The sequence below is a fragment of the Arthrobacter sp. UYEF36 genome (assembly GCF_040547025.1).
Lineage (GTDB): Bacteria > Actinomycetota > Actinomycetes > Actinomycetales > Micrococcaceae > Arthrobacter.
Genome location: NZ_JBEPOX010000013.1, coordinates 1 through 56,533 on the forward strand (window position 1 = coordinate 1; position 56,533 = coordinate 56,533).

Consider the following 56,533-nt stretch of genomic DNA (forward strand, 5'->3'; position numbering starts at 1 on the left):
GGTTCGGTGGAGAAAATCACGGTGTAGTGGCTGGTGGTGGGTACATGCAGGAGGGCGAACGGGCGCTTGTAGGAGTCGGTGAATTCGTACAGGGTCGACTTCGCGGCGAGGCCGGGCAGCTGGTACATGCCCCAGACCGTCACACCGAGGGGGCCGGAACGGTAGAGATTCGTTCCGGAGGACCTGGAGAGCCGGAAGCTCATCCGGGTTCCGAACCGGTCAACAACGGACTGGCCGTGCTTGTCCTTGACCGTCAGCAACAGGGCGGCCGCCCCGGCCACGGCCAGGACTGTAAGGCCCGGGAACAGCCCTGCGATGGCAAAGCTGATGATGCCCAGCAACAACCCGGCCATGACAATGCCGGTGCCGATAGCTCCGAGGTTGCCCAGCCCGGCAGAGCGCGGGACGCGCCAGTTGCCGTAGGACGGTTCCTTGTATTCGGTATTAATTGCTGCCACTGGGGCCCTCCCCAATTGAATCCTGCGCGGTCTGTTGTGCGGCCTGAGAAACCCTGGACGCTGCTTGTGCTCCTACGGCGACGGCCATACCGGCCGGACCCGCAGCTGACGCCGCTCCCGACGCGGCACCGCCACCGGCAGCAGCTCCTGCCCCGGCTCCGGTAGTGCCTGCTGCGCCGGCCATGGCGCTGGCGGCCCCGCCCGGACCGGTGGCCCCGGGCGTCGGCTGGCCGCCGTTTCCCTTCGGGCCAGGCGTTCCATTGCTGCCCTTCGGAGATGTCCCTGACTGGTTGCTTTGTGTACTGGCCGGTGTCGGGGCGGCATTGCCCTTGCCGCTGCCGCTGCGGCCCATGGACACGGCGCCTGTGGCCATGGCCCCAACGGCGGCTCCGGCCCCTGCTCCCCCGCCGGAGGCGACGGCCCCGACCATCGGGGTGACGAAACGCATCAGCGCCGGCAAAGCGAACAGCGCGACGATCATCAACGTGAAGCCCGTGATGGAAGTGATCAATGAATCCTTCCCGCTGTTGTTACCCATGAGGAGGAATGCGACCGAGTAAACGATGGCCGCCGCAGGTTTGTAGAGGATGAACGCGATAGTCCAGCCAACTGCTTTCTGGAACCACTGCCTCCCCATCTCGGTGTTGGTGAAGGCCGCGGTGGTGGGCAGGATGCCCGCCAGGATCACCAACATGCCGCTGCGGACCACCATCAAGACGATCTGGACGAGGGAGGCAATCAGACCGATCAATCCCAGAACGATGAGGATGAACACGCCCACCCCTGTCTGGCCGGACACGACCAGGAGGCTCATCGACTCGGCAAAGCCCTTACCGTCCGTGGATCGGTCGATGATGGCTGCCGAGAAAGCATCCGCGGCGATTACCAGGATGGAGATGACCCCCAGACCAAGCCCCGAGACCAAAGCCAGCGTGATGAGGGACCGGAGCAGATCCTTCAGTGGTGCTCCGCGTTGTTCCCAGATCATCCTGATGCCACCGAGAATGACCGCGAGGACAGCAAGCGTCAGAGTCCAGACCATCAATTCGCTGTTCACCATGGAGACGATGGGACTCGGCGTTGCGCCGTCGGAGCTGGCCAGGTTCACCGTGGGCATCGACACCCAGAAGGTAGACAGTGTCGTCACCATCTGGCTCATGCCCTCCATGATGGCCTTCGCCATATTTCCCATGGCGTCATCAGCAAGCGCTGAAAGCCAGTCCCCTGCCGGGTTCCAGGTAGGCCTCATGCTCCACTCCAGGGGATGAACCCCGAGAGGTCACGGACTTGCCGAGGCTCCTCCAAAGGTGCGCCATTGTCGGCAACGACGCCCTTCCAATCCCCGTCCTGCCACAGGAGAGTCGTCCGCACCGAAGCAAGCGCTCCGGTGTCCGCCTTGAATGCCAGTTCCACAACGGCCTGATTTGCCGTGTATGAGACGTTGAATCCCGCTATTTGGATCTTCACGGCCGAGGCAGGCGCCGCAGTCGCGGGCGTCTTCATCCCTGCGTCACGGCCGGGTCCTTTGGCTGCAAGCTGCTCTGCGATAGCTCGTTCTTTGGAGGGGTCGATGCCTAACGCCCATAGGTTGACGGCCGCGTACAGCGCCCCTGTTGGTGTGTGAGCGAAGCACGACCGGATGCCCGGATCGTCCGTTTTTCCGGGGCCTATTTTCGGGTCAGTTGGTGCGGCCATTGTTCCGACGAGTTCCCACTTCGTCTTGGGTGCCGCTCCCAGCGATGACTCCGACGAGGAAGGCAGGTCACAGATACTCTTTTCTGCTGTCGCCGAAGCGCTGGGGCTGGCTGTAGCCGAGTTGCTGGATTTCGCCGGTGCCGGTGCCGGCTGGGCGGTGTCCCGTCCTTTGGGGAGCAGGAAGATGACGACGGCTGCTGCAATCAGCGCGACCACCAGCGCGGCAGCAATGATGAAACCGGGTTTGGTGAACGGATTGCTTTCGGTGGTGCTCTCTGTTGACTGGCTCATGGTGAACCTCCCGTTCTTGTTGGTGCTGGTGGTTTAGACGAAGGCGCGGACGATGCCGGCGGCGCCGGTGATGATGATGCAGCCCATCAGGACCCAGCCGAGCTTGCCGATGGCTTGGGCTCCCTCGCCGCGCTGGAGCTGGATGACCATGCCGATGCCGACGATGATGACGCCCAGGACGCCCAGGACCAGGCCGATGCCGGAGGCCCAGCTCAGGATCGTGAGCAGGCCACCTGCCTGTGCCGGGACGACCGGGGTGGGGTTGGGGATGACGCTTGCTGCAATTGCGGAGATGGAGTTCATGGTGAGACCTTTCAGTGCGTGGTGCCGGGTGTGGTGTTGCTAGCCAGGACGGCCAAGTCAGTGATGAAGCGTTGATATTCGCGGGTTGGCGGCGGGGCGAAGTCTCCATGTCGCCAGGCTTCGACCCAGGGCAGGGTCCAAAAGCGGGGTGCGCCCCCGCCGACGATGGCGGCGAAGTCCCGAAGTGCCTTGGGAGTCTTCCCCGGTGCGTCCGCCAGAATGGCGAGACCGAGCAGATCAACCGCAGGTGCCGCGCCTGATGCCCACTGCGTCAGGGCGCCTTGTGCAGCTGTCAGGCCCCGCATATCGGCGCGGCAGACCAGCAGCACCCGCGGCTTGCGGCCGTCCTGGAGAACAGGCCAGCAGTGACCGGTGACCCGTGCCCCGTCGATCAGATCAGCGATACGGCTCTCCCCGGATCCTCCATGGGCGCCGGTGACCCACAGGGCGGCGGAGCCTGCGACGGTGCGGCGGCCAAGGCGGTCTGCGGCGTCGGGTTCAACCATTCCCCTCAGCGGCTCACTGATCACGGCCGGCGCCGGAACGTGAGCTTTCGCAGCGGCGGTGTCCGCGCCGTCGGCGGTGGCCGGGCGGGTGATCCAGGGGTTCAGGGACTGCTGCATGGTTCCTCCTTTCAGAGTCTGGTGGGGGTGGTTTAGAAGCCGGCGGCGACGGCGGCCGCGGCCGCGAGCCATGCCCGCTGGGTGGCGGGCTGGAGGGCTTCGTAGCGGATGGGTCCGTTGACCAGGGCAGGATCGTAAGGAATCCGGACGACAGCACGGACGAAGGGTGCGAAGCCGTCAGCGATGCGCTGGGCCTCGTCCTTGGACCGCTTCAGGGCCTCGCCGCTCATGCTGCGCTTGGCGTCGGTGGACTCCGAGACGATGACGACGGCGTTGCGGGCCAGTTCCGCGTCGTGGCCGCCCCGGGATTCGAGGGTCTGCAGCGTCAGGCGGGCAGCTTCGGCGCGGTCCTCGATGGCGGTGACCGGGACGACGAGCTGGTTGGTGTGGTCGATCATCCGGCGCCAGTTCGCGGCCCTCGCGGTGTTGCCGGAGTCCATGACCACGAGCCGGTAATAGCGGGTGAGGACCTGGTGGGCGATGTCGACTTCCTCGGCGGTGACTTCGTGGTCGCCTTCTTCGTTTTCATCCGAGCGGAGGACGTCGAATTTGTCGGCGGTCTGGTGGTGGACGAACTTGGCGATTTCGGCGGCGTTCGTTGACGGGGAGAGTAGTTCGGTGGAGGCGTCGATCAGGTCCAGGACGCTGCGGTCGTGGGAGCCCTTTTCGGTCCGCCAGCCGAGGGTGCCCTGGGACTCGTTGTTGTCCCACGCGACCGTGGCCGCGCCGCTGTAGCGGGCGAGGATGGCCGAGAGCATGACTACGGTGGGGGTCTTGTTCGCCCCGCCCTTGCGGTTCACCACGGCGATGGTCCGGGGGCCGGGCCAGTGCTGGCTGACTGTGCAGATGTCCTCGCGTTCGGTGAGTTCTTCCTCGGAGGGGTCCATCCGGAGTCCCAGACGGGTGAGTGTTCCGCGCCAGCCCTGGGTGGCAGGTTCCAGCACCGGGGCGCTGACCAGGAATGAAGTTTCCTTCAGGCTGCGCCGCGTGGGCGCGGCTTCCTCAACAACGGCAGCTGTCTGGGGTTCCGGGGTGGCCGTCGCGGGGGCGGTCGGCCACGGCTGGGCGTCCACTGGCGATGCAGGGGCAGGAGCTGACGCCGACTCTGCAGGAGGGGCCGCGGGCTCCGGTGCGGGTGCGGGGACGGTATCAATGACGGCCGGCGCTACGGTCTCGGGCGTGAATTCCGGGGCTTCTGCCCGGCGGCGTGTCGGAGCGGGATCGTAGGAGACGGATTCGATCTTGTTGTCCGGGTGGACGATGAGTTCGCCGTGGCCTTCGGGGTCCTCGATGCGGACCCGGACGGGGCGCTGGAGGGTCTGCGCTTCGCCGACGATGAGGGCCAGGGCGTTGTTGCGGAGTTCCTGCACGGAGTTTCCGGCAGGAACGATGCGCGAGTTGCCCGCGACGACGACCTCGGCGGTGCCGTTGTCGCGGACGATGGCCCGGATGTTGGGAAAGGCCAGAACTTGCGTTGGTGTAGTACCCATGAGCTTCTTCCATACGTGTGTGGGGGTGGAGGGGTGCGGCGTTTAGGACGAGGGCGGCGTGAGCCGGTTGACCTTCCACGGGGCGTCCTTGCCGGTGCGGAGCAGCTGCACCGTGTAGGTCCCGGCGTTGGTGGGGACCGCTGCCATGACGCCGAAGCCGTTGGCTTCATCGACGCTCAGGGTGGCGGGGCCGGTGACGCGGCTGGCCGGGATGTTGGCCGGGTCGACTGCCGAGTAGTCGGCGGTGGCCTGTGGGGTCAGCCAGCGGGCGAGGTCGTTGGCCCACTCCTTTTCCTCCACCGTGGGGCGGGCGAAGTCCGCCAATGCCTTCTCTGCGACGTCGACGGCTTTGTCTTTGCTGGCCTGATCCCAGGTGATGCCGATCGTGGCCGGGATGGTGCCTCCGGGCGCCTGGGGCCCGCTGTTGGCGCTCAGTGAGACCGGCGCGGACGCTGTGGGCTTGCTGGTTGATTCCGCCGGTGCCGGTGCCGGCGTCGTGTTCGCCACCGGTGCGCAGGAAACGCAGAGCAGGGCCACGGCGAGCAGGGTCAGGGGCTTTTTCACTTCTTCTCCTCTTGGGTGGGCAGGTACAGGAAGGCCGAGGGGACAGTGTTGGCCACTGTCCGGGTGTAGTAGCTGTGGTCCGCCGGGGCCGGGAGGCCGTTGTAGCCCTCTTCGACGTAAGTCCCGTTGTCCTTGACTTCCTTGACCACGGCAACGTGGCCGAAGCTCGGGTCCGCTCCCCCGGCTCCCGGCGCGTACCAGACAACCGCGCCGACCCGGGGTGTGTTGCCGGCAGCCCAGCCCTTGGCGTCCCAGCCTGCCTTCCAGGTCAGGGCGGAGCCGAGGCCCTGCCCGTCCGGGCGGAATGAGCCGTTGAGGAACTTGAACGGTGCGCTGGTTGAACCCATCTGCTGGTTCACCCGCCACAATGCGAAGTCCACGCACTCGCGGTAGTACATGCCGAGAGGTGAGGTGCTGGCCGAGTTTGCGCCGACCTGCAGCCAGGTCGGGGAGTTCTTCCACGGGTAGTCATCCCCCGAGCCGGATTGTCTCGGGATGGCGCAGCCGCTGCCTTGCAGGGAGAACTTCGAGTTCGAGAGCCCCTGGACAAGTTTGACGGCTTCGGGCCAGTACTTCTGGTAGTGGTACGGGTCGGCGTTGCGCTGGACCTTGTTGCCGGCAATGGTCGGTTCCAACAGCTCCCAACCAGCAACGCCCTGCAGGGCCTCGATGAAGTTCGTCACGCTCGTCGTCGGGTCCATGCGGTCCGCGTAAGAGCCCCACGCGCCGTTGTCGCGCTGCTGGAACAACCCGCGTGAGTCCGGACCGGCACCGTCGCCGGCATCCAGCACCCGCAACCCCGACTCCCCCAGAGCCACCATCACGCTGATCATCTGCCCGTTGACAGACAAGTCCTGCGCCTTCCCGGCGCCCATGATCGCGGCGGCATTCTGCAGCTGCTCCTGGGTGTAACCCTCGACCGTGGTGCTGCCGTCGATGACGACGGAAACGGCAGGGCCGCAATCAGCCGCGGCCGGCTTCGCGGGGGCCAGCAGCAGGAGCAGGGAGAAGACGAGGCCGAGCAACATCACGGGTGCCGCGACTGCGGCGCCGGTGCTGAGCATCTTCGACGGCTTCATGAGGGCCGCAGAATCGGATCATTACATACTCTATTGCTTACTAATAGAGTATGGCGGCAAGAGAGGCATTGATTCTCTATTGCGTCAGGCAAGATGGATGCATGCCACGCCTGATTCGGCCAAAACTGCCACCCGAAGTTGAGTTGGGAATAAGTCTTATGGGCAACCGCGCTCGGGTAGATATCCTGCGCCGCCTGTCGATGCTCGGCCCGTCGACTATTGGACAACTGCAGACTGTGCTGGATATCAGTCGACCCAGCCTGAATCGACACCTCGATTTTCTCTCCAATGCCGGTTTGGTGCAGACTGATCCCCCGGCAGGTATGCGCCACGGCAAGGATGTCATCTATACGGTTCAATCCGATAGGATCCGAGAACTGACCCGATACTGCGCCGCCTATGTCGAAGGCATGTGACCGCAGCTGTCCCTGGACGCGGCGATCGTCCGACGGTTCACGTTGGTGGGCGGGACGGCTTATCGGGATGGGCACACGTCCACGATAGCAGGACTGAAACATGTTTCAATCATGATTCAGCCGCGTTCTGGGTCGTTGCTTTCGTAGGAGTCCACATCGTCCAAGAGCGCGTTGATCGCCTCCAGGGTCTTGATGTCGATGTCGCCAAGAGTCCGGGCCGCAATGTTCTTCAGCTTGTTCCGGCGCATCTTCTTCAGGAGCTGTAGCTCCCGCTCAATCCGCTCCGGGAGTTCACCGGATTCGTCGGTCAAGTAAGCCGGTTCCACCTTGAAGAATTTGGCCAGCGCGACCAGAGCTTCTTTGGGGACGGCTTCGGGCGACTCACCGGAACGAATTCGCCACCAGCGAGTTCGAGAAAGCTCGTAGCCGTTTTCGCGAACGCCTGCCTGGATATCGGCGAACTCATAGGGTTCTCCGCCTTCGGCCACCACGACATCCAGGAGGAGGTTCAGCTTGCGAGCCAAGGTCTCCGCCCGCTCTAGCCGATCGCGGGAACTGCCTCCGCCAACCATAGATTCAACCCCATTCAATTTCATTCGCTGTCTGCCGCAGCTTGCTCTTCGGCCCGGCCCAAAGGGAACCAATTCTCGTACCAGCGGCGAACAGCCAGATCCCACCCTACCGGGTCAAAATTCCATTCTTGTGTGTGTCCGGCACAGTCGAACTCTACGAGTTCTACCCGGTCTTTATGTGCCTGCGCGAAGCGAGCGGAGGTTTCAAAGGGAACGGACCAGTCGTTCCTATTGTGGAGGATCAGGACCGGGACGCTCAGGGCACCATGGAATCTGTCCCAGTCGGGACCGCACACTTTCAGTGGACCCTCGAGGCCGGCAAGTCTGCTGAATCCGTTAAGCGCTAGGAGCCGGGCCACGAGTGAGCCAAGAAGTTGTGGGCACCGTTGATGGCGGGCGTTTGCACGCATTACGTCTTCCCAGACTAATACCGGCGCGACCATAACGAGACCCTTGATCATTTCTGCCAATGACGACCGCTGCACGGTATTTAGAGCCAAGGTTGCTCCGAGGGACCAGCCGAACATCACGCATTCAGTTCCTCCGCGCGCCGCAACAAACCGAAGAGCTGCTTCTAGATCGAGCCACTCTGATTCCCCTAAATGTGATCGGGCGTCCCTAGAGCGAGGACCCTCACCGTCATTCCTGTATGAGACGACCAATGAGCTGAGCCTCATACGCGATGCTGTCTCAACACCACGCAACGTCTGTGCCCGGGCGCTACCTTGGCCATGGACATGAATGGCCCAGCGGTGAGTCCCCCGGTCGATCATCCACGCGGGGGCCGGGCCAAGAGTTGTCTCAACAAATATCTCAACCACGTCAGCTGCAGCGGACGATGGATCGACCGAAACAATTCCACTCCACCTGCCTCTGGACCTCAGAGACAGGTTCGCGGGCCGATGAAGGAGGCGACGTGTGACTTTGCCGTGGCAGCTGGAGATGACCGGACCGATGACGGCCGGAGGGCCGCCTACAGAAAGCTGCAGCCCGAACTGGCCCGGCGCCAGCGTGCGCTTTGTGGCTCGGAGCTCGATCGCGTCGTCGGAAATTGCCAACGGGACGATGTCATAGCGGCGCCTGTATATGGGTGACGTCGTCTGACGGGCGGCCCATGCCGCGCAGCCCAGGGCCCCTGCGGCACCAAGTAAGCCGGACCAGGCCACAGCCTTCACCGCGGACGCCATGAGAGCCGTTCGAGGTGTTCGGAGGCGGCGGCCAGTTTTGCAAGGCCCGCGGTGCCGATTCTGTCACTTGCTTGGGCGTCCCTGGCCAATGAGTCCTGGATCTCAACGATCATGCGGTGCAGTTCACTACGCCGGCGATCCGGGCGTTTCGGAACAACATCAAGGTCCAGGGTCAGCCCGGCGTTGCCGACTACTGCCTGTCCCCAGACAGGTTTCAGGCCCGCAAGTACGGAGCTGGTTCGCGCTGTTTCGAAGATTGCAGCGACTTTACGGCTCGCTGGAGGGAGGGCCATACCCGTGCAAAGAAAAACAAATGTAGCCGAATTCATCACCGCATAGATGCCGGACAGGGCGGACAATGCCTCAACCATACCGAGCACGTGAAGTGCATCGAGTAGGAGTACATCGACTACGAACAGGACTGCCGAAAGGCATCCCAATCCGACGAGCGCGAACGCTGCGGTGTAGATTCCGGTGCTCCAGGCTTTCCGAAAGCGCCAGCAGGTCAAGCCTGCATTGGCCATGACCGCGCCGATGTAGATGTACTGGCCAGCCGAATACAGGCCTGCCGCCCACTGACCTCCGTAGTCCCGCATGAACGATGTTGACGTAACAGGAGCATCGATCACGAAGAACAAAATGATCGACGATGTCACAGCGCCCAGAAGTCCGGCCTTGGCCCGTAGGTCGTAGGAGGATTTCATGCCGCTGGATGCTGGCTGCGCAGCCCGATGAATGGCCCTGGCGAGAAAATATACACCGGTCAGCAGGAGAAGGTTCGCGCCAAGGTCGGCTCGGTTCCTCCCGCCCATCCACGCGTCTGTGAGCAGGTATACAGGGTTGACATTGAGCACCATGGACACAGAAATCAGCACCGACGCCCACAGAATGCTGGTGTCTTTGCCCTGGCCGCGTGACGCGATCACGATCAGCGTCAGACTACTCATCAACGCCGCTGCGATGATTTCCATCAGCCGAAGACCTCCTCGAAGGCGCCCGGTTCGCCCGGCCCGGCCCTTAGCGCCTCTGCCATGAGATCGGCGAGGTACTCGGCAGTGGCCTCTTCCAAGGTCCGGAACTCGGTCCGCATGAGGGCGCGGCGCACAATCTCCGGAGACAGACCACGAAAGCCACTTTTCAATACGGTGCCCGCACCAGGAGTTGTGTCGTGGCCTAGGACCATGTGAGCCAGCTCGTGAAGAATGAACTGCTGACGCTGCAGGTCCCAGAGCGTGGGGGGATGAAACACCCACTCGATCTTCGCCCCCGGCAGCCATAGACCGCAGATGGATGTGCCTATCAGCTTCTCGGTGGCACGGATCCGGATCCGTTTGCCGCGGATGTCTTCGATGACGCTTAGAAGCAGACTCAGAGTCAGGCCGCCTGGTAGTTTCAACGCCGCGAATGCACTGGATGCATCGCGGAAGGCCTGTTCAGACGTAGTTACAGGCAGGGAACGCAGAGCTTGCGTCACAGCGAAATGACCCTTCAATGGCTTCAATGGGGATAGGCTAGGTTGAAACATGTTTCAAACATGCTCTGAGTTGATTTGGTGTTCAGCATATCCCGGGCAGAACGGCCCCAACCCTATCAAGGGGTCATGGAACTGCTGGTCATCGCTAAGGGAAGGAAGGCAGTCCGAGCCGTGATATTCGCTCCACCCCCAACCTGCTTCTGAATACAGCAGCTCCGATGGCGATCCATGCTTCGTCTACGCAGCAGAAGAAGCGAATCATGGCGCCGCGCCAAGGAAAGATAGGGTTTCAGGGCGGTCCCGCAGAGCCTGACATGTGTGCGGCGCGACACGCGGGGTCGTTTTCTGTAAACACATCCCCGGATGTCGCTGAAAGCAATGCTAATTTCGATTCAGTCGATAGCTGTAAACAGAAACCTCCACAGCGGTCGACTCTAGGTAGCACCAGATGAAGCAGCCACAACCGCAGGTTGTGCGAGATTCAAAGGACATGACGATGAGCGCAGTAATCAATCGTGGAGGCGGACGTCCCAGCAAGGGCCTCCGCAAATACATTGGCTTCCGCACGCCGGCTAAGACCGCGGAGGACGTTCAGATGATCGCTGCCGCCAAAGGCATGACTGTCACCGACTACGTTTCCTCTGCCGTCGACCGCTCCCTGCGCGAAGACCTGGCATTGCTAGATCGTTTCGCTCTCCAGGAGGAACTGCCCATCCGCATAGCCTCTTAACAGAAGAAGGCCCGCACTAGGCGGGCCTTCGAAGCTGAAGATCCACGATCCGGGAAGCTTGCCGGCGAACAGATCGTAGATCGGATGGAAGACCTTCACAGGCCTTCATTTGTGTTGCAAAACCGATCCTGGAAGATCGGCCCTTAGTCATTCCCTCGACAGGAATATCATCATCGTACAACAGCACGCCCGCGTGCTGCCAGCCACATACTGCGCTGGCGTGTCGCCCGGGCCATCCTCTACGCACAGCCCAGCTCAGGCATGGGGTGCCTTGGCGCCTCTTCTCGCAGGTCAGCCCCGAGTTCGCATTTCTCGAGACGCCGGCAAAACCTACCCCCAGAAGCTTGAACGCGCCCTCACTGAGGCGCTCCCTACATCCCCTGCGGCCGTCCGGATATTCGGCAAAGACGGCACCTGCGCAGCGATCTTCCTTGACTTCGACTCCTCCGTCGCCGGCGTCGACTGGGTGTTGGCCGACGTGCGCGCACTCCAGACGTGGTTGCACAACTGTGGGGCTCGGTGGATTGAGGATTACTCCCCCAACGGCGGCCGCCACGTTTACATCCCACTCGCGCAGCGGGTTACCTTTTCTGAGGCGCGGGATCTTGTCGAGGCGCTGGGCACCCGGTACCGGTCCCTAGACAAGACCCCGCACCAGAACCTCCTCCATGGCTGCATGCGCACTCCCGGCTCCCCGCACAAGAGGGGTGGCTACCAGGAACTGGCCATGAGCCTGTCGATGGCCTACGACATTGCCCGCCGGCCCAACAGCGCAGCGGTGTGGACCGCCATGAACGCTGACCTGACAGGGGAGATCGGCGCCGTCAGGACGCTACGCCTGGAGCAAACCTTCACGCCGGCGTCCGCCGAGGCCCCGAAACTTCAGCACCCTGCCGGCAGGATGTCCCGGGTGATGCAGCTGATGGCACAAACGGGGCTCTATGACTCGAACCGCTACGCTTCCGACTCGGATGCCCGCCAGGCGATCATCACCGGTGCCGCGGCCGCCGGCCTGGAACTGACTGATGTGGAACGCAGGATGATGCAGGGAACCTGGCCAGGCCTTGCCTCTTTCTACGCCCGCTATGCCTCCCGGCACCGCGTCCCTGCCCTGCGCAGGGACTGGCTGAATGCGGTCAGGTACCTAAGCAAAGACCCAGGATCCAGGGCCGGAAAGAACAATGCCCGTATATCCCCCACAAGCCAGCCAAATACACAGCCCCCAGCTATACAAGGAAAGTTGATTTCGACGAATCCCGATACTGAGCACCGGTTCATTCGAACCTGGCGAAATGCGGTCAGGCTGAAAGAGCATGTGTACGCAGATTCAAGGACAGGGCTGGCGAGAAGGATGGTCTTGAGGTCCTTGGGGGAAGCTGCACACATGACGGCGTCCCGGTTCGTTGAATTCGGTGTCCGCTCGATTGCGGTTGCAACAGGGCTGGATCACACGACCGTCGGGGGGCATTTGAGAGCCTTGCGCGGCGAAAATGATCCCCTGGTGACCTTGGTGGAGCAGGGGCGCGGCACCAAGGGGGACCTCTACATGCTGACCGTTCCGGAGGAGATGAAGACGGCGGCCGAGGATCTTACCTGGCGGAAGGGGAAGATCCATGCCCTGCGTCCGGTGTTCCGGGAACTTGGCCTGCCGGCTGCCTTCGTTTACGAGGAGCTGGAGCACTCCCCCGGCCTGTCGACGGCGGAGATCGTGACGCTGACCAGGCTCTCCCGGACAGCCGTCAGTGAAGCACTCGAGGTGATGGCCGCGTGGAACATGATCGCCCGCGACACCACACGGGCCTGGTCCGTGGTGGCGACGACGTCTTTGAAAGAACTTGCCGAACACTTCGGAGTGGTGGAAGCCGTCGCGGCGCAGCTGCAGCGCTATCGGATCGAACGGATCCTCTGGAAGGAATGGCTGTCCAAGAACGTCAACACCGTCTCGGAGCTCCTCTCCCCCGGCGATGACTACCCATGGGAGGCATTTGAAGGCCCACCGGATGAATGGGCCCTCACAGATATGGCGTTCACCAGGGTCGGGTAGGTTCAGCGCCCGAGAGGCGCCTTCGTACTTTCATGCATGCATGAAAGTACGAAGGCAGGTCGAGTATTCCCTTAGTTCTGGCCCCAGCGAGATTTGATGGCCTGCTCGATCGCTTCACGCACCGATATGCCCTCGTCTTCTGCTGCCGCGTACAGCACGTCAATGACGTCTTGGGATAGGCGAGTGCTCAGTGGAAATGTCACTTCGCGGCGAGCGGTCTTTCGGTTCGGGACCGCCTTGGACACCTTCGCAGGCTTGGCTGCTTGGCGCGCAGGAGCCTGTGCCGGCGGGACGGGTGCGGCAACCGGGATAACTGCCGTCACTCCCCCGTGGGCCGGTGCTGGTTCCTCAGGTTTCGTCGGTGCGGGCGCCACGGCTGCCGGAGAATAGTCGACCGGGTCGACCTTCTCATCAGGGGCCGGTCTCGGCGTCCGGCGCAGAACGGCCGGGCGGTCCTTCAGGTCTTCGATCATCGGATAATCTCCTTCATCAGCTCGTTGTAGGCATCCACGACGGGCTGGCCCTTGCGGTACTCCCCGTACCATTCCTGCGTCATGCGCATCTCCTGGACGATGGTCCGGTGCGGGACCAGCGGGGTCAACAGCATTCCTGTCTCGCGAAGTTCTTCGATGCTGGCCACCGCGATGCGGGACATCACGGTGGAGGCGACGGCTCCGACGACGATGCCGGCCTCGTGCAAGTTATCAGGGGCTCCGATGCGCTTACGGGACATCCGGAACTGTTCGACGCTCTTGCGGGCCCCGGCCACGCCGTCAACTCCGTCGACGGTGGCGCCGGCTGCGTACACGATCGTGTCGGCGGCGTTCAGGGCGGAAAGGGTCAGCGGGCCGCCCTGGCGGTTCGGGCAGTCGATGATGACGACGTCGGCGTCAATCCCGATGAGCGAGGTGCGGAGGCGCAGCTCGGCATGATCGGCGCGGTCTGCTTCACGGTTGGAGACGCTGCGGGCGGAGGGAACGACACGCAGGTTCGGGAACCAGCTGGACTCTACGGCGAGGTCTTGGGCCCACCCTTCCGGATCCGTGTCGCCTAGAATGGCGCCGACGTGGAGGCCATCCTCTTTTGGTTCGACACCGATCCACTTGCTAGCCGCGGCCCGGGGATCGAGGTCGACGAGTACAACTTTGCGCCCTGAGGCGGCGGTGACAGCCGCCAGGGACACCGCGGTTGTCGTCTTCGTGGCACCGCCAGACTCGCTGTAAACCATGATTGTTTGCATGCTTGCAAGCTTTCCGGACACATATGTGCGTTACAAGGAGCCACGCCGACCGCTCCCCTACTGTGATCAAGATGGCATGCAAGCTGTCTTTCATGCATGAAGGAATGCAAGACAGAAGGTATGCAAGGGAGCTGAGCGAAAATCTATCAGTTTCATAGGTTTGTGAGCACACAACCTCCGGCAGTCACCCGCGCCGCGCCCTGGGTTCTTTGGCCCCCGCTGCGAGGACCGAGTTGTAATTGCTTGCATGCATGCAAGCAAGAAGACCAGAATGCAAGCAAGAACGGATGCATGCATGCCAGTATGAAAGGCGGGATGCATGCATGCCTGCGTGTTAGGTAGTGGCCGGCGAAGAAGATGTGCATGAAACGGCATGAAAAACAGCGGTTATCTGTTGAGACCAGCGCCGGCCTTGGACCGGCCCTCCCCTTGGATGTTCCACTAGGGACCGTTCTTGAGTACGATGCGATATTTTCCGCGTTTGTCGGCGGAGGGACGTCAGCTCGAGTCGATGCCTGGGGGAGAGGCTGGGAGTTTTTTGTTCTAGACAGAGACCAGCTGATACCTTTCGGACCTTCCCCGCATCGAAGCGCTGGCGGACCGTCAGGCTAAGGCATCCAACTGGACGGGATCTTCACGGACAAGGACTCGGGTAAGGACACCGGACGTCCCCAGCTCGAGGAGCTGCTGCGCTTCCGGGACGGGGACACCCTGGTGGTGCACAGCATGGGCCGGCTCGCCCGGAACCTCGATGACCTACGTTCCCTAGTGAAGAGGCTGACGACAAAGCGTGTCCGGATCGATGTCGTCAAGGAACAGGTGCTTCTTGTGGGGGACGATTCCCCGCTGGCGAACCTGATGCTCTCGGTCATGGGGGCGTTCGCCGAGTTCGAGCGGTCCCTGGTCGGTGAAGGCCAGCGGGAAGGGATCGCACTGGCCAAAGCGCATGGGGTCTACGGCGGACGCTAGCAAGCACTCTCGCCCGAGAAGGCTGGCGAGCTGCGCTGGCGGGCCAGCGCGGGGGAGTAGAAGGCCGGCCTGGCCCGACAATTCGGCATCAGCCGCGAAACGCTCTACCAATACCTCAGGACAGTCAGACAGACAGCCCTGCCCAGCTGCATTAGCCGCACACAGGTATTAAACAATCCGAGGCCAGAAGTCGAACAACTTCTGGCCTCGGAAGCGTCTCTAAGTCGATGCTCAGATGGGATTCTGTGCTTGGCCCGGGCGCTATCAGCAGGGCTGAACTCCGAGTCTGGGGGTCTACCCCTCAGTGTGCGGCTTGGTACTTTTCCATGATGTCAGCTTGGATACGGCCTCGGGTATTGACTGGCAAGCCTTGTTCGGCCGCCCAAAGCCGGACCTCGCGGGCGTTGGAGGAAGCTGGGCGAGTTGTTCTGGCCCGCCCGCCGGTCTTTCGGGCTGCTTTGGTGTAGCGGCTGAATGTTTCACGCAGTTCGCTTGCGTGAGCATCGTTGAGATCGATTGCGTATTCGACGCCGTCAAGGGCGAACGAAAGTGTCTCACTCGCCGTGGAGCCGTCGAAGTCATCTTCTAGAAGGGTTACTACTCTTTGTGCCATAGGAAAAGTTTAAGGCTTCGTAATCCCGCCGGATGACTATTCGCCGCTATCGAAGGCCAATGGAATGCCAAGGCGTTCAGAATTTTCCACTTTGTCTCCGCCCATCCCAGGCCTGTGTGGAGTCACACGGTGTAAGAAGGCAATAGATCCCTCGATCAGTGCAGCAGGTCAGCACGAGATTGCAACGCCCGTGGTGCCGGCGCCCTGCCTTAGACTGCAGCCATGACGCAAGAAACATGGCGAAGGTGCTCCGAGTGGCCGTTGGTAATCGCGGCTGTGCTGTTCCTCGCCGCCTATTCCGTTCAGGTCATTTCCAACACCGACGCCGCTGTTGTCGAATTCCTGATCTGGACGACGTGGCTAGCGTTCGCTGGGGATTACGTGATCAATCTTTTCCTGGCTCCTAATCGTGGGCGCTGGTTCGTTCGAAATCTCCACGAATTAGCAATTGTCGCGCTACCGGCGCTGCGGCCGTTGCGGTTGCTGCGCCTGGTCAGTCTCCTGCGGGTTGTTCACCGCGTCGGAGGAAATGCCCTGCGCGGCAGGGTGCTGATCTTCGTACTGAGCTCGGCGGCGTTGTTGATCTACGCAGGTGCACTAGCGGTCCTCGACGCCGAAAAAAGTGCTCCCGGTTCGAACCTGACCACCTTTGGGGATGCCGTTTGGTGGGCCATGACCACCATAACGACGGTGGGGTACGGGGACCATTACCCGGTGACGGTGCTCGGCCGGTGTGTTGCCGCCGGGCTCATGGTCGGCGGCGTCGCTGTCCTGGGTGTCGTCACGGCTTCCGTCGCGTCCTGGATGGTGCAGTCGGTCGCGGAAGAAACCGCAGCGGAGATCGACTCCGCAGAAGAGCCGATCCGAGAGGAACTCCGCCGGCTCTCAGCACAAGTTGAACACCTGACGACGCTCCTGCAGGCACGCGCAGCCAATCTTCCGTCTGGTACCCCAAAAGTGCCCGGGGGTGAACCAGCGGCTACCCTGAAATAAATGCTGCGTCCGCGGAATCTCGACCTCTGCCGGAGGTCGTTACGTATGCGCTGTTATCGGCGTTCGGGTTCCCGGGTGGTCAGGCCAGTGCGGCGCTGCTACATCCCCTGACTGCTGTGAAGTTCGTGGTACGGTTTGTTCATCATGATCAGCCCGCTCGCCTCACGGCTCGGGCTGATTTTCTTTTAACCGGGGGATGCGTGGCTGAGTACACAAAGCAATGGCTGTCGGTCGAGAACCAGGTCAAAAAGCTTGCCTTGCGCGGTGTCAGCGTCCCCGAGGACGGGAGCGGTGTTCAACTGCTTTGCGCGGTTGGTTACTACCGGCTTACCGGCTATCTCTACCCATTCCGTGAGTCAGAGCCGTACGTGGACGATGACGGTCGTGCACGGGTTCGGGTCCTGAATCACTATCGGGTCGGCACTTCCATGCGGGACGCCGCGGAACTCATCGACTTCGACCGTCGACTGCGGATGCTCATCCTTGATGGAATCGAGAGGATTGAAGTTTCGCTCCGCATGCAGATCGGATATGTGTTGGGCGGGCGTTCGGCCTTTTCCCATCTCGAACCTGCCACGTTCGTAGGGTCTTTCACGGATACACAAGTGGATCCAGCCACGGGAGGACCGGCGCCGAGCAAACACGAGCAATGGATCGCCCGGATGCGAGAGCGACAGAACGGATCCGACGAAGCATTTGTGACCCATTTTCGCGACAAATACGACAACCGGATGCCGATTTGGGCGCTCACGGAGATCATGGAGCTGGGGCACCTCAGTCGCTTATACGTTGGACTGACGAACTCGATTGCCACGGAGATCGCCACCGCCTACGCGGTACCGTCGAAGCGCGTGATGAGTAGTTGGATCGCGAGCTTGAACTATGTGAGGAACGTGGCTGCCCACCACGCCAGGATCTTCAACCGCAAGCTTGTCACTGCGCCGAAACGGCCCAATAGGGGGCAAGTTCCTCTCTTGGATCATCTAAGAGATGAAGAGTCGTCGAAGCAGGTGTTTGGTCTGTATAACGCCTTGGCCGTGATGGCATACATGCTTCGTGTGATCGAACCCAACGGTGGCTGGACCGAACGCCTAGTCGAGCTCGTCGGCTCGTTCCCTCGAGCGGGGCACTTGACCAAGCATTCCATCGGAGTGCCTGATGACTGGACGAGCCTAGAACTTTGGCAAGCCTAGGCTCTGCCGGTATTGGCCGGGAAGTGCCGGTTCCTCCGTGAAGAACTACGGGTGTTCCCGGATTTGGGTGGCCTCCTTCAACGCAGGCGCGGGGGCAGGCAATACCTCCTCAGTACACGCGCGGACGATGTCGCGGTCAACCACCGCCAGAGAAAGCTTATGCTTCTTCAGATAGCGTTTGCGGATCAGCCCGGCGATCACCCCACCCACCGACGGCGTCAGTCGGCCGCGCCGGTCGACCAGGAATCAGATCTGTGTCCCTGCCAGTGCCGAGGCTGTACCGGTCAGTCAGTACATGAACCTGCCGACGGGCACTGGCTTTCCCGGATCGGGAGCCTACCGAGGACAAAGATCTGTGTTCCACAACTATTCTCCCTGGAACTTCTCAAGAGAAGGGTAGAGAACAACGCTCGACATGCACGGCGGGGGAACGTGTCGCGGTGGGGGAGTGGGCAGATGGCTGACTAGAGAAAACGCGTCTCTGTCGGCATTCTCGGTCCCGTGCACGGTGAGACCGAAAAGTTCGTCAGATACATTCGCAGGGTGGAAACCCCTCCGGAGTCCTGGGGAATACTGTGGAGCCGTTCAAGCGTCGAGGGAGCTCTCGTAGCTCTCAATCTGCCGGCTTTCGAGCCTGGGGACGATCTGCCCGAGGCCGATGGTCTTGAAGTGGTCCTGAGCGCGATGTGCGGCGAAGCCATCTGCGTCACGGTAGCGTTCGAGGATGACGAAGTGCGCCTTGTCTTGGACTCCCTGAAAGTACTCGTAAGAAATGTTGGCCGCCTCCGTCCGGCTGGCCGTGGAAAGTTCGTGGAGCAGTTTTGAAACTGTTTCCACTTCCTCTGGCTTAGCGCGGTAGTGGGCAATTACCTGTAGGTATCTCTTAGTCATGGTCCTCTTTCTGAGTGGACTGGTTAGCTTGGCTGATGGCCGGCTTGGTCCCATAGTTCATTGGCACTGGTGGAGATGCCTTTGGCGCCTGCTCTCAGCGCCGTGGCCACGTCGGACCCGGTACGAATGAAACCGGCGGCGACAAAGGGCGAGAGGCTGCGCTTCTCGCCCTCTGTCAGGTGGGCGATCACGGGCCAGGGCATCACCTGAACCAGATGGGGCTTACTCTGTTCCAGCGCGGCTGCGCTACGGGGAAGATTGGATCGATCCGTCACGAAGACTTTTTGCATGGTCACCATGTTCAGGTTGTTGGCACGCTGGATCATGGCTGTCTTGGTGCTGACAACACCCTGGGTGCCTATTTTTTTCAGGTATTCCACCGCACCCCGGTCCTGGCCTAGCCCGGAGCAGGCATCCATGTTGATGAAGGTGAATTTTCCCGCTCGATCCAACTGCTGAAGCAGTCCCTCCAGCTCATGCAGGGACACGTTGGCCAGGATGCAGAGCTGACAGCCGGAATCTAGGAACCCGGCCACAGATCCCGCGCCGAAGACGGAGGCGATCACCGGATTTCTGGTGAGTTTCATGTCCAGATCATGAGGAAAATCAATCATTTTAGAGAACTCGTGTCGTCGTCAAGGGACAGTGGATGGCGGGGCTGCGGTGGTGGCGAACTACAGTCCCAGCTTGCCCGGGTTAAGCAGATTCTTGGGATCCAGCGCAGTCTTGATTGTGCGGAGTACATCAAATCCGTTACCCAGAGACTCTGCCATGTACGGCGCACGCAGGAGTCCAACGCCGTGGTGGTGGCTGAGGGTGGCTCCGTGCCGGAGGATGACCTCGTTGGCCGCATCCCAGGCAGCCCGGTACCATCGCGCCCTCTCGTCTACAGCCACATCTCCGCGCAACGAGAAGTAAAGGCAGGCGCCGTCCAGGTAAGCATGCGACTGGTGAGCGGAACCAGCCAAGGTACCGGGTACGGCATTAATTGCCGCGACCACCTCGTCATAGATGGCAGGCAACTCTTTCCAGGCTCCGATCATTTCCAATGTGTCCGCCACGAGACCAGGGCTCGGCGTGAACCCCTCGGCGCTCTTGCCTGTCAGGTATCGCGTGTCCAGCCATCGTTCGAAGATGGCATCGCCGTCGAGCTTCACTGCACTTGCCGCGCATACTCCTTCGCTGATGGTTAGCCCTGCCTCCACTACCTCCTTCGGGCCCTCATCAGCGACGAGCAGGACGTTGGTTTTCGGTAGGCCAAACTGCAGGCCGCTTTCCAGCTCGTCATACAGGCGCAGGGCCGCGGGGGTGGCGCCCTGCTGCATGATCTGCCGGCAGGCCTCGAGGCCTTCCGCAAAAGTAGCGAACCCGTAGGCTATGGCGCGGCCGTGGTCCGGTAGTCGGTGCAATTTGAAGCGGACCTTCGTAATGACGCCGAGCGTGCCCTCGGAACCGATGAAGAGCTGGAGAAGGTCGGGGCCGACCGCGGCGCGGGTGCCGTTGCCGACGGTCACGAGGTCGCCGTTGGCCAGAACGACGTCAAGCCCATGGACCATGTCCTCGATCTTGCCGTAGCGGGTCGAGAGCTGACCGGCGCCTCGGCACGCCACCCAGCCGCCCACTGTGCTGATGGCATAGGAGGAGGGCCAGTGCCCAAGTGTCATACCGTAGTCGGCCTGGATCCGCTCCTCGAAGATGTCACCAAAAACGCCAGCTTCCACTTCCACGAGCTGGCTTTCCTCGTCGTATGAGGTGAACTTATCAAGGCCGCAAACGTCCAGCACGATACCCCCGCTGATGGGAAGAGCGGATCCCGTGACGTTGCTGCGCCCGGCTGAGACGGTGACCGGGATGTTCGCCGCGTGGGCGACCCGCATTACCTGTTGCACCTGTTCCGTGCTGGAGATATGCACAATTACCGCGCCGGGCGTGACTGGCCGTCCTCCGGTCTCGGCGATCATGGTCCCGGCCCACCAGTCTCGGGTGCCGTCCCGAACGAGGGTGGGATCGACGACCACTCGGTCCGCCAGGGCCTCCAGCCGTCTGATAGTTTCCGCCGGGACGGTTACGGGGTTGGCGGAGAAGGTCGGCTCGCCGGAGACGGCTCCAAGGCTCCGGGCGAACCGGGGCTGGGTGGGTGCACCGACGGTGTAGTTGCCCCGGTTGTAGCCGCGTTTTACTGCTTCCTTGCTGATCATTTCTACTTTGCTCCCATCAGGATGGCGCGTTCGTGCGCAGTTTGGTTTCGGTATGAGGTCACTTGGGCCTCGATTTCGGTAGCTGACAGGTCAAGTTCTTTCATCAGCAATTCGCCCACACGGGCGGCGGAGGAGGCAGAGGCGTCGCGGGCCATGATGCGGGACCGGGTCCGTCGCGACAGAATGTCATCGACGCTGCGGGCCATCTCGTGCCGGGCGGAATACACGACCTCGGCCTCAAGGTAGGGCAGGCCTTCGACAATTGGGGTGTTTAGGGATGGGTCCTCGGCCAGAATGTCCGTGACGAAGCGTGCTTCCGTGCCGTAGCGCTCTCCCAAGTGAGAAGCCAGGCCGCCAGAGGCGGTGATCGCCTCGGCATCGTACCCGGCTGCTCCCAGCAGGTGAGCGTTCTTGGTCCGGCAGCGGCGGTTTTCGCCCAGGACCTTTTGGGCAGCGTCCACGGTTTGTTCCGCCATGTGGCGCGAGGTTGTGAGTTTGCCGCCGACCACCGTGACGAGACCGTCCGGGTCAGTGCGGATCTCGTGGTTTCGTTTGACCTCGATGGTTTTGCCGCCGGGGGGAGCGACCAGGGGCCTGCAGCCGCCGATGCTGCCCAGGACATCCTCCGGTTCGATGTCGATGTTGAGGGCGGTGCGTGCGCCGTCGAGCAGGAAGTCCATCTCCTCGCGGGTGCAGTTCACATCATCGAGGTCGCCGTCATAGTCCTCGTCTGTGGTGCCGAGGTAGGCGGTATCGCCCCATCGTGTGATGGTGGCGCGACGGTTGCGTCCGGGAACTGGGATGGTGACCGTGCAGTCGTTGCGGATTTTGGTCCAGGGGACGGCGATGTGTACGCCCTTGGCGGGACGGATGGTTGGCGAGTCGGCGCCGCGGCCGGCGCCGGTCCAGTCACGAAGCCACACCCCGGTGGCAACGACGACGACGCCTGCTTCGGCACGGATTTCCCGGCCTCCGACTTCGACGATGACGCCGCTGACCTTATTTCCGTGCCGAGTCACCTCGCTGACCTTGGCGCCGTTGAGAACGGTGGCGCCGTGGAAGGCGGCGGTTCGGGCGAGGGCTAGGGTGAGCCGGGCATCGTCGGCGCGTGCGTCGTAGTACATGAGGCCCGACTCCAGGTGCTCCGCCTTGAAGGTTGGGCAATGGGAGAGGACCTCGTTCTTGGTCAGCTTTTGGTGGAGCACACCTTCGCGCCACCCGCCGGCCAGGTCGTAGGTCCACAGCAGGCTTTCGAATCCGGCCGCCAGACGGCGGTCAAGGATGCCGTCCTGGGAGAGGATCGGAAAGAGGAAGGGCAGACGCTGGACCAGGTGCTGGGCGTTTTTGCGGAGTCGCTGACGCTCCAACAATGAGTGGCGGACGAGGGGCAGGTTGCCTTGTTCGATATAGCGCAGACCTCCGTGGATCATTTTGGAGGACTTGGACGAGGTCCCTGAGGCGAAATCATCTTTCTCCAGCAGGGCAACCCTGTATCCGCGTAGAGCAGCGTCCATTGCGGTGTAGGCGCCGGTGACGCCGCCGCCTACCACGATGATGTCAAAACGTCCGCCGTCAAGGCTGTCTATTTGTTCGGCCCGCTGCATTCTCAGCGGCGTGTCGGAGACCATGCGGGCGCGTTCCGCCCGGGGCTTGCGTGAAGGCATGGAAATCATTATTCGTGTCTCTCTAGGTGCGCCTGAGGATCTGTGCGATCGCTCGGCGGTACGGTCTGTGGCGCGGATTGAGGCTGTGTTCGCCTAGTTCCGCACCATTTCAAGTTCGGCGGAAATGCGGGTTACCCACTCGGCGCGACGACCCAATCTGCGGTCCTCGGAGAGGCGAGGGTAGAAGATTTCGCCTTCGCCCAGCACTGAAACGGCTTCGGGCAGCGACTCCCACAACAGGCCGTCGGCGCCCGCCATGAAGGCGGCCCCGCGCAGGCTTGCCGCCTCTGATCCGGGCAGACGGCGCATCGGGATCTCCGTCAGGTCGGCCTGCATCTGAATGAGCGGGTCACTGCCGGACATTCCCCCGCCGACAACAATCTCACTGACCTCTATCCCTGCGACTTCCGCGTTGGCTTCCGTGCTGCTGGCGACGGATTGAGCGATGCCTTCCAGCACGGCATAGGCCACTTCGGCCCTGGTGCTCGACAGGGATAAACCGGTCAGAGAAGCGCGCGCCTTGGGCTCCACGACGGGCGTCCTGATTCCGGTCAAAGAAGGAACAAACACGATGCCGCCGGAGCCATCCACAGTGCCGGCAAGCTCGCTGACCTTCTTGGCAGAGCTAAACCAGCCCAGCGTTTCACAGACCCAATCGAGCGCAGATCCGGTAGTAGCCGTGAAGGTTTCCACCGCATAAACAGTCCGGTGCTGCCGGCGCCAGCCCGTTAGGGTCAGAGTCCCGGGGTACAGGCCAGGTTTCTGGGGCAGCACGTCCCCGGTGATGAGGTCAACGAAGCTGCCGGTACCGTGAACGCACATTGCCTGGCCAGCGTTGATGCATCCGAGTCCGACGGTGCCGGCGTGCTGGTCGCCCATGGCGGCCAGTATCGGCACCGAGATGCCGAGCTTCGCTGCATCGGTATGGCCCAGCGCGTCAACGTCCTGTCGCAGTTCCGGTAGCAGATCCAGTGGGAAGCCCAGCGCCTGAATCCACGCCGTTTCGTAGGCATGTTCGGCGAGCACGTAGGCACCGGCCGATGTGGCGTTGGTGGCCGTCGCTAAGTAGCTGTGCTCGATGGTCAGGTTCCAGAGGAGCCAGGTTTCGACCGTGCCGAAACCAAGCCGCCCTTCCCTGTGTGCCGCGGCCACCTCCGGGGTCTCCCGGAGGTGGTGCGCGGCCCACAGATACGGTGAGCGCACACCGGTAGGCCGCCCCACCGCTGCGACGAGCCGCTCGTTCCACAGGCTACCCAGCGCGGCGAGCTCCTCGGCATAACGGCTGTCCTGCCACACCATGGCGGGCACCAGCGCGCGGCCGCTGCGCGTATCCCACAGCACCGCCGTCGAACGCTGGGTGGCTATGGCGACCGCCTGGATCTGAACACCCGCCTCCGTGGCGCGGGCGACCACGGCGCGGCAGGCATCCAGGGTCTTCGACAGGATTTCATTCGCGTCCTGTTCCACAACCCCCGCCCGTGGACTGGTCACGGTGAGGTGGCGGTACTCGAGGGAGTGGACGCCACCGTCGGCCGTGACCCAGGCCGCGCGTGTGCCCGTTGTTCCTTCATCTATTGACAGGATGGCCGGAATAGTCATGAGCTCGCTCCCTCGTATTAGGGCGTGGGGACCGCGACGCGGGCGACATCGCTCTTGAATTGCGGGGCGTCCAGCTCCTCGTCCGGGCTCAGGAGAGCCCGGGTCGGATCCCACTTAATCACGGAGCAGACGATGCAGGCGATCAGGGGAACGGCAGAGAGAATCAAGAAGGTCGGGCCTAGGCCCAATCCCTCCTTCAAAAGCGGGAAAACCAGCAGGCCCAAGGCAGCGCCCATGCTCCCAATCGCCCCGATGACGCCGTTAGCGCCAGCCCGCAGCTCACTGCGGAAGGAGAGCGTTGACAGACTCTTGCCGTTGGCCCCGGGGCCTCCGGAATGGAACAGGATGAACAGCGAGGGCACGAGGAAGGCAAGGAATATCGGCATGCTCTGATAGAACAGGCCCATGATTACCAGCATGACAAACACTGCGCCGAACCCAAGGGCGGAGGCCTTGCGGAGGCCAAAGTATTTCCCGATCTTCGGTGAGAGGAAGCCTCCCACGATGCCGAAGAGGTTGAAGACCAAGGCGCCGAGCGTTGCCACGACGAAATCCTGCCCGAACAGCGTCAAACTGATGATTGGCAAGTACCAGCCGACTGCGAAGTATTGGATGGATTGGGCCATCTGGACCGTGCCGGCCAGAATAGTGCGCTGTCGATAGCTGCCCCTGAAGATCAATGCGACATTCGCTATGCCCCGGGTGGCCTGGTTCAGGATGGGGGTACGGTCCTCTTCCGCGGCGGCTGTGAATGGCTGGCCATAGATCTTTGTCATGGATGCAGCGGCGCGTTCCAGAAGACCCTTACGGGCCGCCCACGTGGGGCTTTCCACCAGGTAGCGTAACTGGGCGACAAACATGATCAGGGCGACGACTCCCGCGGAACCGACTGCGTAGCGCCAGATGGAGGCCCCGGTGCCCATGTTGTAGAAGAGGATCGCGAGCAGCAGGTTTGAGCATACTGCCGTGTACCAGATGCCCTGCCAGGTGTTGAGGCGGCTTCTGAACTTAGCCGGAGTGAATTCGGCCAGAAGAGCCATTGCGATGGCGAAGTCGATTCCGTAGGCGGCGCCGACGAAGAATCGGCCCGCCAGCACCATCTCAAAGCTCGGCGCAAACGCGGCCAGACCGGCACCAACGAGCGCTAGAACCTTGGCAAAAATGAGCGGCGGGATGCGGCCCCATCTGTCGGCCATCCAGCCGCCGATCGGATTGAACGCAATCGCCACCCAGGACGCCAGCGAAGTGAGGATAGCCACTTGGGTGGCACTCAACTGAAGGTCCTTGGTCATCGGTCCAAGTCCAGCGCTCAACGCCGAGTTGGAAAAGGCGTCGAGAAACAAGCCTCCAAGAGCCAGCCACCAGATCAATCCGGCGCGGCCGGAGATCTTGGGGCGTTCATCGATATAGGAAACAACGTCATGCACGCCGCGAAGTACAAAATTACTCAATTGGCCGACCTCTCTGTCGGGAAACCCTTACGTCAGAGGCCGTTTTCTGGGTACAAAAAAAGGGCAGATTGGAACCTCCAACAGGAGGTCTCCAATTCTTACCCTGACTCCGGTGACTCTAGTCACATTCGAGGGCAGATGCAATACCGCGACTGCTTACGAGCTGATGTTCGAGCGAGCTATGGCATGACGAGTCGTCTGCTGCATGTAGCCGGATATCTGTAGGGAAAGAGAAGCGCACGTATCAGCGGTCGCCCCGGAGAGGCAGCATCGATTTCCGGTACAAGCGTTTGATATTCGGGTCGGGCGCCTGGCCACCGCAACAACCAGCCTTCGTAGACGGGACGAGCGACCAGCCCTCACCCCGGGCGTCTCAATTACGATCCATTACTGAGACGGTCGAGTCGTGTTCCAGGGGACGTGAGCAATGTTGTGGAACTCGCGGTTCGACACGCCCCTCCAAAGTCTCAGAATGCCGTCCAGCAACAGATAGTCTCACAACGGCAATTTGTTCGGCATTAAGAGAATGCGGGGACGTCCATGGCTGTAATCGGGTACGCGAGGGTTTCCACTGCGGAACAGAACCTTGATCTGCAGCTCAATGCCCTCCATGCGGCCGGCGCAGCCCGGACCTTTGCCGACAAAGGCGTCAGTGGATCCGCAGCCGAACGCCCTCAGCTGTCCAAAGCCCTGGACAGGCTGGAGACCGGCGACGTACTCACCGTATGGAAGCTCGACCGTTTGGGACGCAACACCCGGCACGTCTTGGACCTTATCGAGAACATCCGAGAACGGGGAGCAGGGTTCCGTTCCTTGACCGAGGGTCTGGACACGACCGGGCCCATGGGCACCGCGATGCTTACGATTGTGGCCGCATTCGCGCAGCTGGAGCGCGACACGATGATCGAACGCACCAAAGCCGGCCTCGCTGCGGCCGCGGCCAACAACCGCCACGGCGGAAGACCCCGCAAAGTAGATGACGCTGCCGCTGCCCGGGCCAAGGAACTCAAAGGCAAAGGAATCAATGCCTCCGACATCGGCAAGATGCTCGGAGTCTCCCGCGCCACTGTCTACCGATATCTTCTCTAAGCACTGCGGTTCCTAGCGTCGAGAAACGACCTGGCGTAGCGCTTAGGGCACGTTCACCGGGCAGTTTTGTAGGCAGGTCATACGGGAATCAGAGGGTTGCTGCATTACAGCATTCTCGAAGGGGAGGCATGAAGGGGGCGAGCCGGCCGGTTGGGGGACCGGCTTGCGGGCGGGCTGATTGCATCGAGTGAGTGTGACGAGCAATCTTTTCCTAGCGGCAATGTGAGTGACATACGCATCGTGTCGGACAGTCTTCAGGCCGTGGCCCGAATCGTCACCAAGCGTATTCGAGTTCGTTCGGCCACAAGCGAGCTGGCGCGAAAAATCATCGTGCACCCTCGGTACCCTCAAACCATGAACACGGAGCCAGACGAGACACCGGACGAGAAAGTCGCCGACGAGACTGAGGCCAACCTCAACATCGAGGACATCATGACGACCGGCCGCGGAATGATGATGAGCAGGATGCGCGAAATCGAGGAAGCGGACCGTCGCGGCGAGCCCCTCGACATCACGCAAGAGGAACGCTTGGAGTACGAGGAGGGAAAAGCGGAACTCGCCGAAGTGATGCAATCGTTCCGCAGGCAGATGGTGGAGCCTTTCGAAGCCATCAATAAACAGCTCATGGGCATCGCCGTGGGAGCGGTTCGCCTGCCGAAGATGAACCTACCGAAGATTAAGACGCCTGGTTTCGTGCCGCCCGAGGTCAGTGCGGCGGATTCTTGGGATGTCTTCCAGAAGCCTCGGCTCCCTAAAATTCTCAGTTACACCCCGCCCGAGCCGCTGATCGGCCAGGAAGAACTGGCCTCGATAGCGGAGGTGGCACGTGAGCGCGATGAGCTTCAGGAGCAGATCCAAGGCAACACGTTCCGCACCGCTGTAGCGATGAAGAAGATGCTGGATGAGATGGAGAATGAAGCTGACAGGGTCAAGGAGCAATCCAGGGAAGACACGAAGCGTTGGTGGTGGGTGTTCGTGGTCGCTTCCCTCACCCTGATCTTTGCCGGAATCGCTGCGATCCCGATCATGGCACCCGTTTTTGACCAGGTTTGGAAAGCGGTCACTGGTGGCTGAATTTTGTACGGAGAAGCCACCGGTAGGGCCTATTACGCCTCGCTGCCGGGCGTGTTGGGCTGAATCGGGATTTCAGAACCACTTGCCAGAGCCTCACGAACCTTCTCGGGAATGACAAACAGATAGGCAGCAAGAAGCGCGACGTTAGCGAGACTGGCACACAGGCCAGTATTCACAGCGCCCACCCTCCAGCCTTCTAGACCACCTGTGTTCACACCTTCGATCGCTAAATAGATCGCGGCCAGCGGGACAGCGATCCCCACCGCGACTAACACGCGCAGCCACATCGGATTGGTTGTAGCGACGGCACTGGCGGCCTGACGATCAAGAAAGACGCTGGCCACCAGCAGAATCGGAATCGTCTGGGCAACCAACGTACAGGCTTCAGGGTTCATGCGGTCGAGTTTGGCATCACCGGGTCGACCGGAGTCGCAGGTCGAGTGCGACACTCGGGGTGACTCCGAAAACTGGGTCAGAGGGCGCGGAGGTCCAGCGCAGTTAGTCGCGGGGGAGGCCCTCATAGGTTTCGATTCGGCCTCCGTGCCGCGGACAGTTCAGCATGAGCGGGCCAGCTGCCAGAAAAGCCGAAGCGACGTGGTTCAGGGGGTGTAGGCAATCGGGGCAGGCCTTGCGGAACGGCTGAGTCTCAGAGTGTCAGAGTGTCAGAGTGTCGAACATTTGCTGATAGACATGAGGCTGGGTGTCCGCGCGCGCGGCGATTTTCAAGGAGTTTTCATGTCCAAAAGCATGTTCGAGGTCTACTTGAACGAGGTGACGGACGAAGGGCTCCGAGCAAGGCTCAAGGCCGAATTCGAGCGCACCACCAAGAAGTTCGGCCTGGTCTTTGAACGTCATTCCCCTGAAGGTATTCGGATGCCCCAGGCCCAGGTTCGCCGCGGCCGCACAGTCATCCGCGAAGCCGATGGCACATTTCACAAAGTACGGGCCATCAGCGGGGACGCTGTGACTCTTGCAGACGAGCACGGGAACGTGACCGAAGAGAAGCTCAAGAACGTGACCGTTGCCCGGCAGTTCGGTGAAGTGGTCTTCCCTGGTCTGAAGGCTGTGGGTTCCGTGCGATCCGGCAACCCTGAAGATCCTGCTCATGTGGTGATCAACGGAGAGAACTTCCACGCCCTCGAAATGCTCGGATATACCCACCGCGAATCGGTGGATCTGATCTATATCGACCCGCCATACAACACGGGCAATAAGACTTGGCAGTACAACGACCACTACGTGGCTGAGCAAGACAGCTTCAGGCACTCGAAGTGGCTGAGCTTCATGGAACGCCGGCTGACGCTGGCGAAGAAGCTGCTCAAGCCCACGGGAGTGATCATCGTGGCCATCGGCGACGAGGAGCACCATCGGCTACGGATGCTCATGGATCAGGTGTTCGGGGACAACAATTTCCTTGCCAACATCATCTGGCAGGGAAGTGGAAAGAATGATGCCCGATACACTGCCGGTGGCATCGACTACATGCTGGCGTACTCCAGAAGCGAGAGTGCCCTGACCGAAGCAGACACCCGTTGGATGGAGTGCAAAACCGGGATCGAGCTTTCCGAAGAAGCAGCAGCTGCTGCGTGGGCGCAGGCCAATGGTGACACGCGGCTTGCGACAAGTCTCTTCAGATCTGGACTAAGGAAATATAAAGGACAGCTTGAGCCGGCGGTCTTCCGATATGACCAGATAGACGAGAATGGCCTGGCCTATCGCGCCGACAACTTGACGAGTCCTAACCCTCGCCCGACACTTCGATATGACGTATCGCATCCGGTTTCGGGAGCGCCGGTAAAAGCGCCTGCAAATGGCTGGCGTTACTCACGCGAAGCAATGGACAAACTGATCGGAGAAGGGAAGATCCTCTTCGGCCCAGACGAAAAGACTGCGCCAAGCTTCAAGCGATACCTCCGGGACCACGGCTTCCAAGTTCCATACCCGGTCTTCACCCAAGCTCGGATGCCTGGCTCAAAGCGCCTCGAAACGATCCTTGGAAACAAACGTTTCCCTAATCCCAAAGACCCTGAAGTCTTGATGCGCTGGTTCCGTATGGTTGCCCCCAAGGATGCGGTCATCTTGGACTTTTTCGGAGGATCAGGCACGACCGCCGAGGCAGTCATCCGACTGAACGCCGAGGACCAAGGCACCCGCCAGTGCATCCTGGTCACCAACAACGAACTTGCAGCCAAAGACGACGCTCTCTTGCGCAAAGCCGGCCATGAACCAGGCTCCGCCGAGTACGAGGCCCAGGGCGTGTTCCACAACGTCACCAAGCCGCGCGTCGAGACAGTTGTTACAGGTGTGCGCCAGGACGGCTCTAACTACTCTGACGGTCTGCCAGCCAACGTGGAGTTCCTGGATCTCACCTACCTGGAGGAGAGCCGTGTTCACGCAGGTTTGGAGTACGAACGCCTTGCGCCATTGTTCTGGCTGAAGTCCGGCGCCGTCGGCCCCGTGGTTCAGCGAACCACGGCCACCGACGCCTATGAATGGAACGAAGAGTCCTCGATGGCGGTGCTGTTCACCGCCGGGAAGGCAGCCGAACTGGCTGAGCTACTGGCCGTCAAACCAAATCAGGTCAAGCACGTTTTCATCATTACTGACTCTCCAGAGCAGGGGGACCTCGCCGGGGAAGCGTTCAGCGACGAGATCACCGTTGAGCCCATCTATGGCTCATACCTTGATGCCTTCCAGATCAATCGGAGCGATTCGTGAAATTCACCCTTGCCGACTACCAGGCCGACGTTGTCGAGGAAACCCTCAACGAAATCAGCATCGCCGCCCAACGGCTCCGCTCCAACAGTGAGCGCAAGACCGCGATCGGCATCAGTGCTCCTACCGGCGCCGGTAAGACTGTGATTGCCTCGGCCGTCCTGGAGGGGTTGTTCTTCGGAACGGAGGACTCCGATCCGCGGCCGGAAACCACCGTCCTGTGGCTGACGGATGACGGGGAGCTCAACGAGCAGTCCCGCAAGAAGATCCGGGCATCCTCGGACCGGATCAACATGAACATGCTCCGGACCGTCGAAGCGGACTTCGACCAGGCTGAGTTCAGCCCCGGGCTCGTCTATTTCCTGAACGTCCAAAAGCTCGGAACCGGCGCTACGCGCCATATCCAGACCGGTGACGGGCGCAGGTATTCCTTGTGGGAAACCATCGGCAACACCATCAAGCAGCGCGGCAGCGGCTTCATCATCCTGGTCGATGAGGCCCACCGGGGAGCCACAGACCGGAGCCGGCCGACGATTCTGCGCCGAATCCTCGATGGGTCGATCATCGAAGTGCCGGGTGGCAACGACACTTTCCGTACGATCGTGAACCCGCCGGCGCCCATCGTGATTGGCCTTTCAGCAACGCCGAAGAAATTTGAGGAGGCCATGCGCGGTGCCTCCGGTCGTTCCCTGGTACAAGTAGTTGCCGATCTCCAGAAGGTGCGTGCCTCCGGCCTCATCAAGGAGCGCATCAACGTCAGCTACGCGGTGGACGACCAGCCCAGCGATGACACCCTGATTCGCCAGGCCGTAGCTGACCTGGACCGTTCCGACCGGCAATGGCAGGAGTGGGCCCGCGCCACGGGCGCTTCGTCCTATCCCGTGCCGCTTCTGGCCATCCAGGTTCCGGATCTGACGTCGGCTGCCAAGATCGGCGAGATCGTCCAGACACTCACCGATGCCTCCGACGCCTTTGATGACGCTGACTCTGTGGCTCATGCGTTTGGTGTACGTGCCCCTATCGCGACGACCACATGGTTGAGCGGGGTGGAGATGCCCCGCGTGGTCCAGTACATCGCTCCGACCTCGATCTCACAGTCCGGGAACGTGCGTGCCGTGATCTTTATGCAGGCCCTGACCACCGGATGGGACTGCCCGAGGGCCGAAGTCATGGTGTCGTTGCGCACCGCGCAGGAGCACACGCAGATTGCCCAGCTCATCGGCCGGATGGTCCGCAACCCCTTGGCCAAGAAGATCGAAGAGCCGGAATTCGATGATTTGAATGCAGTGGATCTGTACCTGCCACACTTCAACAAGGTTGAAGTGGCGCAGGTGGTGAAATCCTTCATGGATTCGGCGGACATCGAGGTTCCGGTGCAGTTGAATCCCAAGCGGATGACGCGAAACCCGGATGTTACTGAAGCCGTCTGGGATGCCATCGCCGGGCTGACTCGGGAGCATAAGCCGGTACGCCGGTTCAGCTCGAACGTGAATCGCCTGGTGCGGCTCGGTGCCCTGTTGGATATTTCAGACTTCGAGCACCCAGGCGGGTCTTCCTATACCCAGGAATCACGCAACGTGGTCGTGGAGACCCTCGACTCTGTGTATGGCCAGCAGAAGGTGGCCATCGAAAGGGTTGCTGATTCGCTGCTCGAAGTGAGCTTTGAAATGGCCACCTTCGACCAGTACAGCGGCGCCAACACCGGAACCATTGCGCGCACTGCGGCCACGAGCCAAAAGAACCTGCGTCAGCTCCTGGAAGAAGCCAAGCGACGGCTACCCGACGCCGCCGCAGCCTGGTACAGCACCTCTCTGGTCATTGCCGGGGAACTGGAGTGGGATGAAGTGGTCGTACGGACTGTTGCCCTGGCACGGTCCGCCGAGGCCCGGGAAGCGTTGGAAGCCCAGTGCGGCTCGCGCGTGGAATCCTGGCGACGCAACACCGCCGGCTCGGTGGCACGCCTGAGGCCGACGCAGCGCCAGGAATTTGAAACCATCTTCGCCCCCATCGGCTCGGCACTGACCAGCGCCCTCGGAATGCCCGAGACGATCTCCCAAAAAACAGAGAGCCTGAACAAGGACACCGGTCTGGTCGAGGAGCTGCCATTGTATGCGGGGCACCTTTACGCGTTGCCCGAAACCAAGCTGTTCCCCGACACCTTCACCAGCTGGGAACAGAGCGTCCTTGAAGCTGAGCAAGCTTCTGGCACGCTGTTGGGCTGGTACCGGAACCCTGTCGGAGGCAGCCAGGCGCTGTCCGTGCACTATCTGGATTCCGAAGTGTCCAAAAACCTCTACCCCGACTTTCTGTTCTTCCACGATGACGGTGAAACCGGGGTAGCCATTGACCTGGTGGATCCCCACAACCACTCTCTGGCGGACACTGCACCCAAGTGGGCAGCTTTGGCACGGTACGTCCGTGAACACGATAGTGACTTCCGCCGAGCTGCGATCGTCATCAAGGACACTGCGGGAATGCTGTTGGCCATCCAGCTATCCGGCCAAACCGACGACAGCCTGGAGAAGAAGTTGGCCGGGGCAACATCCAAGGAAGCCATTGAGCAGCTATTCCGTGACCTGGGCGGAGCTTACTAACGCCCCGCCACCAGACTCATTCCCTGGCGCGATTTAGCCCCTGCGAGGCTACGTGTCGAGGAAATCCCATTCGGCTCCAAGAACCCATCTCAGCGCTGAGAGTTTTCCGTTGAGCATTCCCCACTCGAAGTCGGTATAGGGGCCCAAAGTCTCACCGTATTCTGCTTCTACACCCTCCATAGGAGGTCCAGCCACTTTCGTGTACTCGGCCAAGCCCTGGGTATCCCAGGCTTCCTCCAGTTCATGGATGCGGTTCAGCTTCCGCTGGTACCAGATTCGGTCGAAAAGTTCCTGCTCAAATTCTTGGATTTCAACCAGGAGGCGAGGATTCTCAACAAAGTCTGAGTCGTCTAGCAGCTCGGCCAATTGGGTGCCAAAGTGATCCCTTAGCGTCGCCTCCAACCCATCGAAGCCGAGCGCGTACGTGGACCCCTTATGAGCGAAAACGGACTCGAGATCCGTATGCGGTTGCCGCTTGTCGCCGTTGTCCAAGGAGAAATCGTGCGAGTTACTCGTCACGAAAGCATGGGGATCCTTTGCAAGGTCAGCGTCCGACGTCGCAGAAATGTACAGCTCAATGAGGAGTGCGTCCGCAACGCTGTTCCGTGAGCGATGAAAGGGTGACTGCTTATCCAGCCCGCGTTTGACTACGCGGCCATTCTCGGCGGCGGTTGGTTCCAGGCGGATGCCAGCCTGGAGCAGTTCAAAGATGTCATCGAAATTTCGGGCCGTCATGGCTCCGATGAGAGGGACGTGATGTGCCAGACCATCGAGAGCCGTCAGGGCCCGTTGGAGGTCGTCACTGTCGTATGTTGTTCCAATGTCTGTCCGCAGCAGCCGAAAGCGATCTGCCACTCGCGTAGTCAGGACCTGTTCCGCCCGAGGGCGGTTCCGCTCAAATTCGTCGATAATCACTTCGGGAACAAGAAGCCGTAGATCGTCTTGGCGGATGAACTGACGCAGGGCAACGATCCATTTCTGGCCATCACGTCGGGCCGCAAGGTCCAGCCACGTCGAAGTATCAATAAAGAGGTTTAGCACGGCCCACACTAACCGTCGGCAACGTCCAGTTCGATTGTTGACGATCGTTCATTGTTTGTCGGCCCAGCGCTCGTGGGCAGACTGCCGGCTGATTCCTACGGCCCGACCAATATCGGCCCACGACGCCCCGGCGGCCTTCGCGGCAGCAACGGTCTTGTCCAGCCGGTGCCCGGCCTGAACGTACTCTCGCGCTGCCGACTCCACGCCCGCCACAGCCTCCACCGGTGCGAGGTGGGCTTTCCACTCGTCGTGGATGGCGTTTTCGACTTCGTTGGAAGCGTGTGCGAAATCGCCGGGGGAAAGGTAGACCCGGCGGCGGCTGAAGTCGGCGTCGGCCGGCGACCTGACACGCTCCCACAGCTGGCCTTGCCAGCCGCATTCACAGGCTCCGCGCCAGCCGATGATCTCCCTGTCCGGGATTACTTCGTAGTCCGGAAGCATCTTGTCCGGCTTGTAGTGGCCGGTGATGCCCTTGACGAGCATTCCCTCGCCCGTCGATGATGCGGACAGCCGTCCGTCGGGTGCAACGGCGGCCCCCCCATCCCTCGTGCTCGTTGTCGTTTGATATCCAGCCCATAGCGCGCATCTTTCTGTCAGGCATTCCTGACGATCAGTATGTCAGCGATCCCTGACAAAGACCATGGCATCGCAGATTACGTGGGCGCCGCCCATGATCCCGCCCCACCAGAACTTAGTGAAAGGACAGCCACCGCCGCCTGTGCCGTTGGGTTGCGCGGGTGGGCACCAACAGTGTCTTGTGGTGAGGCTGACGCGTTTCTAGCATTGGGATATGGACGCCCGGTCCAGGGCCCGAGAGCTCGTCGCAACCAGCGAGATGTCTCTAGAGGAAATTTGGCTCGCTTATTTTAGCGTCGGTGGTAACGCCGGGCCCTTCGAAATGGAAGCCTTCATCTACGGTATTGACGTGCTTGATCAGATCGATCTGATGTTGCTTGAACGCGCACTGACTGATGGATGGCAATAGGCCCTGTGCTGAGGGGTCCCCTCGGTTCGGTCCGTTCATTGCTACTCCGGGGCGGGCCGTGCGGCAGCGGATCTTTGAGGTTTGTCGAGGCTGCACTGTGGCGCGGCGCCATGGGCAACGTTGGGCGTGCAGGACGCGGAGCCTGCGAACATTCGAGGGGACCGCTGCTGCCAGTCAAAGGGATGTTGGCTCGATGAGGGTCGCCGGGACCCATGGTCAGGCGTCCTTTGGTAGCCGCCCCGGCCGCGGGACTCCCGGCACATAGGAAAGCCCCTCGGAGGAGGGGCTTTCGCGGATGGAACAGTGGGTTGGTGGTGTTGGTCAGCGGTGATGTGCGCCCCCTTCCCGGACGTCGTGTCCGTTTGCCTGCATTCGATACCGCAAGACTTTAATAAATGATCCGCGGATCGTCCAGCAGCGGTGCGGCGTGTCTTTCGCACCCGGGATCACCTTCCGTTGAATGCTGCGTGGGGCACAATGAAGCCATGTGCGGCAGATACGTGATGTCCAAGGCCACCGGGGATCTCCTCAGCCATTTCGAGGCCAGAGAGGTCGAGGGCAGCCCGCCGCCGCCCAGCTGGAACGTCGCTCCGACCCAGGATGTGCCCATCATCGCGGAGCGGCTGGACGAGGACTCCGTGGACCGGCGGCTGTTGATTGCCCGTTGGGGTCTGGTTCCGTCCTGGGCCAAGGACATTAAGATCGGTTCGAGGCTGATCAACGCCCGCAGCGAGTCGATCCTGGACAAGCCGTCGTTCCGCAGGGCCGCTTTCAAACGCCGGGCGCTGGTCCCGGCGGAGGGTTATTACGAGTGGCAGAAGACCGAGGACGGGACGAAGATCCCGAATTACCTCTACTCCGAAAAGGATGATGTGCTGGCCTTCGCCGGGCTGTACGAGTTTTGGCCGGACCCGGCACTTCCCGAGGATGACCCCCACCGGTGGCTGCTCAGCTGCACCGTCCTGACGACGACGGCGCACGATTCTCTCGGCCACGTCCATGACCGGGCTCCCGTCATCATTCCGCCCAGCATGTACGCCCGGTGGCTGGACCCGGACACCACGGACAGGGACAAGGTGCAGGAGATACTCGACGCCATTCCTGAACCAGTCCTGACACCCAGGGTGGTCACCGACCGGGTCAACAGTGTGCGCAACAACGGCCCGGAACTCATCGAACCGGCCCCCTAGTCACTGCTCTACTGTGTTCGCCGGCGCCCGGCCACCCGGGCGCAGCATGTCGGGCAGGGTGATGTCCGCGGGGGACAGTTCCGGCCTGGCCCGGAGGACGCGGAGCGGGTGACGGAAGGACCTGCCTGACCAGGCCGTATCGGCGGAGACTTCCACCGCCACAGGTTCCACCAGCGTCAGCGCAACGGGGTCCTTGTCACGGTTGAACCTGTCCAGGGCGGTGCCCTTCACCGTCGCCGGCCACGGGTGGGCGCCGCAGGGAGGTTGCAGCCACCGCGCCAGTTCCCGCGCAGCTGCCGTCTTCAATAGTGTGGATCTGCCGACGATCCGCAGCTCCCCGTCCAGGACCAGCCCGGCCACGACCTCCCGGGGTTCGGTGATCGGCCCGATGACTGCTCCGCAGATGATTTCCACGGTTTCGCGGTGCTTGAGTTTCAGCCAGGAACGGGCACCAGGCGTGTAGGGCTGGTCGTTGCCTTTGATGACCAGTCCCTCGATCCCGGTGTGGGGCAGGTTTTCAAACCATCTGGCGGCCTCGTCCGGATCGGTGGTGGCGGGGGAGAGGGAGAGCGGAGGTGCCCACCCGCGGGCCAGTTCTTCCAGGAGCGCCCGCCGCTGGCTTAGCGGCAGTGCCCTTGCATCTTGTCCGGCCACGGCCAGAACATCGAAGGCCACGTAACTGGCCGGCGCCTGCCGAACAATTCCGGGGAGAGTCTTCGGGCCGGCGCCCAGGCGCTGCTGCAAGGCGGAAAAGTCCAGCCTGCCCCCGGCCCAGATCACGACTTCGCCGTCGACCACGCACCCGGGCGGCACCTCTGACGCGAGGGCTGCAGCGAGGTCGGGGAAGTACCCGGTGAGATCCTTGCCCTGCCGGGACCACAGGGTCACCCCCGCATCGTCGTGGACCACGACGCAGCGGTATCCATCCCACTTAGGCTCATAGGACAGACTCCCGGGCAACGCACCAGCCCGTGGCAACCTCGTGACCACCCGGGCCAGGGCAACCTTCAACGGCGGGACAAGGCCCGCCGGCAGCCCCGATCCGGACGGCGTTCTAGCACCCGCCATCGAGGCCTTCCAGCGCCTCTACCTCGGCGGCATCCAACAACGCATGAGAATCGGCGCCGGTGGCCCGGGCCAGGTCGTCCAGGGATTTGAAGTGGACCCGGGCGAGAGTGATGGCCACCAGCTCCAGATAGGCGATGCCGTTGCGCTGTTCCAGGCCGTCCAGATAGTCGAGCATGCGCCCTTCCAGCGCGCCGGGGCCTTCGGATTCTTCCGCGGCGAGCCGCGTCAGTGTCAGGGCTGCCAGGTCCGGGTTGTCATAGATGAGTCCCATGGACCAACGCTACGCACCCCGCCGGCGCGGTCAAGAGACAGTGCTAGCGCCACCGGTAGGATTCCAGCGCCCGAACCAGGGGAGCGGGGATACCTTTCAGGTGGTCAACGGGGCGGGAGCCGGCAAGGTCCCTGGAGGGCGTGACCATCCAGACCGTGAAGTAGTTATGCGGGATGTCGAGTTCCATGGCTCTGCGAAAAAGCTCAACGACCTGCGGGCGGAGCTGCCCGCCGGGGAGGAACTGAAAACCCGGGCAGAAGGTCCCGTCGGCGATGAAGACGCGGACGAGCTGCCGCATGACGGGTTCGGGATCCTCCATGAGCTCGGAGAGACGGCGGCGGACCTGCTGCAGGGTTGGCAGCGTGAATTCTGCCCGGATCCCTGCCCACGTTTGATCGCTGATCGGTTGGGGGTTCACTCTTCTTCCGTTGTTTCGTCGGCGTCGCTGATGCTCTCCAGCACCCAGTGCGTGGAGAGCGGTTCCCGGCGGAGCGTGACAGTCCGAAGTTCAGAGTGGGTGCCGGGACGGACCTGGAGCCGCCAAAATTCGATGCTGACCAGGTCGCCGCTGCCGACGGCTGCCGTTCGCCGGGTGTCCCACCAGGCGTCTCTCCCGAACCAGTGCTGGGAGTCCGTGTCGGGGTCGACAAGCCAGATCCGCCCGTCGTGCCGGATGGCGAGGGGCTTGCCTGCGGGGTCGGTCCGGACCTGCAGTTCGCGGGTCTGGGGGGCGGGGGCGTCGGTGATGGTGCTCATGGGTAGAGGTGTTCTTTCGTGGTGCGGTCGTGCGGGCGAAGTTGGGTTTAGGCGGCTTTGACGAGGGGGAGTTCGTCCCAGTGGGTGGTGTAGCGGGGGGAGAGCATGTCCCGTTTCATGGTCCAGTCCGGTCCGCCGCGGATGCCTCCGTGGCCCAGGCCGATGGAGCCGCGTCCGTACCGGCGGGTGATGTCTTCCAGGAGGGTTCCGACGTGGCGTTCCTCGTGCGGGTTTTCGAACAGGGACAGGGGCGCCTGGTTGCCGCTGGGGCGCAGGTCGGTGACCATGATCCCTGCCCTGGCGTACCGGATGCCCTCGCAGATGCGGGGCAGGAGCGCGTGGGCGGCTTTGGTCAGGATCACGGGATCTGCGGTGGGCATCGGCAGCGGCACGCAGACCGAGGGGTAGGAGGTGTCTTTCGGGTTGAAGTGTGAGGTGCCGGCGAACGCGGTGAGGACTTTGGCCTGGAGGCCGTGTTTGGCCAGCCGCGCCGAGGCCTGCTGGCCGTAGACGCTCATGACCTGCCGGATGCCGGCGGCGGTGGTGATCGGGGTCGCGAAGGAGCGGGAGAAGATGAGCTGGTCCCGGCCGATCCGTTCCTCCTCCATCGGGATGCAGGGGGTTCCCTGCAGTTCCAGGACGGTGCGCATCATGACCACGGAGAACCGGTCCCGGATCATCACCGGATCCGCCCGGGACAAGTCAAGGATGGAATGGATCCCCAGGGCGTTGAGGCGTTTGGTCAGCCGGGTGGCGACACCCCAGATCTCAATCACGGACAGGCGGCGCATCAGCCCTTCCCTCTCGGCGGCGGGCACGGAGCCCCAGTGGCAGACCCCGTCGAAGGCCGGGTTGTTCTTGGCCCATTTGTTCGCCAGTTTTGCCAGGGTCTTCGTGGGCGCGATCCCGACACAGACCGGCACGCCCACGTTGCGCCGCACGGCGGTCTTCATGTCCCGGCCCAGGGCCAGGAGCTCCTCCGGAGTGCCTTTGACGCCAAGGAATGCCTCGTCGATGCTGTAGACCTCCAGCCAGGCCGAGTACCGGCCCAGCAATTCCATCACGCGGGCGCTGATGTCCCCGTACAGCTCGTAGTTGCTCGAGAGGACAACGAGGCCCCATTCCTTGGCCCGCGGGGCGAGCTTGAACCACGGCTCACCCATGGCGATGCCGAGCGCCTTGGCCTCGGGGGAGCGGGTGACGGCACAGCCATCGTTATTGGACAGGACGATGACGGGCCGGCCCTCGAGAGACGGGTCGAACGCCCGCTCGGCCGAGGCATAAAAACAGTTCACATCCACATGCGCGATCTGCGGCATATGCCGCATCACCGCCGGCTTAGACATCGCTCGCCCCAGCACGGCAAAGTTCCCGTTTAACGCAATAGCGCACCTTAAACATGGTGCAGGCACCGCGTCGCGACGCCCCAGATAATCAGGTCCGACAACGACGGCACCCGGATATCCGGGTAGGACGGGTTCTCCGCCTGCAGCACGACCCCGGTACTCGTGATCCGCAGTCGCTTGATGGTCAGCTCCCCGTCCAGGACCGCAACGACCACGGACCCGTCCACCGGCTCCAGGGCCCGGTTGACGATCAGCTCGTCGCCGTCGCTGATCCCCGCGCCCTCCATCGAGTCTCCGGACACCCGCACGACATAGGTGCTGGTGATGTCCTTGATCAGATGCTCATTCAGGTCGATCCGGCCATCAAAGTAGTCCTGCGCCGGCGAGGGGTATCCGGCTGCCACAGCGACCGGAGAGATCAGCACCGACAACAACGATGCGCCCGCATCTATCACACGGGGACCCACAACAACGCCCACAACACACCTTTTATTCGAATATATGTTCGATTTTCTTAACCCTACATCGTGGCCCCGACAAAGGAACTATCGAAGGTTCAGAGGATCAAAGAGGGGACAGGTTGTACGCCAAGGGGGACAGCCTGAGCTGTGCGGAGGGCTCCGCCTGACCCCAGTGGGCACAACCCGGCGCGGCCCTTGCTGCTGGCTCTCCATCGGGTCTGTGGACGGCCCACGCGGCTCCATACGCCAGATACATCAAAGCGCCCATGGTCCAAGCCTCACTCCGGAAAACCTGGTTGACAGCGGGAAATGGTGCTCCTAGATTCTTAGTGTTTGACGTCCGTTTCTGGGCTGGTCATGCTTCACCTTCATGCTGTTGCTGTTTCATTTGAGCGGCCATGCCGCCAGGATGCAGGAGGCCACGATGACGAAGACACCACTGGAAGATTTCCTAGCTGAGTGCGTCGCCGCAGATCCGGATGGCGGTCTCAGCGTGGAGGAACTGTATGGCTTGTACCTGAGCTGGTGCGGGCTCGAAGGGGTTGCACCCGTGGGTGGCAGGGCGTTCAGAGCCGGTTTACGCGCAGCCAATGTCCGCATTGAAAACCGTGGACGACGGTGCCCGGGTCTGAGGATGACCGGCCCCCGCAGCGTGCGATTACCTTGTCCACCGCGAACTGCCGCTCGCCGTGCTGGAAGCCCCTGCCGGACGTCCCCAACTGACTTCCCGCCCGGTCCCTGAACGCGTCGCGCCGCTTCCCGGCCGCCCGTCCGGGGGAGTCCTTGGCGTCGTACCGGCTGCCTGACGGGCCCAGGCTCGGTCATCGACGCCCTCTCCGGGGTCGCGTCCGGTTTGATCGCCAACTGGCAGCAGCCCTGGGCCTCTTCTGCTGGCGGATGAGAAAAGCCTCCGCGCGAGTCCAGGACTCAAACGCGGAGGCTTCCGGCTCTCCAAGCTGGGGGGACTGGAGAGCCGATCTGAGTCTACTAGCAGTTGAGACGTCATGACACTGACCGGCGGGGGGCGCGATGTCCCGTTTATCGGCGGGGAGGGCGGCCGCGGGTTCTCCCCGTCTGCCATCCGGGAACGGTATTGTCCAGGAGCTTGACCTTCACGGGGTCGAGGTCGCCGCGGCGCCGTTTGTACCGCTGGGCGTGGATCCACACCCCGAGGGTATGTTCCCGTTCTGAGTCATAGTCGTGGTGGCGTGGCCAGTCGTGGCCTTCTTGCCGGAAGGCCACGAGCTCGGCAAGCCGGTCGTGCCACTTGGCTTCGTCCGCAGCTGCCCTGTGGTTCCCGGCCCATGCCGGAACCCGTACGAGTCCGTCACGGTATGCCGGGTCAAGGGTCGCTTCGGCTGCTTCGCGCCGACGATCAGAGAGCCACCGGGCCATCGACCGTTCACCCCTGTTCTCCGAGTGGCCACGTGGGAGCCGGCCCTCGGCCGTAATCCAGGCGATGACCTCCTCCATCCGGGCAAGGCTCCTGGGGGAGGGGCCGGTTCTGGCGCCGGCAGCGGCTTGGTGTTCGGCCTCAAGCTGCGGATCCCGGCGGCGGGCGATGACCAAGTGGTACCCGACGACGGCGGGATGAACGCGCACGAGCTCAGCGATGCGTTTCCGGCTCAGTCCGAGCCGGTACATCAGCACCCATTCCGCGTCAGGAGCGCGCCGCAACCGCCTGTCCATAGTGGACCCCATCCTGCCACGGCCTGCCCAGACAGTACGGGGGCACCACGGGACTGAAGACACTGCGTCCGGGCGTCCGCTGGCGCGGCCGGCTGTGGGGTCCAGTGCTGTCCGTCGCAGGGCTCCGGCCCGCCCTGGCCCTGTCTACGACGTCTTTTGGTTGCTGTCCTTCGGATTCTAGGCGTCCGCTCCACCCCGTCTAGCCCCTCCTTCGTCGGGGCCTGCGGTGCAGGAAATGTCCCTCCGGCGCTCCTTCGTCGCTGATTTCCTCCAGGAATTTCCTGCCCCTTGCCCTGCGGGTAGACAGGGCTCCGTCGGCCGCCGAGCAAGCGAGCTTGCCAGCAACCAAAAAACAACGGGGGGAGAGGGGAAGCTGGCCGGTCACCAGAGCCCCCCCACCCACCGGAATCCTCTGCAAAAGGAGCAACACCATGAACACCACACCCACCCTCGAAATGCTCGACCCGGCCACCCTGACCGTGGACATCAACGTCCGCAAAGACGCCGCCCTGACACCCGATTTCATTGCCAGCATCAAAGAGCACGGCGTGATGGAACCCGTCATCGCCCACCGCAAGGACGACGGCGTGGTGCACGTCCTGATGGGACAGCGCCGCACCCGCGCCGCCGTTGAAGCCGGGCGAACCAGCATCCCGGTGATGATCATTGAATCCCCCGAGGAAGCCGAACGGATCGTGACCCAGGTCGTGGAGAACATCCAGCGCGCCGAACTGACCGAAGCGGACGAGGCCGACGCCTACCACCAGCTGTCCCTGATCGGTGTGTCAGCCGCCGCGATCGCCAAGAAGACCGGACGCACCAAAACCACCGTGGAAGGAGCCTTGAAAGCGAAATCCTCGACCGCCGGAGCCGCCGCCCTGGGCAAGGGATACACCATCGATGAAGCGCTCATCATGGCCGAATTTGAAGGGAACCAGGACGCCACGGAGGAATTAGAGTCCGTGATCGCGGACGAACCAGATCAGCTCCTGCACGTCGCCCAGATGCTCCGGGACCGCCGCGACCGCGCCGCCGCCCTCACCGCACTCATCGCCGAGCTGGAAGCCGAGGGCAAGATCATCGTCGAGGACGCCGGGCACTACGCCAACGAAGAGAACCTGTACGTTCCGGCCGCGAAGCGGGCCGACGGGGAACCGGCCACCGACGAGGACGCCAACGCCTACCGGATCAGCACCGACTACCGGGGCCAGCACAACGCCCATCCGGTCATCACCGGCTGGAAGGACCTGGGCTTCACCCCGAAGTACGAACGCTACGACGGCGGCACGCAGGCCCAGAAAGGCCCGATGACCGAGGAACAGAAAGCCGAGCGGAAGACCCTGATAGCCAATAACCGCGAGATGGAAAGCGCCACGAAGGTCAGGCGTGAATTTGTGAAGACCCTGCTGTCCCGCAAGATCGCGCCGAAGGGCTGGCAGTACTTCACCGTCCACGCCATCACTCACGACCCCGAAACCGCCAGCGGCTACGACGGCAAGGTCGCCACCGAGATGATCGGGGCCAAGACCGGGGAGGACACCGACCGGTGGGGATGGAACCCGTTGCGGGACCACACCGCCAAAACCACCGCACGGCCCGAGTTCTCCCTCATCGCCCTGATCTGCGCAGGGTATGAAAAGACCATTCAGAAAGACTCATGGCGGAGTGCCGAGAAGCGGCACTTCCACTACCTGCACCAGCTCACCGCTTGGGGGTACACCGCAAGTGCCGTGGAGCAGATAATTATCGATAACCACACCGCCGAAGCCGAGTAATCTGAAAGTGTGCCGGGCGGTTGATCCCCCAATACAGCCGTCCGGTCACTCACCCGTGAAGGGCCGGGAACCTTCCAGAGGTCGGGCGGTCCGCCGCACAGGGCGAACCACAGCAGCCACTCACCAGCGACGGACCGCCATTAACCGCGACAACGCGACCGGCGGATTACCAACCCGCGGGACCAGGAACAGCGAGGTTTCGGCCCGTGGCAGCACCACAAACCATTCAGCTAGGCTGAACCATAGATTTCCTTTGCAGAGGGAAAATCGCGAAGGGCCGGCACAGTTCAACTGTGCCGGCCCTTCGCCCTTTTAACGTCCGGAAATCAGATTGGAAATTCTGTCAGTGGCTCCCAGCGACCCTGCAAGGCCAGCGAAGTAGAGCAGATCGTCATCAACAACAACACCACCGAAACCGAGTAATCAGACAGTGAGCAGGCGACCGCCCTGCTGCAGCCCCAGCTCCGGGCGGCGTACCTCTTGAACTAAAACAAATGCCCGTCCGCTGTAGCAGACGCAAGGCTAATGCTTGGAAGACGATCGTTTCGAGTCTGGGCCCAGGTCACCCCATGATGTTGTTCTAGGTCGGTGAGTGTGACATGGTCGGCCGCGATGATCTGACTAAGCAACTCTTCCTGTCGGGGCTCCAAACTCACCAAATGGGCAAGTACCGTCAGGAGTTCCGTCAACTCAATAGACCAGTCGGCGTGCCAATACGTGGCGACGATGTTGTCCAGAGGCGAGGTCTTCTTACCAACTGGTGACTTCTTTCGATAAGAGAACCACGCGTTCACCGTCTTCTTGCCAGCGGTGTTGTACTCCATTACCTGGGGTGGGACTGGGCCCCAAGAACCACCGCCAAAGCTAAGAGTTTGGCTCACAGGATCATAGGAGTAATGATCATCCAGCTGCTTCACAGCCGCCAGGTACTTAACTTGGTGAGGACTGCTTGTGACTACACTTTTTCCCCGTCCGGCGCCCGCGAACTCCTGCCCGAACGTGTGGAGCCAGAGAACTTCTTGCCCGAGGTCGACACTCTGCCGCCAGAGTTCGGGATCCCTTGTCAGCGGGACCCGGACGCCCGGAGTCTGCAGCTCTTGCTCAAAAGTTGTGGTGTAGGCGCTATGTGCGACAACGCCGGCAACGTAAGCCATGAGGTCTTCAACCGATACGTCTAGTCCGAGCTCGGCGGAAAGGGCCTCCAATAGCCCCGGCGCTGCGTTCGACGTCCCGTCCGGGTTGTACATCGGAGCGAGCCGTCCACCCTCGCTACCTTTGAAGAAGCCTTCGCTAGGGATGAGGTTGGAAAAGCTAAGTCCCGGACCGGTCCTCAGGGGAACCGAATGGAGTTCCGACAAAAACACCTGTCCCGGAATCCTTGCGCGCCATAGGTCAGGCCGCGGCGTATCCATGAGTCGATGGTCGGCTATCACGTACTGTCGGTCGAACGAGCGGTGACCTACCCTCACAACCGTTGGCTCAAGACGGATTTCGTCCGCAAATCTCGTCGTGGTCTGCTTCTCAACGTCGTTGCCGAATAGCCGAACCTTGCTCTTATCCAGGGATGAGTCCCTAGATTTCTTGAACAGATCCTCTTTTCGTGCGCGGTCATCGCAGGAAATCAATTCGAGCCACCGCGACCCAAGGGTTTCCATAGTGGGCGCAAAAACCCAATTGCGGTTTGGCTTGATGCCTGGTGTTAGCCACCGCCTCCAGAACACCCCACAGCTAAACGCGTCGTGGAGCCTCCACTTCCTTGGGTGTCCATAAGGGGGGAACCAAAGAGGGGCACGGACCACTCCGACGCAGTCGATGCTTCCTTCACGCCTGACTTCCTGAGGCGGGCTTTGCCGGCTGCCCCTACGTGGCACCCACGAGACTGCGACGACAGGGGCACAAGGAAATGTAGTTCCCCGGCCGGCGGCAGCTCAAACAGGACAGCTAAGCAGCGCCTCGCCCTCATCCTCAACTCGCCTGGGCGTCCCCTTCCGGGAAGAGGCCCTGAGGGATGACATCGCCGTGGTGCTCCATGAGGTATGCGCGTACATCCTCAAGGGATGGGTCGTGGTTGAGGCTTTGCTGATAAAAGTCGAGTCGGCGCTCCGCTTCATTCAAGACCTCACTCCACCTCTTTACCCATACGCGGTAGTTCACCGGAGAGTTGGGATCCACTCGTGACTGATCCAAAATGCCTGATGGTCGACCCTCCTGGTTGATATCACCCCGAACGGAGTCGTCGTAGTCGGTGACAAGCAACATGAAGTCCCATTCAGAGTGCGTGTCTGCAAACTGAGGATTAGCAACGACCGCTCGAGCGTACTTCTTGATCTGTGATGCTTCCTTGTCGGTCGCTTTCACAGCAGGGGCCTTAAGTTCCACCACAAGGTGCCGAATACGGTCGTGCTCTTTCGTCTTTGCGGACAGCATGAGATCGAGACGGCCCTGGCCGCCGTCGGTGAGACGAACATTACCCGCCTCTTTTGGATCCCTCCCGAGCATGTTCAAGTGCTGTCGTAGCGCATGCGTAAGCCCGCGCTCAGAGAACATCATGTTGAATTGCTCTCCGAAAACCCAGAGTTCACTTTCAAGCATCGTGTGAAGATGCTTTCGCTCCTTCACAACCTCGGAGGCTTGCTCATCGAAGATCATGTGGCGTAGAGCGGCCAGGAAGTCAATCCGATTGGTCACGCTTGTATTTGCCGCGATGAGTCGCGCTAGAGATGTCCGCTCCAGTAACCGCGTCAGCTGGTCTTTTTCCTCAGCGCTGAGGCCGACGAATTGATCCAGAAGGCTACCCAAGCCAGCAGGGTGTCGCTGCAATGTGTCCTTCAAGAGTCCAAGTGTCAATCGCCGCTGTTCCTTTTTCTTTGGCATATGTCGGCGGATGGCAGTTGCGACGACGTCGAAAGTGGCCTGCTCAACTTTCTGCTCTTCGGACTCGGGTCCGTCCTTATATGGGTAGGTATCGTCGCCCTTCCACGATTCCACCAGCTCACGCCTCTGTTCGTCTCGTCGCTCATCGAAGTAGCCGGTCAAGCGCGCATTGACCGCCTTTAGGAGCGATCCGATGACGCTCGGCTCTTGCTCCATCTGAGCAAGCATCCACTCCGCTGCATGCTGAGACATCTCCGGCCACAGAACGTACGCCGCATATCTGAAGTCCGCTGCAGGACTAGCCGGCAGGTCATCGACCGGCACCCCGTTGTGATCGCATAAGTGCAGGGTGCGCCCTTTGCCGCCCTTCCACTCGATAATGCGGAGCCTTGCTTCGTGCGCATGGTCGTCGTGGTTCCAGATCAAGGTCTCACTGACATCCCGTTCTATTTCGTCGGCGGGCTTCAGCGGGCGATGGTCAAGACTTACGGACACCTGGGGGTAAGTCATCAAGTAAGGGGCGAGGGCAGCGGTGATCTGTTCCCTCGCTAAGTCACTATCCAGACGGTCAAGCTTGTCCCGACCCGTGGCCTCAAATTTCGTCCCTGTTCTATCGGTGGACTCGGTTGGTTCGGGGCCTCTAAAGTCATTGCGATCCGGGACGGTTGCCGAGATCTCACACCTATAGCGCTGTCCAGCGGTGTCGTCAGCGACAGATACCCATCGCACAGTAGTTCCGAGCGCGAAGGCGCGTAGCCGACCTTGGCCGCGCTTACCGTGGAGCGGACGGGCCTCAGCGCCTTTCGTGGTTTGAGCCCCGCGTTTCCATGAGTTACCCACCCACTTAAATGACGATCTGATTTCGTCCGGGCTGATCCCATGTCCGTCATCCTCGACAGTGACGCCAACCACGCCCCCAGCTTCATTGCGCAAGAGGCTGACGGAAACGTCGTGTGCTTCTGCATCTAGGCTGTTCCACACCAGTTCGATGACGGCTTGCACCGGATTTCGTTCGTGCGCCAACGCCTCTACGTGGTCTGCCCCAGCCTCCAATTGAATACGCATGAGATAACCATGCCACTAGCTCACCTTCCTTCCTGACAAGGCCAACCCAGCTCCTCCATCCGGCCGACGGACCCTTCGCTTGCGTCGTGCGGCAGCGAAGCTAGCGACTATCGCTTGGGCACATCAATAACGACCCTTTGTGCCTGTGTAGACGACTTCGGAAAACGGCACCTCTTGTCAGTTTCAGAAGTCGTCTGCACTGGATCCCGCGGAAGTATGGGGCGAGTGCAGAGGACTGCTGACATCGGGATGTCAGCAGTCCTCTGCACCGTCATGCATTTTTTCAACAGTCGTCTGCACCAAGGACCGAGCTACGGGACTGCAACTGCTTCAGGGCTCGTGGCGGGGACCCAGCGGTACAGCGTGGGCACCGAGACCCCGAGGCTGGCGGCAACTTCCTTGGGCGGCGTTCCCTGGCTGAGGAGCTTCCGAGCTGAGCGGATCTTGGCCTCCGTCATTACACGCTTGCGTCCGCCGACCCGGCCCTGTTCGCGCGCTGCCTGGAGGCCCGCCTGGGTGCGTTCGACCATGAGCTCGCGTTCCATCTGCGCCAAGGAGGCCATCACGTTGAAGAAGAAGCGTCCGGAGGCGGTGGTGGTGTCGATCGAGTCGGTGAGGCTGACAAAACCAATTCCGCGTTCGTTCAGGCCTCCGGCGAAATCCAGGAGGTCCTTCACGCTACGGCCAAGACGGTCCAGCTTCCACACAATGAGGGTGTCTCCCTCACGAAGTGCTTCCAGCGCCTTGGCTAGACCGGGGCGGCCGGCCTTGGTGCCGCTCATTGTGTCTTCAAAAATGCGATCGCATCCTGCACTATTTAAGGCAGCCAACTGCAGATCAAGGTTCTGGTCGCGCGTGGACACTCTGGCATAGCCGATACGGTGTGCCGCCATATTGGTTTCTCTTCTCAAAACTCGATTCGGACCCCTGGGTCGACTGTACAGTTCCGAGAACTATTTGTGAGAACCGCCCGCCGGGGCGGGGCTTCTCATCACAATGGCGGTTTCCCGCAGAACGGCGTGGTGTTTCGGCGCCTCACTGAGTATTTGATGCCTTGAGAGCCACCCAATCTTGCGCTTCAGAGCCACCGATCGTGCGGAAGAGAGCCAGTGGTGGTGTGCTCGGGAGCCACTGGCCCTCGACCTCATCGTTAGGCGCTGGCCAGGGCGGTCTGCTCCCTCATGTTGTAGGTGCCGGTGTCGACCCAGGTGGTGTTGTGGATGATGCGGTCCATGATGGCGTCGGCGTGGACGCCGGCGCCGAGACGGTGATGCCAGTCCTTCTGCTGATACTGGGTGCAGAACACCGTCGACGTCTCGCCGTAACGGCGCTCCATCAACTCCAGCAACATCGTCCGCATCGATTCCGTCGGCCGATCAAGTAACCACTCGTCGATGACGAGCAGGGTGAAGGCAGCGTATTTCCGGAGGAACTTGCCGGCGCCGCCTGGGGTGTCTTGAGCTGCGACCCAGGCCTCTTCGAGGTCGGGCATCCGAACATAATGGGCGCGGATCCGATGTTCGCAGGCGCGTTTCGCGATCGCGCAGCCCATTGCGCGCGATGCCCTGCGCCGAGGCGATCGACCTGCCTGATAAACCCTGATTTCGTAACTGCAAGACAAGTTTCGCCTTGATCTTCCGTACCATTACCGGTACTCCTCCCACCACGTGGCCATCACGTGGTGGGAGGAGCTTTTCAGGTGGCTCTCAACCACGCCAATCGTGGCTCTGAACGACACGATCCGTGATCTGGGCAGGTGGCTCTGAAGCGCACGACAGGTGGCTCCCTTGGAAGCCAGTATTCACCTCACGGCAAGCGCCGACTTTCTCGATTCAATGCGTTCTTGAAATCCTTCGTTTGTGAGAACACCACTGGCAGCTGCGAGGGCGCTAGCGGTCATGGGGGAGTGAGCCGGCCAAACCGCCAGCCCCGGCCGGCGGGAGGCGCTGCAGGAACGGCAGGTGATGATGGATCCATGACCATCAAATCCGTTCTGCTCTTCATTCTTGCTGCCGCTGCCGAAATAGGGGGTGCATGGCTGGTGTGGCAGGCCGTCCGGGAAGACAGGTCATGGTGGTGGGCAGGACTGGGGGTCATCGCCCTTGGCATCTACGGATTTGTCGCAACACTTCAGCCTGACGCGCACTTCGGCCGCATCCTGGCCGCCTACGGTGGCGTGTTCGTTGCGGGGTCGCTGGCTTGGGCCATGGTTTTTGACGGCTTTCGCCCCGACCGGTGGGACGTCATCGGCTCCATGGTCTGTCTGGCGGGGGTGGCCATCATCATGTTCGGGCCTCGGAACGCTGGCTGAACGAGGCCAATAGCGACATGTGTTGCCCCTGGTCAGCTGCGGTGACGGAGGGTTAGCTGCAATGCGTGGAAATCGAAATGATGTGTGGGGTAGGCATACACATCATTGAGGGTCATCGACGGTGCGAAGAACGGATCCCACCTGTCCGGGAACGGCATCGACCGTGACAGTGACCTGTGACTCTCACGTTCCAGTCTGCGGGTGATCGCGGTGATGGTTTTGTCGAGCTTCCGGCCCATTCGTTGCTTGTTGTAGACGAGTGCTGCGCCGCGGGAACCCCAGTAATTTATGACGTCGAACGGACGCGTTCCGGCGTTCAGGACTGCGGCGAAGGCCTTGCCGACGGGCGTGGGGAGTCTGCTTACGACATGGACCATCGGAAGCAGGGCACGGACGACCATGTATCCGAAAACCATGTGGAAGAGCAGTTCTTCGTTGGTCCATCGGGTTCCGTGGCTCCTCTGTCGAAGATCCGCGGCCGTAGCACTTTCGAGCCAGTCGTTGAGGGCGTGGCGGGCATGGCTGTATCCGGCCAGGATTTCGGTCTTGGCTGGTGCTGATTCCACGTCGCGCCGCCCCCTTTCTTCAGGCTCTGGTGCTGCCGCGACCCGGGCGTGCCCGCGGTCCTTACATTATGGTCGCGCGGAAACTCAGTGCGTGCGGCTAGAGCGCTACCACCCAGATGGCCGCTGAGGCTGAGGAGCCCAGGTCGATGTCCCGGTCCCGTCCCTGCAACCTGATCGTGGTGACGTCTGCATACGGACGGTGTTCTCGAACGGAGAGCCTTGTGTCCGGCGCGAGGCCGAGTTCGGTGAAGTAGCGCAGCATCTGCGGATCCGCGTCGGAAATGCGGGTGATGGCCACCGCTTTGCCGGCGTCGGCGGCGGAGAGCTGGGTCGCTGCCGGAAGATGTGGATGACCGTCAGGGGTCGGTATCGGGTCGCCGTGCGGGTCCCGCGTCGGATGCCCGAGTGCCTGGTCAATACGCTCGATCAGTTTTTCCGAAACGGCATGCTCCAGGACTTCGGCCTCGTCGTGGACCTCGTCCCAGCCGTAACCGAGCATCTGGACCAGGAACGTTTCCAGGAGGCGGTGCCGGCGGACCATGGCCACGGCGTGGTCCCGGCCCGCGTCGGTCAGCTCGATGCTCCCGTACGGTGCATGCGTGACCAGGCCCTGCTTGGCGAGCTTCTTGATCCCGTCGGACGCGGTCGAGGACCTGACGCCCAGGCGTTCGGCCATCGCGCTGACGGTCATGGGGGTGGCGGACCACTCCGTGGCGGTCCAGATCAGCTTCAGGTAGTCCTGGGCTGTAGCGGACAAATCAGAAACCGGCATGCCATCAAGGGTACCAAGTCGGAGCAGAATGTTAGGCTTAACGAACAATTTTCTTAGCCCTTTGAAGTGAAAAGGAATCGGCATGCCGAAAAGACTCTCGGAGACGTTGCCGAGCAGGCGGTCCATGCTGTCCGGTGCTGCCGCGTTCGCTGCGCTCCCGGCCATTTCCACGCTGCAGCCTCAAGCATCCGGTGGGCATGACGGGCACGGCGGCGGGGCTACACCCCCGCCGAACCCGGGCTCAGCGTCGGGCGGACATTCCGGCGGTGGTACGGGCGGAACGAGCCCCACGGCGATGACGAACCATGCCGGCCACGCCGGGTTCGCGGGCGGGTCCGTGCTGCCGGAGCGGGCCGGCATTGACCCGACCGCTATCCTGCGGGACTTCGACCGCGGCAGGACCAGCACACTGCCGGATGGCCGGACCCTGCGCGAGTGGGACATCGTGGCGGTGGACAAGGACTTCGAAATCGCCCCGGGCATCATCTTCAAGGGGTGGAGCTATAACGGCCGCATCCCGGGTCCGACGCTGTGGGCCAGGGAGGGCGATGAGTTGCGTATCCACTTCACGAACGCCGGAGCTCACCCGCACACCATCCACTTCCACGGCATCCACCGCGCCACCATGGACGGCACACCAGGGATCGGCGCCGGTTCCATCGCCCCGGGCCAGAGCTTCACCTACGAATTCGACGCCACACCGTTTGGCACGCACCTGTATCACTGCCACCAGTCGCCGCTGGCCCCGCACATCGCGAAGGGCCTCTACGGGGCCTTCATCATCGAGCCCAAGGAAGGCCGGCCGCCGGCTGACGACGAGATGGTGATGGTCATGAACGGCTACAACACCGACGGCGGGGATGACAATGAGTTCTACTCCGTCAACGGCCTGCCCTTTCATTTCATGGACTTCCCGGTCAAGGTCAAGCAGCACGAACTGGTGCGCATTCACTTGATCAATGTTCTCGAATACGATCCGATCAACTCGTTCCACATCCACGGAAACTTCTTCTATTACTACCCGACCGGGACCATGCTGACGCCCAGCGAGTACACGGACACCATCTCCCAGGTCCAGGGCCAGCGCGGCATCCTCGAACTCTGCTTCCCGTACCCGGGCAAGTTCATGTTCCACGCCCACAAGACCGAGTTCGCCGAACTGGGCTGGATGGGCTTCTTCGAGGTGAGCGCGTCATGACTCTCGATGAGAAAACAAACTCGGCACAGGCCGCCGGAGTGCACCGCCGGCCACCGCTGCCACGCTGGCTGCTCGGGATCGGGCCGCTGGTCCTGATCGCGATCGTGCTGGGCCTGTTTTCCCTCCTGAACGCGCCGGGACTGTCCAAACTGTCCGAGGGCATTCCGCCCAAGGAGGAAATCGCCGTCGAGGACATCCGGCTGACACCCGGCCAGATCTCCATCACCGTCCGCAATGAGGGCCCGGATCCGGTGGCGATCGCCCAGGTCAACGTCTCTGACTACTACGCCCTGTTCACGCAAACGCGCGAAACCATGGCGCCGCTGGAATCCTCCACTCTCGCCGTCGAGTACAACTGGGTCGACGGCGACCCCTACGAGATCGCCCTCGTGACGTCCACCGGCGGTAAAATCCTTGCTGACATCGCGGCGGCGGCCCCGAGCCCGGAACGCGGCAGCCAGTTCTTCGGACTCATGACCCTCCTCGGCGTATACGTCGGCGTGATCCCGGTCGCCCTGGGCATGCTGTGGATGCCCTTCGTGCGCCGCTCCTCCGGAGCGTGGATCCGGGTCCTGCTCGGCGTCACCGTCGGACTGCTCGCCTTCCTGGCCCTCGACGCGACCCTCGAAGCCGTCGAGCTCGTGGCCAACAACGGCGCCTTCGGCGGAAGCATGGTCGTGTTCCTCGGGGCCCTGACCTCCTACCTCGTGTTGGAAGGAACGGACGCCTGGATGCGCCGGCACCAGAAACCCGGCGGCGCCCGGCCTGAGGCTTTGCCGCCCCGGCGCCTGGCTCTGTTGATCGCCATCGGCATCGGCCTGCACAACCTCGGCGAAGGCCTCGCCATCGGCTCCGCCTACGCCGTCGGATCCCTGGCCCTGGGGGCCTCACTGATCGTCGGCTTCGCCATCCACAACACCACCGAGGGCCTGGCCATCGTGACCCCGCTCGCCAAGGAACCCCCCGGGCTTGGTTGGCTCGGCGCCCTGGGACTCATCGCCGGGGCACCCGCGGTCGCGGGGGCACTGATCGGCGCCACCGTCTACCAGCCGGCCCTCTCCGCGTTCCTGCTGGGCATCGGCGCCGGCGCAGTAGCCCAGGTGGCCATCAAGCTGCTCCCGCTCCTGAAAGACCACCAAGGGAAAACCTTCACCGCCCTCACCAACCTCGGCATCATCCTCGGACTGGCCGTGATGTTTGTGACCGGACTCCTCGTCCAGGCCTAGGAAACCACCGGGGACCCCGGAAACTACACAATTGCGTGAATACACCGTCGCATGTACTTTGGAGCCATGGAAACCCTCTCGCACGCCCCGGTGCTGGCCCGCTTCGGCTACGCCGTGTCTGATCCGACCAGGGCACGGATCCTGCTGGCTCTGGCCGAGGCACCGGCCTACCCTTCCGACCTGGCCGAGGCCCTCGGGGTCTCGCGGCAGAGCATGTCCAACCATCTGACGTGCCTGCGCGGCTGCGGTCTTGTCGTGGCGGTTCCCGACGGCCGGCGGAACCGGTATGAGCTCGCCGACGCACGGCTGGGGCACGCGATTGGTGATCTCCTCGGTGTCGTACTGGCTGTGGACCCGGCCTGCTGCGCCCCCGACGGGACGTGCCTCGGATGACGGCGCTCCGACTGGAACCGGGCCCGGTCCGCCGCGCCGTGCTGAGCCGTCGGATCCGGCTCTTTGCCGCGGCGACCATCAGCTACAACGTCATCGAGGCCGTCGCGGCCCTGTGGGCCGGCGGCGTCGCGGATTCCTCCGCGCTGATCGGTTTCGGCCTGGACTCCGTGATCGAGGTGGCCTCCGCGGTCGCCCTGTCCTGGCAGTTCGCGGCGAAGGATCCTGAGCGGCGCGAACACCTGACCCTGCGGATCATCGCCATCAGCTTTTTCACCCTCGCCGCGTTTGTCACCGCGGACTCTGTGGCTTCGCTGGCCGGCGGCGGTGAAGCCCGGCACTCGACGCCCGGCATCGTCATCGCAGCCCTGAGCCTGGCCATCATGCCCGGGCTGTCCTGGCTGCAGCGCCGCGCCGGCCGCGAACTTGGCTCCCGGACGGCGGTGGCCGACTCTAAACAGACCCTGCTGTGCACCTATCTCTCCGCCGTGCTGCTGGTCGGGCTGGTGCTGAACAGTACGCTCGGCTGGTGGTGGGCCGACGCCGGCGCCGCCCTGGTCATCGCCGTGATCGCCGTCCGCGAAGGCGTCAACGCCTGGAAGGGTGACGTCTGCTGCACTGTCCCGCACGCCCACGCTGCGCCCGAGACCGAATCGGACGACTGCTGCGTCACCCCGCATCCGGGCACGCAACAGAGGGAATATAGCCGCGTCGTGACTGAGCCAGCCGTCTTTGGGGCGACGCAGGATGAGACCAAGGGCCAGGAGCCGCCCGGATGCTGTGAGGGCTGCGGCGCCGCTGAGCCTGATCCAGTGGGTCCGGCCCTGGCTCCCAGGAACGACTGAACATGGCCTACGAACTGCGCATCATCCCGGGCTGCCCGCATGGCGCCCCCGCTTTGGAGCTGTTCCGGGCGGCCTTGGCCGCCGAGGGCAGGGACCCGGAGCACGTGACGGTCCGTGAAGTACTCTCCGAGAACGAGGCCACTGCCCTGCATTTCCAGGGCTCGCCGTCCTTCATGAGCTCCGATCGTGACATGTTTCCAGCGAAGTCTGCCCCGGCCCTGAGCTGCCGCCTTTACCGCTCAGAAGGCGGCGTCGACGGGCTCCCTTCCGCCGCATCTTTGCGCGCCGCCCTCCGCGGCTTTGGTTCCGGAGCATGAGATGCGGCGGCGGTCCGGGCCCCGGCGGCCCCCGGTCCGGAGCGCGGTGATTGAGCGCGGGAGCCCTGATCCCCTGCGCACGGTCGCTGGCGGCTGCGCCGCTGTGGAACCCTTGACTGCCCCGGGGCCTTGTCCGACCGACCACACACCCTGGAGACAGTTCAATGAGCGGTCATAACCACGGCGCCGCCGGAGCCAGCAACCGCGGCAAGCTGATCATCGTTTTCTCCATCACGTTTGCCGTGATGATCGCCGAGATCATCGGCGCTCTCCTTGCCGGCAGCCTGGCGCTGCTGGCCGATGCCGGCCACATGTTCACGGACTCCACCGGATTGCTGATCGCGCTGATCGCAGCGTCACTGGCGCTGAAACCGGCTACATCGAAACGGACGTGGGGTTACAAACGGGCCGAAATTATTGCTGCGGCGGGCCAGGCCGCCCTGCTCCTCGGCGTCGGCGGCTTTGTCATCGTTGAGGGGATCCGCCGGCTCTTCGAGCCTCCGGAGGTCGGCGGAGACACGATGCTGTGGTTCGGCATCATTGGTCTCGCCGGAAATGTCCTCGGACTGATGGTCCTGGCCTCGGGCCGGAACCACAACTTCAACATGAAGGCCGCGTTCCTGGAAGTGCTCAATGACGCTCTCGGATCCGTGGCCGTGATCGTCGCGGCCATCATCATCGCCGTGACCGGCTGGGTCCAGGCCGACGCCGTCGTCTCGCTTTTCATCGGCGTCCTGATCATCCCCCGAACACTCAAGCTGCTCCGCGACACCGTCAACGTGCTGATGGAAAACGCACCCCAGGGACTGGATATGGCCCAGGTCCGCGAGCACATCCTGGCGCTGCCGCACGTCATCGACGTCCACGACCTGCACGCCTCCCTCGTAGCCTCCGGAACCCCGGTCCTCTCGGCCCACGTCACCGTCGAAGACAGCTGCATGACCGACGGCCATGCCGCCAGCATCCTCGCCGAGCTGCAGCGCTGCGTGGCCGAACACTTCGACGTCAGCGTCGAACATTCCACCTTCCAAATCGAACCCGCCGCCCACCGCGACCAGGAAAGTATCCCGCACTAATGACACAGACACCCACGAAATCCGCTCCCGCCCCGAGAGATCCCGCGAAGAAGGCGCGCCTCGTTATCTGGATCCTGCTCGGTGCCATCGTCGCCGCTGGAG

The 56,533-nt window shown here is 62.2% G+C and carries 57 protein-coding genes and 1 pseudogene (1 of these 58 cut by a window edge); 21 read left to right on the plus strand and 37 right to left on the minus strand.

Features of this window, described 5'->3' with window-relative positions; translation table 11 throughout:
- The 8 genes from ABIB29_RS17130 to ABIB29_RS17165 form a co-directional block, all read right to left on the minus strand.
- The coding region (locus ABIB29_RS17130; RefSeq protein WP_354174010.1) for an SCO6880 family protein at positions 1-458 on the minus strand (458 nt) is incomplete at its 3' end.
- On the minus strand, positions 445-1,707 hold the full coding sequence (locus ABIB29_RS17135) for a TrbL/VirB6 family protein (RefSeq protein ID WP_354174011.1): 1,263 nt from the start codon (positions 1,705-1,707) through the stop codon (positions 445-447). The genes ABIB29_RS17130 and ABIB29_RS17135, both read right to left, overlap by 14 nt.
- Positions 1,704-2,444: a DUF8175 domain-containg protein gene (locus tag ABIB29_RS17140; RefSeq protein WP_354174012.1), complete on the minus strand. Its 741-nt coding sequence runs from the start codon at positions 2,442-2,444 to the stop codon at positions 1,704-1,706. Before ABIB29_RS17140 ends, ABIB29_RS17135 begins: the two co-directional genes overlap by 4 nt.
- Before the next feature lie 33 nt (positions 2,445-2,477).
- On the minus strand, positions 2,478-2,747 hold the full coding sequence (locus tag ABIB29_RS17145) for a hypothetical protein (protein WP_354174013.1): 270 nt from the start codon (positions 2,745-2,747) through the stop codon (positions 2,478-2,480).
- Between the two features lie 11 nt (positions 2,748-2,758).
- Complete coding sequence (locus ABIB29_RS17150; protein WP_354174014.1) at positions 2,759-3,370, minus strand: DUF6668 family protein; 612 nt, start codon at positions 3,368-3,370, stop codon at positions 2,759-2,761.
- Between the two features lie 32 nt (positions 3,371-3,402).
- Positions 3,403-4,860, minus strand: a complete 1,458-nt coding sequence (locus ABIB29_RS17155) for a chromosome partitioning protein ParA (RefSeq protein WP_354174015.1) — start codon at positions 4,858-4,860, stop codon at positions 3,403-3,405.
- A gap of 42 nt (positions 4,861-4,902) precedes the next feature.
- Positions 4,903-5,424, minus strand: coding sequence for a hypothetical protein (locus ABIB29_RS17160; RefSeq protein WP_354174016.1), 522 nt, complete (start codon positions 5,422-5,424; stop codon positions 4,903-4,905).
- Positions 5,421-6,503 (minus strand): CHAP domain-containing protein, encoded by a 1,083-nt coding sequence (locus ABIB29_RS17165; RefSeq protein WP_354174017.1) that lies wholly within the window; start codon positions 6,501-6,503, stop codon positions 5,421-5,423. Before ABIB29_RS17165 ends, ABIB29_RS17160 begins: the two co-directional genes overlap by 4 nt.
- Positions 6,504-6,604: 101 nt before the next feature.
- On the opposite strand from ABIB29_RS17165, the gene ABIB29_RS17170 reads away from it, so the two are divergent.
- Positions 6,605-6,919, plus strand: coding sequence for an ArsR/SmtB family transcription factor (locus tag ABIB29_RS17170; RefSeq protein ID WP_354174018.1), 315 nt, complete (start codon positions 6,605-6,607; stop codon positions 6,917-6,919).
- A 116-nt stretch (positions 6,920-7,035) separates the two neighbouring features.
- On the opposite strand, the gene ABIB29_RS17175 is transcribed toward ABIB29_RS17170, so the two are convergent.
- The 4 genes from ABIB29_RS17175 to ABIB29_RS17185 form a co-directional block, all read right to left on the minus strand.
- Entirely contained in the window at positions 7,036-7,443 is a 408-nt protein-coding gene (locus tag ABIB29_RS17175; RefSeq protein ID WP_253033743.1) for a hypothetical protein, read from the minus strand.
- Between the two features lie 68 nt (positions 7,444-7,511).
- Entirely contained in the window at positions 7,512-8,678 is a 1,167-nt protein-coding gene (locus ABIB29_RS19990; protein ID WP_502915642.1) for an alpha/beta hydrolase family protein, read from the minus strand.
- Complete coding sequence (locus ABIB29_RS17180; RefSeq protein ID WP_354174019.1) at positions 8,663-9,649, minus strand: hypothetical protein; 987 nt, start codon at positions 9,647-9,649, stop codon at positions 8,663-8,665. The genes ABIB29_RS19990 and ABIB29_RS17180 overlap by 16 nt, the downstream gene beginning before the upstream one ends.
- On the minus strand, positions 9,649-10,179 hold the full coding sequence (locus ABIB29_RS17185; protein WP_354174020.1) for a hypothetical protein: 531 nt from the start codon (positions 10,177-10,179) through the stop codon (positions 9,649-9,651). The genes ABIB29_RS17180 and ABIB29_RS17185 overlap by 1 nt, the downstream gene beginning before the upstream one ends.
- Positions 10,180-10,648: 469 nt before the next feature.
- On the opposite strand from ABIB29_RS17185, the gene ABIB29_RS17190 reads away from it, so the two are divergent.
- Both ABIB29_RS17190 and ABIB29_RS17195 read left to right on the plus strand, forming a co-directional pair.
- Positions 10,649-10,882 (plus strand): hypothetical protein, encoded by a 234-nt coding sequence (locus ABIB29_RS17190; RefSeq protein WP_354174021.1) that lies wholly within the window; start codon positions 10,649-10,651, stop codon positions 10,880-10,882.
- Positions 10,883-11,075: 193 nt separating this feature from the next.
- Positions 11,076-12,926 (plus strand): MarR family transcriptional regulator, encoded by a 1,851-nt coding sequence (locus tag ABIB29_RS17195; RefSeq protein ID WP_502915645.1) that lies wholly within the window; start codon positions 11,076-11,078, stop codon positions 12,924-12,926.
- 71 nt (positions 12,927-12,997) lie between these two features.
- Here the strand turns inward: ABIB29_RS17195 and ABIB29_RS17200 are convergent, their stop codons facing one another.
- Positions 12,998-13,399 carry a hypothetical protein gene (locus tag ABIB29_RS17200; protein WP_354174022.1) on the minus strand — a complete coding sequence of 134 codons (402 nt, stop codon included), beginning with the start codon at positions 13,397-13,399 and terminating at the stop codon, positions 12,998-13,000.
- Positions 13,396-14,166 (minus strand): ParA family protein, encoded by a 771-nt coding sequence (locus ABIB29_RS17205; RefSeq protein WP_354174023.1) that lies wholly within the window; start codon positions 14,164-14,166, stop codon positions 13,396-13,398. Before ABIB29_RS17205 ends, ABIB29_RS17200 begins: the two co-directional genes overlap by 4 nt.
- Before the next feature lie 630 nt (positions 14,167-14,796).
- Between ABIB29_RS17205 and ABIB29_RS17210 the strand changes: the two genes are divergently transcribed.
- Positions 14,797-15,135 (plus strand): recombinase family protein, encoded by a 339-nt coding sequence (locus ABIB29_RS17210; RefSeq protein ID WP_502915646.1) that lies wholly within the window; start codon positions 14,797-14,799, stop codon positions 15,133-15,135.
- Between the two features lie 301 nt (positions 15,136-15,436).
- Here the strand turns inward: ABIB29_RS17210 and ABIB29_RS17215 are convergent, their stop codons facing one another.
- Positions 15,437-15,748 carry a histone-like nucleoid-structuring protein Lsr2 gene (locus ABIB29_RS17215; RefSeq protein ID WP_354174024.1) on the minus strand — a complete coding sequence of 104 codons (312 nt, stop codon included), beginning with the start codon at positions 15,746-15,748 and terminating at the stop codon, positions 15,437-15,439.
- 222 nt (positions 15,749-15,970) lie between these two features.
- Between ABIB29_RS17215 and ABIB29_RS17220 the strand changes: the two genes are divergently transcribed.
- Positions 15,971-16,741, plus strand: a complete 771-nt coding sequence (locus tag ABIB29_RS17220; RefSeq protein ID WP_354174025.1) for a potassium channel family protein — start codon at positions 15,971-15,973, stop codon at positions 16,739-16,741.
- A 200-nt stretch (positions 16,742-16,941) separates the two neighbouring features.
- Positions 16,942-17,934: an Abi family protein gene (locus ABIB29_RS17225; RefSeq protein WP_354174026.1), complete on the plus strand. Its 993-nt coding sequence runs from the start codon at positions 16,942-16,944 to the stop codon at positions 17,932-17,934.
- 585 nt (positions 17,935-18,519) lie between these two features.
- On the opposite strand, the gene ABIB29_RS17230 is transcribed toward ABIB29_RS17225, so the two are convergent.
- The 6 genes from ABIB29_RS17230 to ABIB29_RS17255 form a co-directional block, all read right to left on the minus strand.
- Positions 18,520-18,825 carry a putative quinol monooxygenase gene (locus ABIB29_RS17230; protein WP_354174027.1) on the minus strand — a complete coding sequence of 102 codons (306 nt, stop codon included), beginning with the start codon at positions 18,823-18,825 and terminating at the stop codon, positions 18,520-18,522.
- Positions 18,826-18,848: 23 nt separating this feature from the next.
- Entirely contained in the window at positions 18,849-19,412 is a 564-nt protein-coding gene (locus tag ABIB29_RS17235) for a glycerol-3-phosphate responsive antiterminator (RefSeq protein WP_354174028.1), read from the minus strand.
- A gap of 87 nt (positions 19,413-19,499) precedes the next feature.
- Positions 19,500-21,023, minus strand: a complete 1,524-nt coding sequence (locus ABIB29_RS17240; RefSeq protein ID WP_354174029.1) for an FAD-binding oxidoreductase — start codon at positions 21,021-21,023, stop codon at positions 19,500-19,502.
- Between the two features lie 2 nt (positions 21,024-21,025).
- Complete coding sequence (locus ABIB29_RS17245; protein ID WP_354174030.1) at positions 21,026-22,687, minus strand: glycerol-3-phosphate dehydrogenase/oxidase; 1,662 nt, start codon at positions 22,685-22,687, stop codon at positions 21,026-21,028.
- Positions 22,688-22,780: 93 nt separating this feature from the next.
- A complete protein-coding gene (locus ABIB29_RS17250; protein ID WP_354174031.1) occupies positions 22,781-24,286 on the minus strand; it encodes an FGGY family carbohydrate kinase in 1,506 nt (501 codons plus the stop codon).
- 17 nt (positions 24,287-24,303) lie between these two features.
- Positions 24,304-25,737 (minus strand): MFS transporter, encoded by a 1,434-nt coding sequence (locus tag ABIB29_RS17255; RefSeq protein ID WP_354174032.1) that lies wholly within the window; start codon positions 25,735-25,737, stop codon positions 24,304-24,306.
- Positions 25,738-26,277: 540 nt separating this feature from the next.
- On the opposite strand from ABIB29_RS17255, the gene ABIB29_RS17260 reads away from it, so the two are divergent.
- Together ABIB29_RS17260 and ABIB29_RS17265 are read left to right on the plus strand one after the other, a co-directional pair.
- Positions 26,278-26,826, plus strand: a complete 549-nt coding sequence (locus ABIB29_RS17260; protein WP_354174033.1) for a recombinase family protein — start codon at positions 26,278-26,280, stop codon at positions 26,824-26,826.
- 354 nt (positions 26,827-27,180) lie between these two features.
- A complete protein-coding gene (locus ABIB29_RS17265; protein WP_354174034.1) occupies positions 27,181-27,900 on the plus strand; it encodes a hypothetical protein in 720 nt (239 codons plus the stop codon).
- A gap of 32 nt (positions 27,901-27,932) precedes the next feature.
- Here the strand turns inward: ABIB29_RS17265 and ABIB29_RS17270 are convergent, their stop codons facing one another.
- The gene (locus tag ABIB29_RS17270) at positions 27,933-28,295 is read right to left on the minus strand and encodes a hypothetical protein (protein WP_354174035.1); all 363 of its coding nucleotides are present in this window, start codon (positions 28,293-28,295) and stop codon (positions 27,933-27,935) included.
- A gap of 340 nt (positions 28,296-28,635) precedes the next feature.
- Between ABIB29_RS17270 and ABIB29_RS17275 the strand changes: the two genes are divergently transcribed.
- Together ABIB29_RS17275 and ABIB29_RS17280 are read left to right on the plus strand one after the other, a co-directional pair.
- On the plus strand, positions 28,636-30,618 hold the full coding sequence (locus ABIB29_RS17275) for a site-specific DNA-methyltransferase (protein WP_354174036.1): 1,983 nt from the start codon (positions 28,636-28,638) through the stop codon (positions 30,616-30,618).
- The gene (locus ABIB29_RS17280; protein WP_354174037.1) at positions 30,615-33,209 is read left to right on the plus strand and encodes a DEAD/DEAH box helicase; all 2,595 of its coding nucleotides are present in this window, start codon (positions 30,615-30,617) and stop codon (positions 33,207-33,209) included. Before ABIB29_RS17275 ends, ABIB29_RS17280 begins: the two co-directional genes overlap by 4 nt.
- Positions 33,210-33,257: 48 nt before the next feature.
- On the opposite strand, the gene ABIB29_RS17285 is transcribed toward ABIB29_RS17280, so the two are convergent.
- Positions 33,258-34,250: a PIN domain-containing protein gene (locus ABIB29_RS17285; RefSeq protein WP_354174038.1), complete on the minus strand. Its 993-nt coding sequence runs from the start codon at positions 34,248-34,250 to the stop codon at positions 33,258-33,260.
- A gap of 48 nt (positions 34,251-34,298) precedes the next feature.
- Positions 34,299-34,733 (minus strand): hypothetical protein, encoded by a 435-nt coding sequence (locus tag ABIB29_RS17290; RefSeq protein WP_354174039.1) that lies wholly within the window; start codon positions 34,731-34,733, stop codon positions 34,299-34,301.
- Positions 34,734-35,040: 307 nt separating this feature from the next.
- Here ABIB29_RS17290 and ABIB29_RS17295 point away from each other — a divergent pair, with 307 nt between their 5' ends.
- Both ABIB29_RS17295 and ABIB29_RS17300 read left to right on the plus strand, forming a co-directional pair.
- Positions 35,041-35,235, plus strand: a complete 195-nt coding sequence (locus tag ABIB29_RS17295) for a hypothetical protein (protein WP_354174040.1) — start codon at positions 35,041-35,043, stop codon at positions 35,233-35,235.
- A gap of 485 nt (positions 35,236-35,720) precedes the next feature.
- Complete coding sequence (locus ABIB29_RS17300) at positions 35,721-36,425, plus strand: SOS response-associated peptidase (protein ID WP_354174041.1); 705 nt, start codon at positions 35,721-35,723, stop codon at positions 36,423-36,425.
- Here the strand turns inward: ABIB29_RS17300 and ABIB29_RS17305 are convergent, their stop codons facing one another.
- The 7 genes from ABIB29_RS17305 to ABIB29_RS17335 form a co-directional block, all read right to left on the minus strand.
- Positions 36,426-37,493: an ATP-dependent DNA ligase gene (locus ABIB29_RS17305; RefSeq protein WP_354174042.1), complete on the minus strand. Its 1,068-nt coding sequence runs from the start codon at positions 37,491-37,493 to the stop codon at positions 36,426-36,428.
- Positions 37,480-37,764 carry a hypothetical protein gene (locus tag ABIB29_RS17310; protein WP_354174043.1) on the minus strand — a complete coding sequence of 95 codons (285 nt, stop codon included), beginning with the start codon at positions 37,762-37,764 and terminating at the stop codon, positions 37,480-37,482. The genes ABIB29_RS17305 and ABIB29_RS17310 overlap by 14 nt, the downstream gene beginning before the upstream one ends.
- A 43-nt stretch (positions 37,765-37,807) precedes the next feature.
- On the minus strand, positions 37,808-38,182 hold the full coding sequence (locus tag ABIB29_RS17315; RefSeq protein WP_354174044.1) for a hypothetical protein: 375 nt from the start codon (positions 38,180-38,182) through the stop codon (positions 37,808-37,810).
- Complete coding sequence (locus tag ABIB29_RS17320; RefSeq protein WP_354174045.1) at positions 38,179-38,520, minus strand: hypothetical protein; 342 nt, start codon at positions 38,518-38,520, stop codon at positions 38,179-38,181. The genes ABIB29_RS17315 and ABIB29_RS17320 overlap by 4 nt, the downstream gene beginning before the upstream one ends.
- Positions 38,521-38,567: 47 nt before the next feature.
- A complete protein-coding gene (locus tag ABIB29_RS17325) occupies positions 38,568-39,866 on the minus strand; it encodes a Y-family DNA polymerase (protein ID WP_354174046.1) in 1,299 nt (432 codons plus the stop codon).
- 47 nt (positions 39,867-39,913) lie between these two features.
- Complete coding sequence (locus ABIB29_RS17330; protein WP_354174047.1) at positions 39,914-40,345, minus strand: LexA family protein; 432 nt, start codon at positions 40,343-40,345, stop codon at positions 39,914-39,916.
- A 1,020-nt stretch (positions 40,346-41,365) separates the two neighbouring features.
- Complete coding sequence (locus ABIB29_RS17335; protein ID WP_354174048.1) at positions 41,366-42,016, minus strand: Helicase associated domain protein; 651 nt, start codon at positions 42,014-42,016, stop codon at positions 41,366-41,368.
- A 431-nt stretch (positions 42,017-42,447) separates the two neighbouring features.
- Between ABIB29_RS17335 and ABIB29_RS17340 the strand changes: the two genes are divergently transcribed.
- Positions 42,448-43,791, plus strand: a complete 1,344-nt coding sequence (locus ABIB29_RS17340; protein WP_354174049.1) for a ParB/RepB/Spo0J family partition protein — start codon at positions 42,448-42,450, stop codon at positions 43,789-43,791.
- Between the two features lie 485 nt (positions 43,792-44,276).
- Here ABIB29_RS17340 and ABIB29_RS17345 read toward each other — a convergent pair whose 3' ends face one another.
- The 4 genes and pseudogenes from ABIB29_RS17345 to ABIB29_RS17360 form a co-directional block, all read right to left on the minus strand.
- Entirely contained in the window at positions 44,277-45,662 is a 1,386-nt protein-coding gene (locus ABIB29_RS17345) for a type ISP restriction/modification enzyme (protein ID WP_354174050.1), read from the minus strand.
- A 94-nt stretch (positions 45,663-45,756) separates the two neighbouring features.
- Entirely contained in the window at positions 45,757-47,730 is a 1,974-nt protein-coding gene (locus ABIB29_RS17350) for an ATP-binding protein (protein ID WP_354174051.1), read from the minus strand.
- A 311-nt stretch (positions 47,731-48,041) separates the two neighbouring features.
- Positions 48,042-48,623, minus strand: coding sequence for a recombinase family protein (locus ABIB29_RS17355; protein WP_354174052.1), 582 nt, complete (start codon positions 48,621-48,623; stop codon positions 48,042-48,044).
- Between the two features lie 257 nt (positions 48,624-48,880).
- Positions 48,881-49,282: pseudogene (locus ABIB29_RS17360) on the minus strand (ATP-binding protein); the annotation flags it as partial.
- A 423-nt stretch (positions 49,283-49,705) separates the two neighbouring features.
- Here ABIB29_RS17360 and ABIB29_RS17365 point away from each other — a divergent pair.
- Positions 49,706-50,041, plus strand: a complete 336-nt coding sequence (locus tag ABIB29_RS17365; RefSeq protein WP_354174054.1) for a YnfA family protein — start codon at positions 49,706-49,708, stop codon at positions 50,039-50,041.
- A 32-nt stretch (positions 50,042-50,073) separates the two neighbouring features.
- Here the strand turns inward: ABIB29_RS17365 and ABIB29_RS17370 are convergent, their stop codons facing one another.
- Positions 50,074-50,607: a DinB family protein gene (locus ABIB29_RS17370; RefSeq protein WP_354174055.1), complete on the minus strand. Its 534-nt coding sequence runs from the start codon at positions 50,605-50,607 to the stop codon at positions 50,074-50,076.
- A gap of 97 nt (positions 50,608-50,704) precedes the next feature.
- Complete coding sequence (locus ABIB29_RS17375) at positions 50,705-51,379, minus strand: metal-dependent transcriptional regulator (RefSeq protein ID WP_354174056.1); 675 nt, start codon at positions 51,377-51,379, stop codon at positions 50,705-50,707.
- A gap of 295 nt (positions 51,380-51,674) precedes the next feature.
- Here ABIB29_RS17375 and ABIB29_RS17380 point away from each other — a divergent pair, with 295 nt between their 5' ends.
- From ABIB29_RS17380 to ABIB29_RS17410, 7 genes are all read left to right on the plus strand, one after another.
- Positions 51,675-52,577 (plus strand): multicopper oxidase domain-containing protein, encoded by a 903-nt coding sequence (locus ABIB29_RS17380; RefSeq protein ID WP_354174057.1) that lies wholly within the window; start codon positions 51,675-51,677, stop codon positions 52,575-52,577.
- Complete coding sequence (locus ABIB29_RS17385; protein ID WP_354174058.1) at positions 52,574-53,803, plus strand: ZIP family metal transporter; 1,230 nt, start codon at positions 52,574-52,576, stop codon at positions 53,801-53,803. Before ABIB29_RS17380 ends, ABIB29_RS17385 begins: the two co-directional genes overlap by 4 nt.
- Before the next feature lie 66 nt (positions 53,804-53,869).
- A complete protein-coding gene (locus ABIB29_RS17390; RefSeq protein ID WP_354174059.1) occupies positions 53,870-54,196 on the plus strand; it encodes an ArsR/SmtB family transcription factor in 327 nt (108 codons plus the stop codon).
- Entirely contained in the window at positions 54,193-55,038 is an 846-nt protein-coding gene (locus tag ABIB29_RS17395; RefSeq protein WP_354174060.1) for a cation diffusion facilitator family transporter, read from the plus strand. Before ABIB29_RS17390 ends, ABIB29_RS17395 begins: the two co-directional genes overlap by 4 nt.
- Before the next feature lie 2 nt (positions 55,039-55,040).
- Positions 55,041-55,355, plus strand: a complete 315-nt coding sequence (locus tag ABIB29_RS17400) for a hypothetical protein (RefSeq protein WP_354174061.1) — start codon at positions 55,041-55,043, stop codon at positions 55,353-55,355.
- Between the two features lie 164 nt (positions 55,356-55,519).
- The gene (locus ABIB29_RS17405) at positions 55,520-56,431 is read left to right on the plus strand and encodes a cation diffusion facilitator family transporter (protein ID WP_354174062.1); all 912 of its coding nucleotides are present in this window, start codon (positions 55,520-55,522) and stop codon (positions 56,429-56,431) included.
- Positions 56,431-56,533 carry the beginning of a DsbA family protein gene (locus tag ABIB29_RS17410; RefSeq protein ID WP_354174063.1) on the plus strand. Its footprint extends 593 nt past the window's final position, so only the first 103 of its 696 coding nucleotides appear in the window; its start codon is at positions 56,431-56,433; its stop codon lies beyond the right edge, outside the window. Before ABIB29_RS17405 ends, ABIB29_RS17410 begins: the two co-directional genes overlap by 1 nt.

Coding starts and splice junctions, on each gene's coding strand:
- ABIB29_RS17135 (WP_354174011.1), bottom strand. CDS start 1,707: ATGAGGCCTACCTGGAACCCGGCAGGGGACTGGCTTTCAGCGCTTGCT.
- ABIB29_RS17140 (WP_354174012.1), bottom strand. CDS start 2,444: ATGAGCCAGTCAACAGAGAGCACCACCGAAAGCAATCCGTTCACCAAA.
- ABIB29_RS17145 (WP_354174013.1), bottom strand. CDS start 2,747: ATGAACTCCATCTCCGCAATTGCAGCAAGCGTCATCCCCAACCCCACC.
- ABIB29_RS17150 (WP_354174014.1), bottom strand. CDS start 3,370: ATGCAGCAGTCCCTGAACCCCTGGATCACCCGCCCGGCCACCGCCGAC.
- ABIB29_RS17155 (WP_354174015.1), bottom strand. CDS start 4,860: ATGGGTACTACACCAACGCAAGTTCTGGCCTTTCCCAACATCCGGGCC.
- ABIB29_RS17165 (WP_354174017.1), bottom strand. CDS start 6,503: ATGAAGCCGTCGAAGATGCTCAGCACCGGCGCCGCAGTCGCGGCACCC.
- ABIB29_RS17170 (WP_354174018.1), top strand. CDS start 6,605: ATGCCACGCCTGATTCGGCCAAAACTGCCACCCGAAGTTGAGTTGGGA.
- ABIB29_RS19990 (WP_502915642.1), bottom strand. CDS start 8,678: ATGGCGTCCGCGGTGAAGGCTGTGGCCTGGTCCGGCTTACTTGGTGCC.
- ABIB29_RS17180 (WP_354174019.1), bottom strand. CDS start 9,649: ATGGAAATCATCGCAGCGGCGTTGATGAGTAGTCTGACGCTGATCGTG.
- ABIB29_RS17190 (WP_354174021.1), top strand. CDS start 10,649: ATGAGCGCAGTAATCAATCGTGGAGGCGGACGTCCCAGCAAGGGCCTC.
- ABIB29_RS17200 (WP_354174022.1), bottom strand. CDS start 13,399: ATGATCGAAGACCTGAAGGACCGCCCGGCCGTTCTGCGCCGGACGCCG.
- ABIB29_RS17205 (WP_354174023.1), bottom strand. CDS start 14,166: ATGCAAACAATCATGGTTTACAGCGAGTCTGGCGGTGCCACGAAGACG.
- ABIB29_RS17215 (WP_354174024.1), bottom strand. CDS start 15,748: ATGGCACAAAGAGTAGTAACCCTTCTAGAAGATGACTTCGACGGCTCC.
- ABIB29_RS17220 (WP_354174025.1), top strand. CDS start 15,971: ATGACGCAAGAAACATGGCGAAGGTGCTCCGAGTGGCCGTTGGTAATC.
- ABIB29_RS17230 (WP_354174027.1), bottom strand. CDS start 18,825: ATGACTAAGAGATACCTACAGGTAATTGCCCACTACCGCGCTAAGCCA.
- ABIB29_RS17235 (WP_354174028.1), bottom strand. CDS start 19,412: ATGAAACTCACCAGAAATCCGGTGATCGCCTCCGTCTTCGGCGCGGGA.
- ABIB29_RS17240 (WP_354174029.1), bottom strand. CDS start 21,023: ATGATCAGCAAGGAAGCAGTAAAACGCGGCTACAACCGGGGCAACTAC.
- ABIB29_RS17245 (WP_354174030.1), bottom strand. CDS start 22,687: ATGCCTTCACGCAAGCCCCGGGCGGAACGCGCCCGCATGGTCTCCGAC.
- ABIB29_RS17250 (WP_354174031.1), bottom strand. CDS start 24,286: ATGACTATTCCGGCCATCCTGTCAATAGATGAAGGAACAACGGGCACA.
- ABIB29_RS17260 (WP_354174033.1), top strand. CDS start 26,278: ATGGCTGTAATCGGGTACGCGAGGGTTTCCACTGCGGAACAGAACCTT.
- ABIB29_RS17265 (WP_354174034.1), top strand. CDS start 27,181: ATGAACACGGAGCCAGACGAGACACCGGACGAGAAAGTCGCCGACGAG.
- ABIB29_RS17270 (WP_354174035.1), bottom strand. CDS start 28,295: ATGAACCCTGAAGCCTGTACGTTGGTTGCCCAGACGATTCCGATTCTG.
- ABIB29_RS17275 (WP_354174036.1), top strand. CDS start 28,636: ATGTCCAAAAGCATGTTCGAGGTCTACTTGAACGAGGTGACGGACGAA.
- ABIB29_RS17290 (WP_354174039.1), bottom strand. CDS start 34,733: ATGCTCGTCAAGGGCATCACCGGCCACTACAAGCCGGACAAGATGCTT.
- ABIB29_RS17295 (WP_354174040.1), top strand. CDS start 35,041: ATGGACGCCCGGTCCAGGGCCCGAGAGCTCGTCGCAACCAGCGAGATG.
- ABIB29_RS17300 (WP_354174041.1), top strand. CDS start 35,721: ATGTGCGGCAGATACGTGATGTCCAAGGCCACCGGGGATCTCCTCAGC.
- ABIB29_RS17305 (WP_354174042.1), bottom strand. CDS start 37,493: ATGGCGGGTGCTAGAACGCCGTCCGGATCGGGGCTGCCGGCGGGCCTT.
- ABIB29_RS17310 (WP_354174043.1), bottom strand. CDS start 37,764: ATGGGACTCATCTATGACAACCCGGACCTGGCAGCCCTGACACTGACG.
- ABIB29_RS17320 (WP_354174045.1), bottom strand. CDS start 38,520: ATGAGCACCATCACCGACGCCCCCGCCCCCCAGACCCGCGAACTGCAG.
- ABIB29_RS17325 (WP_354174046.1), bottom strand. CDS start 39,866: ATGTCTAAGCCGGCGGTGATGCGGCATATGCCGCAGATCGCGCATGTG.
- ABIB29_RS17335 (WP_354174048.1), bottom strand. CDS start 42,016: ATGGACAGGCGGTTGCGGCGCGCTCCTGACGCGGAATGGGTGCTGATG.
- ABIB29_RS17340 (WP_354174049.1), top strand. CDS start 42,448: ATGAACACCACACCCACCCTCGAAATGCTCGACCCGGCCACCCTGACC.
- ABIB29_RS17350 (WP_354174051.1), bottom strand. CDS start 47,730: ATGCGTATTCAATTGGAGGCTGGGGCAGACCACGTAGAGGCGTTGGCG.
- ABIB29_RS17355 (WP_354174052.1), bottom strand. CDS start 48,623: ATGGCGGCACACCGTATCGGCTATGCCAGAGTGTCCACGCGCGACCAG.
- ABIB29_RS17365 (WP_354174054.1), top strand. CDS start 49,706: ATGACCATCAAATCCGTTCTGCTCTTCATTCTTGCTGCCGCTGCCGAA.
- ABIB29_RS17375 (WP_354174056.1), bottom strand. CDS start 51,379: ATGCCGGTTTCTGATTTGTCCGCTACAGCCCAGGACTACCTGAAGCTG.
- ABIB29_RS17380 (WP_354174057.1), top strand. CDS start 51,675: ATGACGAACCATGCCGGCCACGCCGGGTTCGCGGGCGGGTCCGTGCTG.
- ABIB29_RS17385 (WP_354174058.1), top strand. CDS start 52,574: ATGACTCTCGATGAGAAAACAAACTCGGCACAGGCCGCCGGAGTGCAC.
- ABIB29_RS17390 (WP_354174059.1), top strand. CDS start 53,870: ATGGAAACCCTCTCGCACGCCCCGGTGCTGGCCCGCTTCGGCTACGCC.
- ABIB29_RS17395 (WP_354174060.1), top strand. CDS start 54,193: ATGACGGCGCTCCGACTGGAACCGGGCCCGGTCCGCCGCGCCGTGCTG.
- ABIB29_RS17400 (WP_354174061.1), top strand. CDS start 55,041: ATGGCCTACGAACTGCGCATCATCCCGGGCTGCCCGCATGGCGCCCCC.
- ABIB29_RS17405 (WP_354174062.1), top strand. CDS start 55,520: ATGAGCGGTCATAACCACGGCGCCGCCGGAGCCAGCAACCGCGGCAAG.